The organism is Pseudoalteromonas sp. ND6B, assembly GCF_000764215.1.
Lineage (GTDB): Bacteria > Pseudomonadota > Gammaproteobacteria > Enterobacterales > Alteromonadaceae > Pseudoalteromonas > Pseudoalteromonas tetraodonis.
Genome location: NZ_JQFL01000078.1, coordinates 1 through 57,671 on the forward strand (window position 1 = coordinate 1; position 57,671 = coordinate 57,671).

55 protein-coding genes (1 of these 55 running past the window's edge) are annotated in these 57,671 nt (G+C 39.4%); 30 read left to right on the forward strand and 25 right to left on the reverse strand.

The window, feature by feature from the left end; genetic code table 11:
• The first annotated feature begins 483 nt into the window (after positions 1-483).
• Positions 484-678, forward strand: a complete 195-nt coding sequence (locus ND6B_RS02885) for a (2Fe-2S)-binding protein (RefSeq protein ID WP_011329912.1) — start codon at positions 484-486, stop codon at positions 676-678.
• Between the two features lie 106 nt (positions 679-784).
• Here ND6B_RS02885 and bfr (ND6B_RS02880) read toward each other — a convergent pair whose 3' ends face one another.
• Both bfr (ND6B_RS02880) and bfr (ND6B_RS02875) read right to left on the reverse strand, forming a co-directional pair.
• Complete coding sequence (gene bfr / locus ND6B_RS02880) at positions 785-1,249, reverse strand: bacterioferritin (protein WP_033104128.1); 465 nt, start codon at positions 1,247-1,249, stop codon at positions 785-787.
• Between the two features lie 11 nt (positions 1,250-1,260).
• Positions 1,261-1,734, reverse strand: coding sequence for a bacterioferritin (gene bfr / locus ND6B_RS02875; RefSeq protein WP_024602407.1), 474 nt, complete (start codon positions 1,732-1,734; stop codon positions 1,261-1,263).
• A 381-nt stretch (positions 1,735-2,115) separates the two neighbouring features.
• On the opposite strand from bfr (ND6B_RS02875), the gene ND6B_RS20315 reads away from it, so the two are divergent.
• A complete protein-coding gene (locus ND6B_RS20315) occupies positions 2,116-2,277 on the forward strand; it encodes a hypothetical protein (RefSeq protein ID WP_200882094.1) in 162 nt (53 codons plus the stop codon).
• 132 nt (positions 2,278-2,409) lie between these two features.
• On the opposite strand, the gene ND6B_RS02870 is transcribed toward ND6B_RS20315, so the two are convergent.
• Positions 2,410-3,264 (reverse strand): cation diffusion facilitator family transporter, encoded by an 855-nt coding sequence (locus ND6B_RS02870; protein WP_013463109.1) that lies wholly within the window; start codon positions 3,262-3,264, stop codon positions 2,410-2,412.
• 266 nt (positions 3,265-3,530) lie between these two features.
• Here ND6B_RS02870 and ND6B_RS02865 point away from each other — a divergent pair, with 266 nt between their 5' ends.
• The 4 genes from ND6B_RS02865 (at position 3,531) to ND6B_RS02850 (ending at position 6,568) form a co-directional block, all read left to right on the forward strand.
• Entirely contained in the window at positions 3,531-4,019 is a 489-nt protein-coding gene (locus ND6B_RS02865; protein WP_016899173.1) for a GNAT family N-acetyltransferase, read from the forward strand.
• Positions 4,020-4,089: 70 nt separating this feature from the next.
• On the forward strand, positions 4,090-5,442 hold the full coding sequence (locus tag ND6B_RS02860) for a DNA-3-methyladenine glycosylase 2 family protein (RefSeq protein WP_033104129.1): 1,353 nt from the start codon (positions 4,090-4,092) through the stop codon (positions 5,440-5,442).
• On the forward strand, positions 5,439-5,906 hold the full coding sequence (locus ND6B_RS02855; RefSeq protein ID WP_033104130.1) for a methylated-DNA--[protein]-cysteine S-methyltransferase: 468 nt from the start codon (positions 5,439-5,441) through the stop codon (positions 5,904-5,906). The genes ND6B_RS02860 and ND6B_RS02855 overlap by 4 nt, the downstream gene beginning before the upstream one ends.
• Positions 5,907-5,983: 77 nt before the next feature.
• Positions 5,984-6,568 (forward strand): thymidine kinase, encoded by a 585-nt coding sequence (locus ND6B_RS02850; RefSeq protein ID WP_008112278.1) that lies wholly within the window; start codon positions 5,984-5,986, stop codon positions 6,566-6,568.
• Here the strand turns inward: ND6B_RS02850 and ltaE are convergent.
• The gene (gene ltaE, locus ND6B_RS02845) at positions 6,551-7,555 is read right to left on the reverse strand and encodes a low-specificity L-threonine aldolase (RefSeq protein ID WP_033104131.1); all 1,005 of its coding nucleotides are present in this window, start codon (positions 7,553-7,555) and stop codon (positions 6,551-6,553) included. The genes ND6B_RS02850 and ltaE overlap by 18 nt on opposite strands.
• A gap of 19 nt (positions 7,556-7,574) precedes the next feature.
• Positions 7,575-8,507 (reverse strand): 23S rRNA (adenine(1618)-N(6))-methyltransferase RlmF, encoded by a 933-nt coding sequence (rlmF, locus tag ND6B_RS02840; protein WP_033104132.1) that lies wholly within the window; start codon positions 8,505-8,507, stop codon positions 7,575-7,577.
• Between the two features lie 128 nt (positions 8,508-8,635).
• Here rlmF and ND6B_RS02835 point away from each other — a divergent pair, with 128 nt between their 5' ends.
• A complete protein-coding gene (locus tag ND6B_RS02835) occupies positions 8,636-9,544 on the forward strand; it encodes an alpha/beta fold hydrolase (protein ID WP_033104133.1) in 909 nt (302 codons plus the stop codon).
• Here ND6B_RS02835 and ND6B_RS02830 read toward each other — a convergent pair.
• The 3 genes from ND6B_RS02830 to ND6B_RS20035 all read right to left on the reverse strand — a co-directional run bounded on the left by ND6B_RS02830 (position 9,513) and on the right by ND6B_RS20035 (position 14,162).
• Entirely contained in the window at positions 9,513-10,955 is a 1,443-nt protein-coding gene (locus tag ND6B_RS02830) for a tetratricopeptide repeat-containing sulfotransferase family protein (protein ID WP_033104134.1), read from the reverse strand. The genes ND6B_RS02835 and ND6B_RS02830 overlap by 32 nt on opposite strands.
• 144 nt (positions 10,956-11,099) lie before the next feature.
• Positions 11,100-13,670, reverse strand: coding sequence for a TonB-dependent receptor plug domain-containing protein (locus ND6B_RS02825; RefSeq protein WP_033104135.1), 2,571 nt, complete (start codon positions 13,668-13,670; stop codon positions 11,100-11,102).
• 333 nt (positions 13,671-14,003) lie between these two features.
• Positions 14,004-14,162 (reverse strand): oxidoreductase-like domain-containing protein, encoded by a 159-nt coding sequence (locus ND6B_RS20035; protein WP_081844587.1) that lies wholly within the window; start codon positions 14,160-14,162, stop codon positions 14,004-14,006.
• A 104-nt stretch (positions 14,163-14,266) separates the two neighbouring features.
• Here ND6B_RS20035 and ND6B_RS02820 point away from each other — a divergent pair, with 104 nt between their 5' ends.
• Together ND6B_RS02820 and ND6B_RS02815 are read left to right on the forward strand one after the other, a co-directional pair.
• Complete coding sequence (locus tag ND6B_RS02820) at positions 14,267-14,689, forward strand: hypothetical protein (protein WP_033104136.1); 423 nt, start codon at positions 14,267-14,269, stop codon at positions 14,687-14,689.
• 83 nt (positions 14,690-14,772) lie between these two features.
• Positions 14,773-16,134, forward strand: a complete 1,362-nt coding sequence (locus ND6B_RS02815) for a leucyl aminopeptidase family protein (RefSeq protein WP_033104137.1) — start codon at positions 14,773-14,775, stop codon at positions 16,132-16,134.
• Positions 16,135-16,161: 27 nt separating this feature from the next.
• On the opposite strand, the gene gloA2 is transcribed toward ND6B_RS02815, so the two are convergent.
• Both gloA2 and ND6B_RS02805 read right to left on the reverse strand, forming a co-directional pair.
• A complete protein-coding gene (gene gloA2 / locus ND6B_RS02810; protein WP_008464296.1) occupies positions 16,162-16,548 on the reverse strand; it encodes an SMU1112c/YaeR family gloxylase I-like metalloprotein in 387 nt (128 codons plus the stop codon).
• Between the two features lie 82 nt (positions 16,549-16,630).
• Positions 16,631-17,710: a ketoacyl-ACP synthase III gene (locus tag ND6B_RS02805; protein WP_033104138.1), complete on the reverse strand. Its 1,080-nt coding sequence runs from the start codon at positions 17,708-17,710 to the stop codon at positions 16,631-16,633.
• A 380-nt stretch (positions 17,711-18,090) separates the two neighbouring features.
• On the opposite strand from ND6B_RS02805, the gene ND6B_RS02800 reads away from it, so the two are divergent.
• From ND6B_RS02800 to ND6B_RS02780, 5 genes are all read left to right on the forward strand, one after another.
• Positions 18,091-19,329 carry a sensor histidine kinase gene (locus tag ND6B_RS02800; protein WP_033104231.1) on the forward strand — a complete coding sequence of 413 codons (1,239 nt, stop codon included), beginning with the start codon at positions 18,091-18,093 and terminating at the stop codon, positions 19,327-19,329.
• A complete protein-coding gene (locus ND6B_RS02795; protein WP_033104139.1) occupies positions 19,326-19,850 on the forward strand; it encodes a response regulator transcription factor in 525 nt (174 codons plus the stop codon). The genes ND6B_RS02800 and ND6B_RS02795 overlap by 4 nt, the downstream gene beginning before the upstream one ends.
• Before the next feature lie 23 nt (positions 19,851-19,873).
• Positions 19,874-20,293: a thiol-disulfide oxidoreductase DCC family protein gene (locus ND6B_RS02790; RefSeq protein WP_013463126.1), complete on the forward strand. Its 420-nt coding sequence runs from the start codon at positions 19,874-19,876 to the stop codon at positions 20,291-20,293.
• Positions 20,294-20,371: 78 nt separating this feature from the next.
• Entirely contained in the window at positions 20,372-20,650 is a 279-nt protein-coding gene (gene ppiC / locus ND6B_RS02785; RefSeq protein ID WP_008464312.1) for a peptidylprolyl isomerase PpiC, read from the forward strand.
• 77 nt (positions 20,651-20,727) lie between these two features.
• Positions 20,728-21,537 (forward strand): substrate-binding periplasmic protein, encoded by an 810-nt coding sequence (locus ND6B_RS02780; RefSeq protein WP_028834138.1) that lies wholly within the window; start codon positions 20,728-20,730, stop codon positions 21,535-21,537.
• 37 nt (positions 21,538-21,574) lie between these two features.
• On the opposite strand, the gene ND6B_RS02775 is transcribed toward ND6B_RS02780, so the two are convergent.
• The 5 genes from ND6B_RS02775 to ND6B_RS02755 all read right to left on the reverse strand — a co-directional run bounded on the left by ND6B_RS02775 (position 21,575) and on the right by ND6B_RS02755 (position 25,453).
• Complete coding sequence (locus ND6B_RS02775) at positions 21,575-22,234, reverse strand: DsbA family oxidoreductase (protein ID WP_016899162.1); 660 nt, start codon at positions 22,232-22,234, stop codon at positions 21,575-21,577.
• A 119-nt stretch (positions 22,235-22,353) separates the two neighbouring features.
• Positions 22,354-23,574 carry a M24 family metallopeptidase gene (locus tag ND6B_RS02770; RefSeq protein WP_033104140.1) on the reverse strand — a complete coding sequence of 407 codons (1,221 nt, stop codon included), beginning with the start codon at positions 23,572-23,574 and terminating at the stop codon, positions 22,354-22,356.
• A gap of 138 nt (positions 23,575-23,712) precedes the next feature.
• A complete protein-coding gene (locus ND6B_RS02765; protein WP_024600947.1) occupies positions 23,713-24,321 on the reverse strand; it encodes a flavin reductase family protein in 609 nt (202 codons plus the stop codon).
• Between the two features lie 11 nt (positions 24,322-24,332).
• Positions 24,333-25,058 carry an SDR family NAD(P)-dependent oxidoreductase gene (locus ND6B_RS02760; RefSeq protein WP_033104141.1) on the reverse strand — a complete coding sequence of 242 codons (726 nt, stop codon included), beginning with the start codon at positions 25,056-25,058 and terminating at the stop codon, positions 24,333-24,335.
• The gene (locus ND6B_RS02755; protein WP_016899157.1) at positions 25,055-25,453 is read right to left on the reverse strand and encodes a thiol-disulfide oxidoreductase DCC family protein; all 399 of its coding nucleotides are present in this window, start codon (positions 25,451-25,453) and stop codon (positions 25,055-25,057) included. Before ND6B_RS02755 ends, ND6B_RS02760 begins: the two co-directional genes overlap by 4 nt.
• A 120-nt stretch (positions 25,454-25,573) precedes the next feature.
• Here ND6B_RS02755 and ppc point away from each other — a divergent pair, with 120 nt between their 5' ends.
• Positions 25,574-28,219 (forward strand): phosphoenolpyruvate carboxylase, encoded by a 2,646-nt coding sequence (gene ppc, locus ND6B_RS02750; protein WP_033104142.1) that lies wholly within the window; start codon positions 25,574-25,576, stop codon positions 28,217-28,219.
• A 122-nt stretch (positions 28,220-28,341) separates the two neighbouring features.
• On the forward strand, positions 28,342-29,271 hold the full coding sequence (gene cdd / locus ND6B_RS02745) for a cytidine deaminase (RefSeq protein ID WP_033104143.1): 930 nt from the start codon (positions 28,342-28,344) through the stop codon (positions 29,269-29,271).
• Here the strand turns inward: cdd and udp are convergent.
• Positions 29,260-30,015 (reverse strand): uridine phosphorylase, encoded by a 756-nt coding sequence (gene udp, locus ND6B_RS02740; RefSeq protein WP_008112319.1) that lies wholly within the window; start codon positions 30,013-30,015, stop codon positions 29,260-29,262. The two genes, cdd and udp, sit on opposite strands and share 12 nt — an antisense overlap.
• A 412-nt stretch (positions 30,016-30,427) precedes the next feature.
• Here udp and ND6B_RS02735 point away from each other — a divergent pair, with 412 nt between their 5' ends.
• From ND6B_RS02735 to ND6B_RS02700, 8 genes are all read left to right on the forward strand, one after another.
• Positions 30,428-31,537: an arginase family protein gene (locus ND6B_RS02735; RefSeq protein ID WP_008464328.1), complete on the forward strand. Its 1,110-nt coding sequence runs from the start codon at positions 30,428-30,430 to the stop codon at positions 31,535-31,537.
• Positions 31,538-31,683: 146 nt separating this feature from the next.
• Complete coding sequence (locus ND6B_RS02730; protein ID WP_235420573.1) at positions 31,684-32,337, forward strand: substrate-binding periplasmic protein; 654 nt, start codon at positions 31,684-31,686, stop codon at positions 32,335-32,337.
• Between the two features lie 120 nt (positions 32,338-32,457).
• Positions 32,458-33,747, forward strand: coding sequence for a hemolysin family protein (locus ND6B_RS02725; protein ID WP_024600941.1), 1,290 nt, complete (start codon positions 32,458-32,460; stop codon positions 33,745-33,747).
• 200 nt (positions 33,748-33,947) lie between these two features.
• Positions 33,948-35,111, forward strand: coding sequence for an efflux RND transporter periplasmic adaptor subunit (locus tag ND6B_RS02720; RefSeq protein WP_033104144.1), 1,164 nt, complete (start codon positions 33,948-33,950; stop codon positions 35,109-35,111).
• Positions 35,112-35,122: 11 nt separating this feature from the next.
• Positions 35,123-38,254 carry an efflux RND transporter permease subunit gene (locus tag ND6B_RS02715; protein ID WP_013463139.1) on the forward strand — a complete coding sequence of 1,044 codons (3,132 nt, stop codon included), beginning with the start codon at positions 35,123-35,125 and terminating at the stop codon, positions 38,252-38,254.
• Complete coding sequence (locus tag ND6B_RS02710; RefSeq protein WP_016899150.1) at positions 38,254-39,663, forward strand: efflux transporter outer membrane subunit; 1,410 nt, start codon at positions 38,254-38,256, stop codon at positions 39,661-39,663. The genes ND6B_RS02715 and ND6B_RS02710 overlap by 1 nt, the downstream gene beginning before the upstream one ends.
• A gap of 138 nt (positions 39,664-39,801) precedes the next feature.
• Positions 39,802-40,422 carry a TetR/AcrR family transcriptional regulator gene (locus tag ND6B_RS02705; RefSeq protein ID WP_033104145.1) on the forward strand — a complete coding sequence of 207 codons (621 nt, stop codon included), beginning with the start codon at positions 39,802-39,804 and terminating at the stop codon, positions 40,420-40,422.
• A 308-nt stretch (positions 40,423-40,730) separates the two neighbouring features.
• Positions 40,731-42,359, forward strand: a complete 1,629-nt coding sequence (locus tag ND6B_RS02700) for a diacylglycerol kinase family protein (protein WP_033104146.1) — start codon at positions 40,731-40,733, stop codon at positions 42,357-42,359.
• A 42-nt stretch (positions 42,360-42,401) separates the two neighbouring features.
• Here ND6B_RS02700 and ND6B_RS02695 read toward each other — a convergent pair whose 3' ends face one another.
• Together ND6B_RS02695 and ND6B_RS02690 are read right to left on the reverse strand one after the other, a co-directional pair.
• Positions 42,402-42,710 carry a VF530 family DNA-binding protein gene (locus ND6B_RS02695; protein WP_008464342.1) on the reverse strand — a complete coding sequence of 103 codons (309 nt, stop codon included), beginning with the start codon at positions 42,708-42,710 and terminating at the stop codon, positions 42,402-42,404.
• 97 nt (positions 42,711-42,807) lie between these two features.
• The gene (locus tag ND6B_RS02690; RefSeq protein WP_033104147.1) at positions 42,808-43,110 is read right to left on the reverse strand and encodes a DUF1496 domain-containing protein; all 303 of its coding nucleotides are present in this window, start codon (positions 43,108-43,110) and stop codon (positions 42,808-42,810) included.
• Positions 43,111-43,214: 104 nt separating this feature from the next.
• Between ND6B_RS02690 and ND6B_RS02685 the strand changes: the two genes are divergently transcribed.
• Positions 43,215-43,448, forward strand: coding sequence for a TIGR02647 family protein (locus ND6B_RS02685; RefSeq protein WP_008112333.1), 234 nt, complete (start codon positions 43,215-43,217; stop codon positions 43,446-43,448).
• A gap of 9 nt (positions 43,449-43,457) precedes the next feature.
• On the opposite strand, the gene maiA is transcribed toward ND6B_RS02685, so the two are convergent.
• Entirely contained in the window at positions 43,458-44,087 is a 630-nt protein-coding gene (gene maiA / locus ND6B_RS02680; RefSeq protein ID WP_033104148.1) for a maleylacetoacetate isomerase, read from the reverse strand.
• 7 nt (positions 44,088-44,094) lie between these two features.
• Positions 44,095-45,396, reverse strand: coding sequence for a homogentisate 1,2-dioxygenase (gene hmgA / locus ND6B_RS02675; protein ID WP_033104149.1), 1,302 nt, complete (start codon positions 45,394-45,396; stop codon positions 44,095-44,097).
• A 152-nt stretch (positions 45,397-45,548) separates the two neighbouring features.
• On the opposite strand from hmgA, the gene ND6B_RS02670 reads away from it, so the two are divergent.
• Entirely contained in the window at positions 45,549-45,980 is a 432-nt protein-coding gene (locus ND6B_RS02670; RefSeq protein ID WP_033104150.1) for a MarR family winged helix-turn-helix transcriptional regulator, read from the forward strand.
• A 48-nt stretch (positions 45,981-46,028) separates the two neighbouring features.
• On the opposite strand, the gene ND6B_RS02665 is transcribed toward ND6B_RS02670, so the two are convergent.
• A complete protein-coding gene (locus ND6B_RS02665) occupies positions 46,029-49,193 on the reverse strand; it encodes a TonB-dependent receptor (RefSeq protein ID WP_033104151.1) in 3,165 nt (1,054 codons plus the stop codon).
• 254 nt (positions 49,194-49,447) lie between these two features.
• The gene (locus ND6B_RS02660) at positions 49,448-50,314 is read right to left on the reverse strand and encodes a S1/P1 nuclease (protein WP_033104152.1); all 867 of its coding nucleotides are present in this window, start codon (positions 50,312-50,314) and stop codon (positions 49,448-49,450) included.
• A gap of 236 nt (positions 50,315-50,550) precedes the next feature.
• Between ND6B_RS02660 and ND6B_RS02655 the strand changes: the two genes are divergently transcribed.
• Together ND6B_RS02655 and ND6B_RS02650 are read left to right on the forward strand one after the other, a co-directional pair.
• A complete protein-coding gene (locus ND6B_RS02655; protein ID WP_033104232.1) occupies positions 50,551-51,420 on the forward strand; it encodes a hypothetical protein in 870 nt (289 codons plus the stop codon).
• Complete coding sequence (locus tag ND6B_RS02650) at positions 51,420-52,367, forward strand: hypothetical protein (RefSeq protein ID WP_033104153.1); 948 nt, start codon at positions 51,420-51,422, stop codon at positions 52,365-52,367. Before ND6B_RS02655 ends, ND6B_RS02650 begins: the two co-directional genes overlap by 1 nt.
• 170 nt (positions 52,368-52,537) lie before the next feature.
• Here ND6B_RS02650 and ushA read toward each other — a convergent pair whose 3' ends face one another.
• Both ushA and ND6B_RS02640 read right to left on the reverse strand, forming a co-directional pair.
• Positions 52,538-54,157, reverse strand: coding sequence for a bifunctional UDP-sugar hydrolase/5'-nucleotidase UshA (gene ushA / locus ND6B_RS02645; RefSeq protein WP_033104154.1), 1,620 nt, complete (start codon positions 54,155-54,157; stop codon positions 52,538-52,540).
• A gap of 75 nt (positions 54,158-54,232) precedes the next feature.
• On the reverse strand, positions 54,233-54,427 hold the full coding sequence (locus tag ND6B_RS02640; protein ID WP_013463154.1) for a hypothetical protein: 195 nt from the start codon (positions 54,425-54,427) through the stop codon (positions 54,233-54,235).
• A 295-nt stretch (positions 54,428-54,722) separates the two neighbouring features.
• Between ND6B_RS02640 and ND6B_RS02635 the strand changes: the two genes are divergently transcribed.
• On the forward strand, positions 54,723-55,466 hold the full coding sequence (locus ND6B_RS02635; protein ID WP_013463156.1) for a peptidylprolyl isomerase: 744 nt from the start codon (positions 54,723-54,725) through the stop codon (positions 55,464-55,466).
• A gap of 310 nt (positions 55,467-55,776) precedes the next feature.
• Here the strand turns inward: ND6B_RS02635 and ND6B_RS02630 are convergent, their stop codons facing one another.
• Positions 55,777-56,196, reverse strand: a complete 420-nt coding sequence (locus ND6B_RS02630; protein ID WP_033104155.1) for an MAPEG family protein — start codon at positions 56,194-56,196, stop codon at positions 55,777-55,779.
• Positions 56,197-56,349: 153 nt separating this feature from the next.
• Between ND6B_RS02630 and ND6B_RS02625 the strand changes: the two genes are divergently transcribed.
• Positions 56,350-57,671 carry the 5' portion of an insulinase family protein gene (locus tag ND6B_RS02625; RefSeq protein ID WP_033104156.1) on the forward strand. The gene runs 1,561 nt beyond the window's last position, so only the first 1,322 of its 2,883 coding nucleotides appear in the window; it begins with the start codon at positions 56,350-56,352; its stop codon lies off the right edge, out of view.

Sequence of the window (57,671 nt, forward strand, 5' to 3'; positions counted from 1 at the left end):
CGCTTATAAACTTTGACATACTGCCTCAACCCTCAACTGAATCAATAGTCTAATTATATAAATATCAGTATATTAAGTGAACTAAATGTATAGATTAATAGATCATAAGCAGAACATACTTAGACCAAAAGGTGATCAGAGTTTTCACACAGTCTGGGCACAAACCAGAAATAGCTTACGCATTAATTCTATATTTATACATTAAGGCTTCTTCAGGCTTAATGAAATTCATTTTAATCATTCAACTATTTATACCTAAACCTACTTAAATTCAAGGTGGGATTTTATTTATTAAATCTCAATTTAAGTGCCATACTTCGATTGAAATTCAAACAATTCTCAAGCTGCCGCGAATTCTCAATTTAAGTGGCGCTGGCCAAAAAAAAATGCAAAAAAATCAATTTTTATAAAAAACCAATTGATAACTATTTTCGTTTAGATTAGTATAAACCTACTAAATGAAAGTAAGAGTTGTTTGTATTCATGTATATTTGTCTTTGTCACGGTGTGACCGATAAAAAAATTGAGCAAACCATCGACGATGGTGCTACTACCATGCGCGAGCTAACTAAAGAGCTTAAAGTAGGCAGCCAATGCGGTAAGTGTTGTGGCTGTACTAAAAAGATCCTCAATCGTAAACTGATTCAAATTGCAGATATAACCGATCAAGTGGCTTAACAGTAATCTATGTAATTGCCCCTATCTAAACGAATTGGTTTAACATTTAAAAATTAAACATAAAAAAAGCAGCCTTAGCTGCTTTTTTTATATTTATAACTTTAACTTACAGTTGTGATTGTAAGTAGTTTTCAAGCCCAGTGTTTTTGATCAGCAGTTGCTGTGTTTCGAGCCAATCAATTTGCTCTTCTTGCTCATTTAAAATGTTATCGAGCGCTTCACGGCTAATGTAATCTTTTTTACTTTCAGCTAGTTTAATCGCAGTACGCAGCTCGTCTAAGGTATCAAGCTCAAAGCTCATGTTAGCGGCAATCATTTCTTCGCTGTTTTCGCCTATACGTAAACGTCCTAAATCTTGAAGGTTTGGTAAGCCTTCTAAAAATAAAATACGCTCAATTAAACGATCAGCATTTTTCATTTTTTGTATCGATACTTTGTAATCAGCTTTGTCCAGTTTACTAAAACCAAAATCTTTAAACATACGTGCATGTAAAAAGTATTGGTTAATACCCACGAGCTCATTAGCAAGTACTTTATTTAGCGCTGCAATAACGTCTTTATCGCCTTTCATAATGTAAGTCCTTATTCGCCCATTTGAGCTTGGTGGTAATTTTGAGTGCCAATTTTGTCAATCAGACCCAATTGTTGCTCTAACCAGTAGACGTGATCTTCTTCGGTATCAAATAATAGTTTTTCTAGAATTTCACGTGATTGATAATCTTGCTGTTGTTCACAGATAGCAATAACTTCTTTAACACACTCAACCACTTCAAGTTCTAAGGTTAAGTCGTTTTGCATCATGCTTTTTACATCGCTACCAATTAAGAGGTCACGACGTTTGGTCATGTTTGGTACGCCTTCTAAAAAAAGAATACGTTTAATTAACCAATCAGCGTGATCTTTTTCTTCTTCCATTTCATGGTTAAGACGCTCATAAAGTTTGTTTAAGCCCCAATCGTCGTACATACGAGAATGAATAAAATACTGGTCAATAGCAGCTAATTCGTTAGCTAACAATGTATTGAAGGCGTCGATTACTTTTTGATTACCTTTCATAGCGCTTATCCTAAAAATTCTAATTGTGGCTAGTCTAGTATATAGGCACAGAATTGCAAGTAATTTACTTATAAATCATATGGTTAATATTGAGTTTGATTCTCGTTTAAGTTTGCATTGCTGGCTGACAAATGGACAAGTTGTTATTTGTATTTTAGATCAGCAAGTTACATTTTTTATAACATAAAAAGGCATACTTACTAAGGTTATTAAGTAAAGTATTGCAGCTATTTTAAGTGTTGAGGTTGTTCTTTTACGCTTTATTACTTCGAATTCTGGGATGAATACAGTAAAACTGAAATATTTACACAACTGAGTTTTTTCACTCAATTTATTTTGTAGCCACTCTCGTAATCTAATTATTGCTATTGTAGCGGGGGGATGTCTTTGCACCCAGCTCACGGCTCTGTAATTAATGAAGTAAGAAAGGCTAAGGAGCAGGGAAGTGGACATTTATTGTTTACAAAAATATCCGTGAAAAAAGCAGATAAAGCTGAAAACTTAATGCTGCCCCTTGCAGCAGCAACTATCAGTACTCTTTAATTAATTTGTGATAATACTTATCTATCGTATTTTTGTAGCGGTTTAAATAAAAACCGCTGAGAAGTCTATCTAATATATAAGTAAACCTACTTAGAGCTTTAATGTAATCATTTTGGTTATTGAAAACAGTGATTAGTAACACTCGATTACACAGTGCTCAATTGCAAATTCATCATGTAAATAATGTTTAATGGCGTTAAGCTCAATAAGGGTATCTGTTTGCATCACAATTTCACAGTGTGTGGTGTTATCGTCGAGTTGCCATGCTTTTATTGATTTTATTTGAGTAATGGCAAACTGTTGCAGTAACTTTTTACTGATAAGTTGCTGGTCAAAACCAATGGGGGCTGCCTGCATTAAAATGCTGCAGCTGGCTTTAAGTAATAATACGCCGTGATAAATAACATACAGTGATATCAATATCGTCGCTATTAAATCAACTACATACCACTGGTATAAAATAATTAAAGTACCGGCAATAATAACCACAATAGAGGCCATGGCATCAGACACATTATGAATAAACGCCGCCTTTATATTCATGTTGTTTTTAGCGCCGGCTTTAAAGGTTAATAATGCAGTGACTAAATCAATGAATAGCGCTACTGCAGCAACCCACACAATGATCCAGCCATTGATAGGTTGAGGGTTTAAATAACTACTTATGGCCTCAAAAATTAAATAACCACCGATGACTATTAACGTGGTGCTATTAAAAAGAGTTGCTAGAATTTCTGCACGTTTGTAGCCAAAATGGTGGGTTGTATCAGCTTGCTTATTGCCAATTTTTCGAGCAACGAGGGCAATAAAAATTGAGGCCGCATCACTTAGGTTATGTAATGCATCTGCAATTAATGAAAGACTGCCGGAAAATACGCCGCCAACAACTTGCACTGCAGTCAGTAAAACATTTATAAATACGGCAAGAGTGAGCTGTTTATCACTTTGGTTATCATCAACGTGACTGTGTGAATGACCATGACCCATTTTAGTTAAACTTCCTCATTGCTTTACTGTGTACTCATAATGACAACTTTTTGCCATATATAAAAGCGTTGTTTTAATTTGTTTTTTTAATGCCCTAATGAATAAATTGAAATAAGCTCATGAACGTTACTTATTGAATATAAAACGATATGCTAGGGTATAAATAAATGTATTAATGGCTTAAATTATCATAATTAGTTAAGCACTTTTTATATTAAATTAGATGCTTACCAGGCATAAAAGTAGTTTTTTAAGGGTCAATAACAATGAACACAGCAATAGAAATTCGCGATGCAAAGCCAAGTGATGCAAAAACAATTCTACACTTTATCAATGAGCTTGCTATTTACGAAAAAGAACCTGATGCAGTTAAAACCGATGAGCAAGCCATTTTAAACACCCTGTTTTGTGAAGGCGCAACGGCGCACAGTTTAATATGTTTACAAGATGATGAGCCAATTGGTTTTGCCGTGTATTTTTACAATTACTCGACTTGGTTAGGTAAAAATGGTCTTTACCTAGAAGATTTATACGTGAGCCCTGATAGCCGCGGAAATGGGGCTGGTAAAGCCATTATGAAAGAACTGGCAAACAGAGCAATCAATAAAGACTGTGGCCGCTTTGAATGGGTGGTACTTGATTGGAATAAACCCGCGATTGATTTTTATAATAGTATGGGCGCTGAGCCACAAAATGAATGGATTATATATCGTTTAACGGGTCAGGCATTAATTGATTTTGCAAATAAAGATTAGTGCCGAATATGGCCAGTAATACGCTTAGTTTTTGCTAAGCTAAGCGCTACCTAATTTACAAGAGCATTTTATGGGTGATCAGCACTGGCAAAAAGCACGTCAAAGTCGTGATGCGCGTTTCGATGGGCTTTTTTATGTAGCTGTTAAAAGTACCGGTATTTATTGCAGGCCAATTTGCCCTGCGCCCACAGCTCACGAAAAAAATGTGGTTTACTATCAGTTTGCGCACTCTGCCGCGCAGGCTGGTTTCAGGCCTTGTATTCGTTGTCGGCCCGATAGTGCACCAGGAAGTGCGGCTTGGCAGGGAACAAAAACAACGGCTCTACGAGCCAAGCAATTAATTGATCAGGATAATCAGCACGACTGCGAAAAGCTCGCCACGCGTTTAGGAATAAGCAGCCGTTATTTAAGGCGATTATTTTCTCAATATTTTGGCATTTCGATCACGCAATATCGATTGTTTAACCAATGTCATTTTGCAAAAAAATTAATTCAAGAAACTAGCTTACCGCTTACCGAGATAGCGTTTGCCTCAGGCTTTAAAAGTGTTCGGCGTTTTAATGATGCTTTTTTAAAACAACTTAATATTGCGCCCTCAGCGCTCAGAACCGCCAAGCACCCAGCTGATATTGGGCTCACCTTAATTTTGCCTTTTCGTCCGCCGTATAACTGGCAGGCATTGCATGGGTTTTTAGCAAAACGATTAATTCAGCCAATAGAGTGGTTAACGCCAACCAGTTATGGGCGTACTTTTACTTATAAATCGTGTAAAGGGCGCTTTGATGCTGAGTTTGTTGCAGATAGACATCATTTTCGGGTGCAAATTGATATAGATAATACGCAATATTTACAGCCAGTTATTAACAACATTCGCCGTGTACTTGATTTAGATGCAGATACTTATTTAATTGAGGCGCATTTAAGCGAACACATTAATAATGCATTTCCATTTACTAAAGGCTTAAGGTTACCGGGTATTTGGTCAAGTTTTGAGGCGGGAGTCAGGGCTGTACTTGGGCAACAAGTCAGTGTAGCGGCCGCGCACAACCTAGTGACTAATTTAGTAACACAGCTTGGTGAAAAGCAACACCAGCAGGTCTATTTTCCTGAGCCTGAAGTGTTAGCACACAGTGATTTTGCATTCTTTAAAATGCCACAGGCGCGTAAAAATGCCCTGCATATCCTCGCTGAATTTTGTGCCGTGAATCCCGATTTTGATGACTTAGATCAATGGCTTAGTTTAAAAGGGATTGGCCCATGGACGGTTAATTATGCAAAGTTACGCGGCCAAAGCCAGCCCGATATTTTACTCGATGGCGATTTAGGCGTTAAAAAGGCACAAGCGGCAGCAAGCTCTTTTGAATCTGCGAACTGTGCACCATTTCGATCTTACTTAACTTTTCAACTTTGGCAGCAATTATGATAGTGCAAACCAGTTTACCCAGCCCGATTGACGATATTATTATTCAGGCAACTGAAAAAGGTATTAGTTATGTGGGGTTTTATCCACCGACCAGTTATATCAGTACGCCTTTAAATAAGGTGACTAATTCACATGTTTTATCTTGTATGGCGCAGCTTAATGAGTACTTTGCTCATTCGCGTACCGAGTTTGACTTAGAGCTTGATACTGGCGGCACACCATTTCAGCAAAGCGTATGGCAGGCATTACAAAGCGTACCGTTTGCTACAGTGGCAACCTATAAAGACATAGCCATACAATTAAATAACCCTAAAGCAGTGAGGGCGGTAGGGGCTGCAAATGGTAAAAATCCAATTAGTATTATTGTGCCGTGTCACCGCATCATTGGCGCAAATAATAAGCTTACAGGCTATGCCGGTGGTTTAGAGCGTAAGCAATGGTTACTAGAACATGAAGCAAAATAAATAAAATAGCGTTTCCAAATTTGTATTCTCAGCACTTTAGGGTAGCATAAGCGCACTTTTTATTTGAAGGCACGGCCATGGCGCAATTATACTTTTACTACTCTGCAATGAATGCAGGTAAATCAACCACTTTATTACAATCAGCGTTTAATTATAAAGAGCGCGGTATGGAGCCGGTGATCCTCACCGCTGCCATTGACGATAGAGCAGGAGTGGGCAAAGTATCCTCACGTATAGGCCTTCAAGCAGATGCACATATTTATGATGCGGATAAAGACGTATACGAGCTAATTAAATCGCTCAATAGTGATAAAAAACGCCATTGTGTACTCGTGGATGAATGTCAGTTTTTATCTAAAGATCAAGTTATGCAGTTAACCGATGTAGTCGATGAGTTAGGTATTCCTGTATTGTGTTACGGCTTAAGAAACGACTTTAGAGGTGAGTTATTTAGCGGCTCGCAATATTTACTTGCTTGGGCTGATAAGTTAATAGAACTTAAAACGGTGTGTCATTGTGGGCGTAAAGCAAATCACGTATTACGTACCGATGAAAATGGCGAGGCTATTGCCGATGGCAACCAAGTAGAAATTGGCGGCAACGACCGTTATGAATCGGTGTGCCGCAAACATTATAAAGCCGCGTTAAATATGGGCCGTTAAGGCTTTTATAAAGGTATCTATATCCGCTTTGGTAATACCTAAATGGGTTACTAGCCTAAGTTGCTTACTTGGGCTAAACACAATGCCCTGTGCTTTTAAATCGGCTGCTAGTTTTGTGATGTTTATGCTGTTATCAAGCGTAGCGTAAACCATATTTGTGGTATTACTCATATTTACGTTAAAGCCTGCCACGTTATTTAACTGTTTTGCTAAATAACGCGCGTTAGCGTGGTCATCGACTAAACGTTGCGTGTTATTTTCTAAGGCATATTGCCCCGCAGCAGCTAATATACCGGCTTGGCGCATACCGCCGCCAAGCACTTTACGCCAGCGTCTTGCTTTAGCGATTAACTGCTCAGAACCTAATAATAATGAGCCAACTGGCGCACCTAAGCCTTTCGATAAACAAATAGAGACTGAATCAAAATGTTTGGTGATATCACTAATATCAAGGTTAAGCTCGGCTGCGGCATTAAATGCTCGCGCGCCATCTAAATGCAGTGCTAAGTTATGTTGATCAACAAATTCACGTGCTTTAATTAAATAATCAATACCCAGTACTTTGCCACCTATGGTGTTTTCAAGGCTCAGTAATCGCGTTTTCGCAAAGTGGCTATCATCGGGTTTTATTGCAGCAGCAATTTTAGTAAAACACAAGCTACCATCGCCTTCATTTTCAATAGGCTGTGGTTGAATAGAGCCTAAAACGGCAGCGCCACCGCCTTCAAACTTGTAGTTATGAGCATTTTGGCCACATATATACTCGTCGCCGCGTTCACAATGGGCCATTAATGCAAGCAGATTTGTTTGTGTGCCTGAGCTACAAAAAAGTGCATCTTGCACATTAAAACGTAATCGAGCATAAGCTTCTAATTGGTTTACACTTTCATCATCGCCATAAACGTCGTCGCCGACGGGGGCATGATACATAATATCTCGCATTTTATTGCAAGGCTTGGTCACTGTGTCTGAGCGAAAATCTATCATGGGGTGTCCTTAAGTGACTTTATACTAATTCTTCACAAATTTGTTCTCGGGTGGCTTTATCAAAATAGCTCCATGCAATAAAGCGACTGACTTTTTGCCCTTGTGCCATTTCAACAATTTTAAACTCACTAATAGGCTGTTGTTTTAGCTGTGCTTCTAAGGCTGCTAGAGTTTCTTTTTTAGAAACCAACGAGGTAAACCAAATTACTTGGTCACTGTGATCCCTGCTTTCTTTGATCATGTTAGAAATGAATGCTAATTCACCACCTTCACACCACAGCTCATTACTTTGTCCGCCAAAATTAAGTGCTTGCGAAGGCGCTTTGCCTAAGTTTTTCCATTTACGTTCACTGCCTTTACTGGCTTCTTCTGCACTGGCGTGAAATGGCGGGTTACACATCGTTAAATGATACAAATCTTTCGCATTAATCACCCCTTTAAAAATATGCTCGGGATTTTTTTGTTGTTTAAGCGTTATTTTTAGATTATTGAACTGAGCGAGCTGCTTGGCTATTTTTATTGCTGCAGAGTCTATGTCGCTGCCAGTAAAGTGCCATTGGTATTCGCTATTGCCCGTTAGCGGGTAAACTAAGTTAGCGCCAGTGCCTATATCAAGCACTTTAATTTGTCGGCCAGTGGGAATAACTTGCTGATTATCTTCGCTGAGTAAGTCAGCTAAGTAATGAATATAGTCAACTCTACCTGGAATAGGTGGGCATAAGTTGTGCTCAGGAATGTCCCAAAAGTTAATATTGTAATGACTTTTTAATAGCGCCTGATTCAAGGTTTTTACAGCTAAGTTATTACTAAAATCAATACTTTGATTGCCTGCTGGCGTCGTAATTAAAAAAGCAGTTAACGAAGGGGTTTGCGAGGTAAGCAAATTAAAATCGTAACCATTTTTATGTTGATTGCGCGGGTGTAATTTAGAGCGAGCTGATTTTGCTTTCATGAGGCTTTTTAACAACAGGAATAAAAGCTAATAGTAACAAATACAGACAGAAAAAGTGCATAATTTTCCCTTTGGCTTACCAGATATTACTGGTAGGATGAGTTGTTAGCAATTATAAGGAATTCGCTTTGGCAGTTACTCAAGAGTCTGTTTTTATTAAATTAGGTGACCATCAAACACTGCATTTGCGCCGTATCGCCAACCAGCAGCCAAGTGGGCCTGTGGTGTTATTAATTCATGGTGCGGTAGAAAATGGCAAAATATTTTACACTCATAGCAATAAAGGGTTAGCGCCTTTTTTAGCTGAACAAGGGTATTGTTGCTACGTAGCTGATTTACGCGGGCGTGGTGAAAGTAAACCTGCTATTTGTAAGCAAGCACGGTATGGACAAACTGAGGCGATTGTTGAAGATATTCCGGCATTTATTGAAAAAATTGAACAGTTAGAGAGTAAAAAACCTGACTTTTTAGTTGCTCATTCTTGGGGTGGGGTGTTGCTTAATAGCGTGTTTGCTCGCTTCCCTGAGCTGATAAACGATGTAAAAGCGTGTGCCTATTTTGGTTCAAAGCGTTCGCTATTTAATAACCACCCTAAAAAGTTATTTCAGGCCAATTTAATTTGGTATTTTATGGCGCCAATATTAGCGAAAAAACACGGTTATTTACCAGCAAAACGCTTAAAGTGGGGCAGTGATGATGAAACTCAAAAGTCGCATTATCAAAGTATGCAATGGGCTAAGAAAAATCCGTGGATAGACAGTGATGATGGCTTTGATTACGCTAAAACATTAGCAAATCTCACGCTTCCTCCAACGTTACATATTGCGGCAGTAAAAGATAAAGCATTGGCACAGCCTATCGATATTCAAAAGTTTATTGATGAGTCAGGTACTGGGGTGCAAAAAATGCAAATATATGGCCGCCGCTTTGGGCACAAAGTAGATTACGACCATATTAATATGCTTACTCACCCACAGGCACGCCAAGAACAGTTTATGGATGTGCTTAATTGGTTTGAGGCAACGAGAGCAAACTAAGTAAAGGGGCTTCATAACGCTGCCATTTATCAAGGTTTTTGTTATTTACAGGCTGCCTGATGGCATGTTTACTGAGCGTTGTAACGGCGCTTTTATTTTTGTAAAAGTCTAAACAAGTATGTTCAAATTCACAGCCAGTAAAACTCAATAGTGCGGTTAATTGATCTTTAGGGTTTTCAATTAACTGCTCATAACTTAAATTATAAATAGCTAAGCGGTTAAATTGCTGCCAATGGCTCATCAGTTTTTCATAAAGCTGATGGTACAAAGTAAATTCATTTAAATCACAAAAATAGGGTTCGTTTTCAGCAAAGTAATTAGTAAACACTGAAAATGCGGTTGCGTTAAAGTTGCGGGTCAGGTTAATAAACTTAGCATCTGGGAATAAAATATAAATTAACCCTAAGTTTTGGTAGTTGCTAGGCAGTTTATTGATCACAAATGCGCAATTGCTCCCAGAAGAACTTAAGGTATCTAAATATATAGCTCTGGCTTGGTTAATTAAAGGCGTTGTTAGCTTAGTTAAGCATTGAGGGTAGCGTAACCCTGTTTTATGTTCTAAAAAAGCGACTACCTTATTACTAATACTGGTGTCTTCTCCAAGCGTTGCCCATTGACTGTGTCCTGCTAACATCTGCTCCAGTAAGGTTGAGCCGCTTCGTGGCATACCAATAATAAACACGGGCGTAACAGGATACTGCTTATTTAGGTTTGCTAAATTGAACACACTTTCATTATTATATTCAATAAGTTGATCATAAAACTCAATTAAATCTTCAGTATTAAATTCACTGAGTTTGTGTTGTTGCTGATTGGCAATCACAAAATAGTTAAACGCTTGATCAGTATTGTCTAATTTGTCGTAACTTTTAGCTAAAGCATAGTAGCAGACCATTTTTAAGCGTAGGTTATTTGTTTGCGTTAAAAAGTGGTGTAATTGATCGATGTAATTATTTGCTTTATTAAAGCGCCCTAATTGTACCAATTCAAATAAAACATAAGCTGTAACTGGTGCTATTCCAAGCTTTAATGCTTCCTCAAACGTGGCCTGCGCTTTATCAAGCTCGCCAAAGGTTAAATAGTGCTGGGCTAAATAATAATGAGTGTCTGGGTTGTCTGCGGCAATACTTGTTGCGTATTCGAGTACTTTTTGCGCATCTTCAGGAGAGTTGACCGCATTAAATGCATCACTTAGTGCATACAAAGGTTCTAATGCATAAGGGAGATGCTGACACGCTCGTTGTAGTATATAAACAGCGGCATCAAATTGTTCTAAACGCAGTGCTACTTTACCTAAGCCAAACAGGGCGTCACCATTATCAGGCTCTGCTTGTAATAGCATTTTGTAATGAAACTCAGCCTCTCTGAGCTTGTTTTGTGATAATAACTGGTCCGCTTTTTTTAGTAGCATAATACAACTAATATTCTTTTTATTTACTATAACCCCAAAGCCACAAAAAATGCGAGTGTAAAAGTCATTTTAAATAGGTTTATAAAGGGCAATAAAAAGGCGAAATGCATTACACATTTCGCCTTTGATTATCATTAACACATGTTAGAAAGTATAGGTTGCTTTAGCGTAGTAAAAGCCACCATTAATTCCGTATGGAGATGTTTCGTAGTACTTACCACCCCAGTTGTTATTTGGTGTCACTGTGAAATCAAGTTTCTCTGCTTCTTGATCCAGTAGGTTTTGTGCACCCAATGAGAAGCTAATTGAGTCATTCATGAAGTAGGTTACTTCTACATCTAACGTGACTGCTGCGTCAGCCATTTTAGCTGTTTCATCATAATCTACGTGAACGCCTTGGTACTCACCAAAGTAGTTAAGGCGAGAAAATGCTGAAAAGCTTTCCCATTGTTGTGCCCAGCTCAGTGTTGCACGGTGATTAGGTAAGTCATTTTCAAGACGGCTTACTTTAAATGCACCCGTTATATCACTTGAGCGTGTTACTTCTGTTTCATTCCAGTTGTACGCTAAGCTAAATGTAGAGCTACCACTGAACAATTCAGCTGAGTAGTTAGCAACTAAATCAACACCTTGTGTAGTGGTGTCAAAGTCATTAGTAAAGAAACTAACTTGCGCAAGGTTTTGTACGTTAGGTACGCCCGCAGCTTCAAGCGTGTCTTTATCTGCTTGGCTAAGTTCAATTTTATCTGATTGGCTAATACGGTCATCTACTTGGATGTTGTAGTAATCAACCGTTAAGAATAAATCGCCAATAGTATACACCGCACCAAAGGTGTAGCTTTGTGATTCTTCAGGCTCAAGTTCAGTACCACCTAGTTGAATAGCAATAGGGTTTGTAGGTGGTAACAAAGCCGAATCTACTAGTACACCACTGCTTAAGTTAGTTTGTACGTTACTAACATTCGCTTGGCCAACGGTAGGCGCACGGAAACCGGTGCTGATAGAGCCACGAATATTTAGATCTTCAGTAAGGTGGTATTGACCCATTAACTTATAGTTAGTGGTTGAACCAAAGGTATCGTAATCTTCGTAGCGAAGCGCTAAGCCCATTAAGAACTCTTCAGTAAATGGCGCTTCAATATCAATGTAAGCTGCATAGTTACGACGGTCATATTCGCCTGCATCTGATGGTTTAAATCCAGGGAAACCGTTAGAACCTATACCAAAACCTTGATCAGTTAATGGACCTGCAATAAACGAAGCCTCATCACCTGCCACTACGGTAAAGGTTTCTTCATGCCATTCTAAACCACCGGCAATGTTTACATCGTAAGCTAAATCAAAGTCAAACCCTTTTGAAATATCAAAATTAAAGTTTTTCTCTAATTGTTCATATTTACCTGGGCTAAAATCACGCGGGCTATCTGGACCCAGTGAAGCATTGATTGTGTCGTATATAAAGTAGCGAGATTCGTTATACCCTACCGTACCACTTAGATCATAATAAGCGCCTTCTAAAAAGCCGCCAGTAAACTCACCTTTAGTACCGATAGTAAGTGACGTATCTGTAATATTACCACCAAAGTTTGGTGTAAAACCGCCCGGAAGCATTTCGTTAAATGCGAAACAATCAGGGTTATTTGCTACACCATTAATGTAGTCAGGGTTATCAAGAACGTTGTCATCAATCATGATTGTTGGACAGTTACCGCTCATATCACCGGTTAAATCACCAACAAGCAGTGTTTCGCCACCATCATTTGAGTATGCACCAGGGCGAGTATGTGGGTTACGGTAATAAAAACCACCGCGTACATCACGCTCTGAGTAGTTACCAAACATGTAAAATTGTGAGTCGTTAGTAAGTTCTAAACCAACATTACCAAAGATTGAGATGTCGTCATCGACCTCAGGTGCACCCCATACTTGGGTTATCGGGGCAATGTTTGGTACGCCAGCGGCATCAAGTGCGGTAGCATCAGCTCTTTGTACTGAGCGGCTGGTTGCGTCGGCTGTTTTGTACTGAAAGCTTAAATTAGCAAAACCGCTATCGGTAAATGGTAAGCCCACATTACCTGAAATTTGAGTTGTATCACCGTCGCCCTCATAATATTCGCCTTTGCGAACTTCGAAAGATCCGCCTTCAGAGGCATCTTTAAGTTGGAAGTTTAAAACCCCAGCAATCGCATCAGAACCATATTGTGCAGCGGCACCATCACGAAGTACTTCTACTTGTTTCAGTGCAATACTTGGAATTACTGAAATATCAGCACCTTGCGCACCATCGTTAATACCACCACCTAAAAAGGCGATAACTGAAGCACGGTGACGACGTTTACCGTTAAGTAAAATTAGTGTGCTATCTGAAGGTAGTCCGCGTAAGTTTGCAGGGCGCACTAATGAAGCAGCATCACTGATTGGCATTGAGTGTACGTTTAAAGAAGGAATAGCCCCTTTTAATAGCTCTAGCATATCAGTGTTACCTGATTTACTTAGCTCTTCACCACCAATAATATCGATAGGTACAGGAGAGTCACCAATAGAACGAGGCGCAGAGCGCGTACCTACTACGGCAATTTTTTCTACATTTTTGTTAACTTTAACTTCGGTTTGCTCTTCTTGAGCAATTGCTGAACCAGAAACAAATAAGCCTGCGGCTGTTGTTGCTAGAGCAAATTTGATGGCCTGTTGAAGCGCATTGCTTTTTAATTTCATTCTAAATATCCCCAGTTAGAATTGATTTGTATAGTCTATTTAATGACTTTATTGTGGACGGTTCACATTCAATGGGGAGCAGATATTGTTAACTCACTCCTAAAAGCTTAATAAACTAAGCGCACCTCCTGTGAGTCCTCGAAATAGACTATAGATAAAAAAACTAAAGAGGGCAATGGGTAATTAACCACTATTTAACAAGTTGAAACAAATGATTTATCTAAAAGTAACACAGAGTTAATCATAAGTAGGGCAGGGAAAGGGGGGTAAAAGCAGGCATTGATACATAGTTATTAATTAAATAAGCTATTTTAGCTACTTTCTATTATTGAATTAAACTGACCTGCTATTGATATTTTCACCATGATATTTTTTCCACTGTGCAAGTTTTTCTTTGTACTCATCCCATACACATGGACAGCAACTACCGCCGCCGCAGCACTCATCAGATTTTGGCCTTTCGGGTTTAGTGTTGGGTATGTTTTTTTGCATGTTTTTAATTAAAACTGAGGAAAATGAACATTAAGAATAAATGATTGAATAAAGCGTGTAAATTATTCTTTGTGAACTGAAAGCGCTGTGTGAGAATACAAGCTATGCGATTATATAAAGTTATCCATCGTGCACCCTGGCGGGTTGCTAAAATAAGTAAAAAGCGACAACAACTACGCTTTCGTCGTGCTATGGTCGCGCTTAAAATTGCGCTTGCCCAAGAAAGGCAAGAAACCAAAGAAATGCTAATAATTTATAGGCGTTATACCCAAGGGCAAACAAATAAAGCAGAACTAAAACGCGCCAACGAGCAGTTTGTTGATATATTAAAAGGACTAGGGCTAGGCGTTTTTGCGTTATTACCGTTTGCACCATTAACTATTCCACTGGTTGTTAAACTAGGGCAATTAGTAGGTGTTGATGTATTGCCGAGTTCTTTTAGTATGAATAAGCCGATTAAAGAAATTGATCAAGAAATGGCTCAACAAAACCAAGAGCAAGACTCAACGCCCTCAAAGAAGAAGTAAGCTAGCAGAACATAATTAGCTATACCTTTTAATAGTGCTTATTGATATGCTAAGGCATCATTTTCTATTATGTGAGTCATTTAATGAGTGCTTTACTTCGTCATACCTCTTCAGGAATTCCTCTATCTTTTATTGTTAAAAATGAATTAACAGACTGGCTTACTCAGCAACCAAGCTTTGTGCAGCGTTGGCTTGCAAATACCGATTTTGAAAAATCAGGGCTCGCACTAGTGCCAAACCCAGAAACGGGTGAACTTAGTCAGGTATTTTGTGTAATGCAAAGCACTGATGATTTTTGGGCCGCTGGCGAGCTTGCCAGTAAATTACCTGCGGGTTGTTATCAAATTCAAGGTGATGAGTCTTTAGTTGCTCAACTTGCTTTAGGCTTTGTGTTAGGTGGTTATGAGTTTAGTGAGTACAAGCAAAAAGCCACAGCGAAAGCTCAGCTTGGCATTGCTGATAAAACATTATATGAACAAGTAAAACAACAAGCGGATGCCATTAATTTAGCACGCGATTTAGTTAATACCCCAGCTGCCGATATGATGCCGCAGCATTTATCGCAGGTAATGAGTGACCTTGCAGATACATTCGACGGTGAATTTACACAGTGGGTAGGTGATGAGTTATTAGAGCAAAATTACCCAACTATTCATATGGTAGGCCGTGCAAGTGAAAACAAACCACGATTACTCGATTTAAAGTGGGGAGCGGTTGATGCGCCACAAATTACGTTAGTCGGTAAAGGTGTCTGTTTTGATTCCGGTGGACTGGATTTAAAACCTAGTTCAGGCATGCGCAACATGAAAAAAGACATGGGTGGGGCTGCGCATGTTATTGCCTTGGCTCAGTTAATTATGGCTGCTAACTTACCAATACGCCTTCGTGTTTTAGTGCCTGCGGTTGAAAATGCTGTTTCGCGTAATGCATTTCGCCCTGGCGATGTAGTAAAAACCCGTAAAGGTATTATGGTCGAAATAGACAATACCGATGCGGAAGGGCGACTAGTGCTGTGTGATGCACTAAGCGAAGCACAAAACGATGATCCTGAATTAATCATTGATTTTGCAACATTAACTGGTGCGTGCCGTATTGCGTTAGGTACGGAGTTACCGGGATTTTTCTCAACGGATCGCGCTGTAGCAAATGCCATTATAGACTCGGGAATGCAAGTTAACGACCCTGTTTGGCAATTGCCGTTATTCGAACAATACAAACCATTTTTGAAAAGCGATGTGGCTGATATGGCTAACTGTGCAAGTACGCCATTTGGTGGCGCAATAACCGCTGCGCTTTATTTGAAAGAGTTTATAGAGCCAAATACACCATGGGTTCACTTTGACGTAATGGCATGGAATTTACGTGCATTACCTGGGCGTCCAGCCGGTGGTGAGGCACTGGGTATTCGTGCAGTATTTACTTACTTACAAAATCGATTTAACTAAATTAAATATACCTTGAGTTATTAGATGTTAAAGTGCATATAACTCAAGGGGTAAGCCATCTGGATCGGCAAAAAAGGTGAATTTTTTGCCGGTTATTTCATCTTCTCTAATATTTTCGACGATGACATTGTGTGACTCTAAATAATGTTTAGCAGTATTAATACACCCAACTTTAAATGCTAAATGTCTAAGTCCTTGTGCTTCGGGGTAGCTTGGTCTACTTGGCGCATCATTAAACGAAAATAATTCTAACTGACTACCATCAGGTAAAGCTAAATCGAGTTTGTAAGACTGACGCTGTGCACGATAATGCTCATTAATAATCGTGAGTTTTAATATTTCACTATAAAAATGTTTAGAGCGTGGGTAGTTGCTACAAATGATGGCTACATGATGAATGCCTAGTAGTTGCATCTATTTTCCTTAAAAAGCAAAAAGCGCACTAAAAGCAGTGCGCTGTTTATCAATACATGTGCATGGTCATATATATTAGCTTTTAGCTAGGTTCTGCGTCTTTACACGCTTTTACAGCCGGTGCAACAAGCTCTAAACCCGTTTTATCACACGGTGGAAGCTCAGCATCACTAATAGCAATAGGCGTTACTCGCTCGCCCCATTTTATATAGCTTGCCGCCCACGTTAGGCCTGCTCCAAATGCAGCCGACATAATATTGGCATGCGGCTTAATTAAACCTTGCTCAACGGCCTCACACAGCGCAATGGCAATCGTTGCAGCAGAGGTATTACCGTATTCGCCAATGTTAACCATTACTTTACTGTCTTCAACCTTTAAACGGTTTTGAATTGCTTGAATAATGCGTAAGTTAGCTTGATGCGGAACTAGTACATCGATATCGTCTAACTTGAGATTAGCTTGTTCAAGCACATCGTCACAGGCTTCACTCATGCCTTTAACGGCACGTTTAAATATTTCACGGCCTTCAAATAAAAGGTCTGATGGACCAATTGGCTCATATTTATTTAAATCACTGCCAAAATTAGTAATGTGTAAAATATCACGATCTTCGCTGTCACAACCGGTTTTAGTCCCTAATAAGCCTGCAGGTGTTTCTGCTGCTTCAAGCACAACGGCACCGGCACCATCACCAAATAATACTGCGCTGTCGCGTCGTGCCCAGTTTACATACCACGTCATGCGCTCAGCCGCGATAACGACAGCTTTTTTGATCATGCCAGCTTGAATTTGCGCTGTCGCAGCTTGTAAAGCATATAAGAAACCAGAACATGCCGCGTTGGTGTCCATGGCTGCAGCGCCTGTGGCACCAATATTTTTTTGTACTAATGAGGCGGTGTTTGCGACTACTGTTGAGGGGGTGCACGTTGCTAAAATAACTAAATCGATATCTTTTGCATCTACGCCAGCACAAGCAATGGCATGTTTTGCAGCCACACTAGCAAGTTCAGCAGTACTTACATGGCTAACTCTTCGTGCCTTGATACCTGTGCGTGTGGTGATCCACTCATCGGTTGTATCTACAATTTCACTTATTTCGTCGTTGCTGATGCTTGCTGGTGGAATGCATTTACCCCAACCAGTGATATGTGCGTAAGGCATAGTGTGTTCTCTTAAAAGTGGTATGACGTGTTCGTCTAATGAGGACGTTATATCAAAAATTAGCTGTTAACACTAGTTTATAGCATGGTTTGCTTAGTAATTACTGCTATTTTACGGACTATTTGCTGCATTTTTGCTTAAAGGTAAGTGGCTTATTTTTATTGTGTTAATTAAATGATTTTAATGATTTTGCGTGTTTTACACTATAGCTCATAGGCCTTATACACATATTAGAATACGAACGCTTTGTTGACTATATATGCTTGAGTGCGGTTGAGCGAGCAGTTAATATGAGGCGCATATTATAGAATCACTACTATAAAAAGCATTATTTATAATGGATAACAAAGCTGTGTATATTCAGACAAATGAACCTTATTGTGTTAATTAAAACCGACCCGGCTATTAGCCGGTTATTAATGCTGCGCAGTGGTGCCATTGTTGTTCAGCTTATTGCGGTACTCAGTGTTTATTTTTTACTAGATCACCAAATTGCACTTATGCCGTTGTTAGGGGTTATTGCTGTTGAGGCGGTTTTTCAGTTAGCCAGTGTATTTGCCTACCGGCATGTAAGCCAAGCAAAGCCAATTGGCATGTTAATGCAACTGACCGCAGATGTGCTTTTTTTAACTATTTTGTTGTCTTTAAGTGGCGGTGCAACTAACGCATTTGTGTCGTTATTGTTGCTGCCCATTATGATAGCGGCAATTACATTGAGCGCTCGTGGGCTTGCCTATATTGCTGTGCTGGCTATCGCTGCCTACAGCATGCTACTGATTAAAATGCCAGAGCATAGCATGCACCAAATGAACATGAGTGGCCACTTTATTGGTATGTGGGTTAATTTTGTTATCAGTGCCTGCGTGATTGCGTTGGTTATTGGTGCAATGAACCGTGCTTTACAACAACGTGAGCGCACTATTGCCAAAGTTAGAGAGAAACAGTTGCGTAGTGAACAACTGGTTACTCTCGATGGCGCAGCGGCGCAAATTACTCATCAATTAGCAACGCCTATTGCTAATTTACAATTATTGTTTGAAGAGCTTGTAGAAGAGTATCCCAACAATGAAATTATTCAGCAAATGCAAGCACCCTTGCTGCAATGCCGCACTCAGCTTAATGATTTTAGAAAGCTCTCTATGCAGCTACGAGATAAAAACACGCAAACACCTATAAAAGGAGAGCAGCTGCAAAATCAAATTCATGATACGTTGCTAATACAATACCCTAATCAACAAATAAATTGGCTTAATGAGGCGCCTAAAGCCACATTAAAAAGTGATGCCATGCTGCTACCTGCTATTTTAAACTTATTACAAAATGCAGCGCTTGCTAACGAAAAAAAAGGCCAAATGCAATTAGAGTTGAGTTGGCAACAGCCAGATGCGCAAAGTATTGCGTTAATTATTCGGGATTTTGGCGCTGGTTTTTTATCCTCAGAGTTAGCGGAGTTAGGCGGGCAGCTCATGCCCAGCGAGCAAGGCATGGGAATAGCGGTTATGCTATCAAATGTCACGTTTGAGCGTTTAAATGGTTCGTTAACTGTTTATAATCACCCCGATGGTGGGGCGGTGGCCAAGATACAAATGCCACTATTAATAACCGAGTCGGCGCTATGAAGCTGCTAATTATTGAAGATGACATTAACCTTGCTACCACTTTGACAAGGCGCTTAACAAAACACAGCTTTAACTGTGAGGTTGCACATAACCAAACAGAGGCTTTACTTAGGGCTCGCCAGCAGCAACCTGATTGTATTTTATTAGATATGAAGTTAGCAGATGAAAATGGGCTGGCGCTTATTGCACCGCTGCGACACTTGTTACCCAAGGCGCATATTGTATTGCTTACCGGCTTTGCAAGTATAGCTACAGCCGTAGAGGCGATGCGCTTGGGCGCTAATGACTATTTAACTAAGCCTGTCGATATGGCAAGCTTATTAAAAGCGCTAAAAGTAGAGCCGGTATCGACAGTAACCGAAATTCCTGAAGAGGTTATGTCACCCGAGCGTTTAGAGTGGGAGCATATTCAACATGTATTGCACAGTAACAACGGTAATGTATCAATGACTGCAAGGCAGCTTAATATGCATAGACGCACTTTGCAGCGCAAGCTACAAAAAAAACCTGTGCAGCAATAAGCCCTCACTTGAGCAAGCAATTAATGACCCATACCGCCGCGCTAATCAAAAGCCAAAAAATTATACTGTTCGACGCCCAGTGCAAGCTTTGTAGTGCGTGGTGTAATTTTATTATTGCTCACGACCCTCAGGCCATGTTTAAACTGTGCAGTGTACAATCGCCAAAAGGACAACAAATATTAATGCACTTTGGCTATTCGACAACTGATTTTGCCTCTATGGTTTACATTGAAAACGCTCAAGCATTTATACAAAGCCATGCATTTTTTGAGGTGATTAAACAGCTAGGCTATCCGTGGAAACTTAGTGGTATATTTAGTGTGTTGCCAAATCGTTTTAACAATTGGCTTTATGATAAAATTGCATCAAATCGATATACCTTATTTGGTAAATATCACTATTGCAGGATCCCTTCAAAGCAAGACCAAGCCCACTATTTATAAGTGCTTTAATAGATGCCTGAATGTATTGGCTGTGCTAAAATCGCGGCGTTTAAATTTAAGCATTAAAAAGGCACTTACATGGCAAATACGGCGCACGCACTGCATATTTTAGTAAAACATAAAGAGATTGCAGAAGACATCATCAAGCAATTAGGCAAAGGCGCAAAGTTTCAAACTTTAGCTAAAAAGTATTCGTCATGCCCATCGGGTAAAAAAGGCGGTGATTTAGGTGAGTTTAGACGAGGCCAAATGGTTCCACAGTTTGATAAGGTTGCCTTTAGTGGTGCAATTTTAGAACCGCATTTAGTAAAAACGAAATTTGGTTGGCATGTGATTAAGGTGCTTTATCGTACATAAACTAACGCAATTTTAAGTTGCCGCTATACTTATCATTTGTTTAGTTTGTTACATTGCTAAAGCAACTTGGAATAACTATGAAGCTTATTATTTTATGCTGCAGTTTAATTTTAATGGCAGTGTCATTTTTTGCCAGTAGCACTGAGCAAACGATCACCCTTAAGCTTGGCAAACCAAGCACCCAAGACATACCAAAAAACCACTATATTTTAACATTATTAGAAAAGAGCTTTGCAAAGGTTAATGTAAAGCTCAATATTGCTTATAGTCTTGAGCCAATGAATACTAAAAGAATTTTAGAAGAGCTCACACGTAACGATGATGTTAATTTAGCTTGGTTAACTTTGCCAAACTCCCTTGCAGAGCAAAGACATTTAATCCGCACAAGTTATCCTATTTATAATGGGCTGCATTCAAAGCGCTTGCTCATGGTTAAACAAAGCCGGTTGGGCGAATTTTCAGATATAAAAACCCTTGAACAACTAAAGCCGTTCATAGCCTTACAAAAGCAAAGTTGGTCTGATTATTATGTATTAAAGAACAATGGCTTAACAGTTAATGGTGATTTGAGTTATGAAAGCATGTTAAAAGCGTTAGATGAAGGACTTGGCGATTATTTTCCGCGTTCAGTAACTGCTATAAAAGCCGAAATACGTAAACATCCTCAGTATAACTTTGTTATTGAGCCTCATATTATGCTGCAATACGATAATTACTATTATTTTTACGCAAACGAAAATAACAAAGCAATCATTGAGTTATTAGAGCAAGGCTTAACAAAGTTAGCAGATAGCGGCGAGTTAAATGCGCTTTATGAGCACTATTATCGTGATGTTGAGGACGGGCTTAATTTAAATAACAGACGGGTGTTTAACTTAAAAAATTAATAAGGTTAGGCCGCAAAATGTAGCCTAACCCGAAAAATTATTGCTCCTGCTTGGCTTCTTCTTCACTTATTTGCTTAAGTGCTTGAATAAACGATTCACTCGGTTGCCCACCGGTAAGCGCGTACTTATCATTTATAATGAAAGTAGGTACTGAGGTTATTCCCATTTGTTTAAAGTTATTTTGCTCTTGGCGTACCGCTTGTACGTATTTATCTGAGTGTAAAATTTCTCTGGCTGTGTCTTTGTTAAGGCCGACTTTTTCTACCACATCCAGTAACGCATCTTCTTGATTTAAATATTTTAAATCGGTGAAGTGTGCTTCAAAAAACGCCAGTTTTAACTCAGTTTGTTTGCCTTCTTCACGCGCCCACATTAGCAAGCGGTGTAGATCAAAGCTGTTGATCATGATGCGTTTACCGTCAAAATTAAAGGTAAACCCAGCTCGTTCACCCGCATCCGCCATGTTTTGACGATTTCGCGCGCTTTCTTCTTCAGTTAAACTGTATTTTTGCTGCAAATGCTCGTTTAAGTCTTGCCCTTCAAGTGGCATATCTGGATTAAGCTCAAAAGGGTGCCATGTAATATCCGCACTCATTTCGTCTTTTAATTCTGCCAATGCGGTTTCTAAGTTTTTATACCCAATAATACACCACGGGCACATTACATCTGAGACGATATCTATTTTTAAGTTTTTCATAGGGATCCTTGAAGGATTGCTTTTTAATAACAATGGATATTGGGATGAAGTTTAGTTTATCAATCATTGAACATAAAAAGAGCAGCGAAAGTGCTGCTCGTTTATTGAATGTTTTCAGGTTAGCTGTTCAAGCCAAATGGGTCGTCAATGCTGTGGCTTGGCTGGGTAAACCAACGCGGGCCGTCATCTGTCATATAGAAGTGATCTTCTAATCTCACACCAAATTCATCTGGAATAACCAGCATTGGCTCGTTACTAAAACACATGCCTGTGGCAAGCGGGGTTTTATCGCCGCCCACTAAGTATGGCCATTCATGAATGTCTAAGCCAATACCATGGCCTGTGCGGTGTGGGCAACCTGGTGTTTGGTATTCAGGGCCTAAGCCTTGAGCTGCTAAGTAGCTGCGAGCTGCTTCGTCAACCGATTCACAGGTTTCGCCAAGGGCGGCTTGATTGAAAGCTGCTAACTGGGCCGCTTTTTCAAAATCCCAAAATAGGCGTTGGCGGCTGGTTGCTTCACCAAATACATAAGTGCGGGTAATATCAGACAGGTAATCGTGTACTTTGCATCCGGTATCAATAAGGACCATGTCGCCTTTTTTCAAAATTTGTGGATCTTTTACACCATGAGGGAATGAGGTAGCAAGGCCAAACAATACAATACAGAAGTAATTTCCCGGGGCACCTACTTTTTGATGCGCTTTTTTTATAAATTCTTCGACTTCTACTGTGCTAATTCCTTCATAAAGCATGCTCGCAGTAGCCTGATGAACCGCTAAAGTCATATCCATGGCGCATTGCATTAATGCTAATTCATTGGGTGATTTATGCATTCTACAATGTGCGGTTACAGGTTGTGCGTTAACTAGTTTTAATCCTGAACTGGCTTTATTGATGCCATCAAAAATAAAAAACTGTGCGCTTTCATCAATGCCCACGGTAGCGGTGTCGCTAATATTAAGCTGTTTCAGCACTTTAACGAATAGCTCAAAAGGGTTCTCGTGTTCTTGCCAGCCGTGTATTGGGCCATCAATGACTTTAAAGCCATTTAAAGAGCCAATTTCAAAATGGGGGGCAATGTATTGCACCTCACCCATGGCGGGTAAAATAGCGCCGACTAGTCGTTCACTGGCGTACCATTTCATACCGGTAAAATACGTTAAGTTGGTACCTGCATTTAAATATATCGCATCAATATTATTAGCTTGCATATAAGCTTGCGCTTTGGCCATACGCACTAAATACTCATCGGCCTGAATTGGCGTTACTGAGTGGGTCATATTGCTTAAACTAGCAAGTGCTTGTTCGGGTGTGTGTGTACCAATACCAACTGTGGTCATATATTTCTCCTACAAAATTTTGCATAGTGTGTAGGCTAAATGCGTTCAATTCAAATTAATTGCGATTAGTGAACAAGGGATTGAACAAATAGGGGGAGTTATCAAGTCCCTCATTCCCAAGGACTTGATAACCTTGGGCTATTTTTTCGCGTAGGGTAAACGATTGAGCTTATTCGCCGTGTGGTAGCTATCTAATCCGGTTACTGCAACGGTATCGATGGCTTGTAAGTCTAAAAAGCCGTCGCTTTGGAGTGCTGATTTATCTACGTACACATCCATTATTTCGCCAATAACCAGCTCAGTGCCATTAACAGCTAAATGCTGGTTCTCAACAAATTTTACTGCGTATTTTAGTCGGCTTTGTGCAACAAAAGGCGCTTTAAAGTCGTTTAAGTACTCTGTTTTTAAACCCGTTGCATCAAACTCAGACTCATCTTTAGCGTAACGTGCCGATGTTTGGTGTGCTTGCTGGTATATATCACTGTTTACTTGGTTAATAGTATAAACGCCTGTTTCTATAATATTTTCGAATGTATGCCTTGGTACGCTGTGTGGACGCATTATCATGCCTACTAGTGGTGGGTGTGCGCCTAAATGAATAACTGAACTGACAATGGCTAGATTGGTATTACCTTGTAAGTCTTGTGTGCCAATTAAGTTTGCACTTTTAAACCCTGAAAGTGAGTTGATAAAGTGTGTACGGGTATGTTTTTCAAGTGCGGCTATGCGGTCTTTCGAAAAATGCATGTGTTTGTTCCTTACCATTTTATGGTGTTTCCTTGCCAATCTAGGTAGGCAGGTTCGCCGTTGAGTTCTAACTGTGGGTTTTCGTAAGTAAATTTAAATAATTGCTGCGCAACAAAGTCAGGAGTAAACAGTTTATCTGCGGGCACATTTTTTTGAAATGGCTTAGAAAGCTGTGTATCTGTAGTACCCGGGTGAAATAAAACAAGTTTGGTATTTTTAGCGCGACGAGCAAGTTCAATGGCGGCTGTTTTAAATAACATGTTCAGCGCAGACTTAGATGCGCGATAGGTATACCAGCCACCCAATTTATTGTCGTTAATACTGCCTACACGAGCGCTCAAAGCAGTAATTGTGCAGTGAGTTTTATGATTAAGCAGCGGCACTATACTTTGCAAACACAGCAGGGGTACAAGCGTATTAGAGTGCATAAGCTGCATAAAATAATCACTGTTGATTTCTTCAAGCTTTTTTTCTGGCATGTGCTGGTCGTTGTGTAATTGACCATTAAATATAATCACTTGAGCTATATCAACTTGCTGAGATTTTAACGACTCGGTTAGCTCTTTTAGGCTTTGCGCTGAATAGTCGCTCTGAAAATAGTTTACGTTTATATCGCTGTGATTAATATTCGATGAGCTGACACAAATTATATTAAATTGTGCTGCTTGCTGATTTAAATGACTTACGTAGGATTGTGCAATGGCGCTACTGGCGCCAAATAAAATCACTGTTTTCATTTTTCACCTTTAGATTTGATATTGCATTGACCATTACTACACTGCGCATTGGGCATTAAAAAACGGCTTATATGATGGCGGTATTTTGCAAAAAAAGTGTAAGCATGATCGGCAAAAAAGCGAATTACGGGCAAACGAATTATTTTAAGCCAACGGTATTTCCCAACGGTGCGCCAAGCTTGATAAGTGACGTCTAAGCCGTAAATCATCTGCCCCTTATCAGTTTGGGCGTGCAATAAATCCATGGCATTTTGTTTATCAATTGCGGGAAAACGCTCACTAAAATCATCCGCGTTTAAATCTTCTAGTGTAATTTTATGATCAACATCGGCACGTTTTAAATGTTGCATTTCTGCATTGCACAGTGGGCAATTGCCATCGTAAAAAATGATCATGTTATCGCTTTGTGTTTATTTTACATATGCTTTTTTACGACAAGACAATGCAAATGGATCTATTAAATATTCCCGCTTAATGATATTAATAGGTCTCCAAGAAACGAAGGAGAGCTAGAAATGAGTGAACAATATGCCGCCTTGCGAGGTAATGTTAATCTACTTGGTCAATTATTAGGACAAACTATTAAAGATGCCCAAGGACAAGAGATTTTAGATAAAGTAGAAGAAATTCGGGCTTTATCAAAATCATCTCGCAGTGGCAATGAAGCCGATCGCCAAGCGTTAATTGATGTACTCCATGCGCTCAGTGATGAGGAGCTTTTACCGGTTGCCCGTTCATTTAATCATTTTTTAAACTTAGCTAATGTTGCAGAGCAGTTTCATACCGTATCACGTTTTAATGATGTTGGTTTTTGCCAACTAAATCCTCTCACTCAAACATTAAAAACGTTAGCAGCAAAGGCCGAACAAGGTCAGCTTAATCATAATCATTTAGCCGACACACTCTCAAAACTCCACATAAACTTAGTACTAACCGCTCACCCAACCGAAGTGACTCGCCGTACTATTATTAACAAACATGTTGAACTAAGCGACTGTTTAGCATCACTTGAGCGCACCGATAACCTTGCGCAAGAGCGCGAAGCGATATTAAATCGAATTGCGCAGCTAATTAGCCAAGCTTGGCATACTGACGATATTCGTCGTTCTCGCCCAAGCCCTGTTGATGAAGCTAAATGGGGCTATGCGGTAATTGAAAATAGCTTATGGGATGCCGTGCCACGTTTTTTACGTGAGTTTAGCCAGCATGTTAAACAGCATTTGAGCCTTGAGCTACCTGCCAACTACAGCCCGATAGAATTTACGTCGTGGATGGGGGGAGATCGTGATGGTAACCCGTTTGTAACCGCCGAGGTGACTAAGCAAGTACTCGATCATGGCCGTTGGATGGCGCTGGATTTATACCAGCGTGATTTAGAAACTTTGTGTGCTGAACTTTCTATGTCTGATGCCAGCGATGAGCTCATTAAATTGGCTGGGCAAGAGTTTGAACCGTACCGTGCTGTTTTGAAAGATGTTAAAAACCAAGTTGCAGAAACGGTGATGCATTTGAGCGCTAAAATTAAAAATAAGCGTACTGAATCACAAGATTTAATTACTGATATTAACCAAATTAAGCACCCAATTGAGGTGTGTTATCGCTCATTATTAAAATGCAATATGCAAGTGGTTGCTGATGGCTTGCTATTAGATGTGATCCATCGTGTAAATAGCTTTGGTTTGCGTTTGGCTAAACTGGATGTGCGACAAGATTCGTCAAGACACAGCGATGTGTTTTCTGAGTTAACCCGTCATTTAGGTATTGGCGATTATAATCAGTGGGAAGAGCAAGACAAACAAGCTTTTTTACTGACAGAGCTCAATTCACGTCGTCCGCTAATTCCTAGGCATTGGCAACCAAGTCCAGAAGTGCAAGAGGTGCTCGACACCTTTGATGTTATTGCACAGCAAGATGAAAAAACCTTTGGTTTATACATTATCTCTATGGCACGAACTGCCTCTGACATATTAGCAGTGCAGCTATTACTTAAAGAGTCTGGCTGTGGTTTTGAACTGCCTGTGGCGCCTTTATTCGAAACCTTGGACGATTTAAACGATGGCCACAACGTGATCACCACGCTTTTAAATAATGAGTGGTACCGTGGACACATCAAAAACACCCAAAATGTAATGATTGGCTATTCAGACTCAGCCAAAGATGCAGGCATGATGGCTGCTGGTTGGGCACAATATGAGGCAATGGATAAGCTCGTACAATTAGCGGATGAACGCGGTATTGAGCTTATTTTATTCCATGGACGTGGTGGTACGGTTGGACGTGGTGGTGCGCCTGCTGCACAAGCATTGCATTCTCAGCCGCCGGGGTCGTTAAAAGGCGGGCTTAGGGTAACAGAGCAAGGTGAAATGATCCGCTTTAAGTTTGGATTACCCAATGTGGCATTACAAAGCTTAAATATTTATGCAGGTGCGGTACTACAAAGTAATTTATTGCCACCACCAGAGCCTAAATCACAATGGCGTGAAGTAATGGCATTAATTAGCGATGTGTCGTGTCAGCACTACCGTAATGTGGTGCGCCACGATGAAAACTTTGTGCCTTACTTTAGAATGGCGACACCTGAATTGGAACTGTCAAAATTACCGTTAGGCTCAAGGCCTGCAAAACGAAATCCAAATGGAGGGGTTGAGAGCTTACGTGCTATTCCGTGGATTTTTGCTTGGAGTCAAAACCGGTTAATGTTACCTGCATGGCTAGGTGCATTAAGCGGGCTTAAAGCCGCGCTTGAAAAATATGGGATTGAAACCTTAAGTGAAATGAGCTTGCAATGGCCATTTTTTAGGGCGCGTTTGGAAATGCTCGAAATGGTATTCAGTAAAGCAGATAGCTGGTTGAGTGAGCATTACGATAATGCGCTGGTGGAAGAGATGTATAAGCCTTTAGGTGTTGCCTTGCGAGAGGAACTTGGTGAGGCGATGACGTTAGTGCAATCATTAAGCCCACAAAAAAGCTTATTGGCTGATCAGCCTTGGATCAAAGAGTCTATTGGGCTTAGAAACCCATACACCGACCCGCTTAATGTATTACAAGTTGAGTTATTACGTCGTTCTCGTGGCGATGATAAAGGCAATGAAAATGATATAGACAATGCCTTGATGATCACTATGACCGGTATTGCAGCGGGTATGCGTAATACAGGTTAATCCAAAACTAGATTAGTTTTAGAGGGAACACGCGACGTGTTCCCTTTTTTTACGTTGAATAGGCTGGTATTTAGTTTGCCAACCTTTTACACTACTTAGCCATTGAACAAATAAAAACTATTATGGCTTCAGCAACTTTTAAAGTGCAACATAATACAGCACTTAGCAATTCACACATTTCATTAAACGTAGCGCAAACTCAAGCTCTACGCAGTCAATTAAAAACTCAACGCGGTATTTTATATTCAAGCGATATTAAAGCGCTTTGCACCGAGCTTAATGTTAGCGACGATGCATTATTACAAGGCTTAGTGCCTATGGCTTCAGAGTTTTCGGTTGCACCTATTTCCAAATTTCATGTCGGCGCAATTGTAAAAGGGCTCGATTCACAAGGAAACACCACTTTTTACTTTGGCGCTAACGCTGAGTTTGACCATCAAGCACTTAGTTTAGTGGTGCACGGTGAGCAATCTGCAATTAATAATGCCTGGTTAAATGGCGGTAAAAAAATTCTTAAAATAGCGATTAGTGATGTCCCATGTGGGTACTGTCGTCAATTTATGAATGAACTCGCTGATGCGAAAGAGCTTGATATTTTACTGCCAGCACAAAACTTTAAATTGGCAGAGTTATTACCTCATTCATTTGGACCAACCGATTTAGGCAATGAGCACAGCTTATTTAACCCAGCAGAGCAAACTAATTGTTTTGAAAACAAACAACTTGATGAAAAGCTGATGAGCTATGCTTTAGCGGCTTATGTGCCATACAGCCAAAATTACAGTGCAGTAAAAATAAGTACGTTTGAAAACGGTGATTTTTATGGCAGCTATGCAGAAAATGCAGCGTACAGCCCGAGTTTATCGCCATTACAAAGTGCTGTGAGTCAGTTGTTTTTAGCAGGACTGAGCTTTGATAAGCAAACAGTTAAATCAGTTACGTTATTAGAAACGGCTGGTCATGAAAACCAATCAGGGGTGGCAAAAGCCGTGTTAGCAAGCTTTACTGGCTTGCCAACACTTGAGGTTATTAGCGCAACATTAACCAAGTAACACTTTAGCGGCTTCAAGTACCACGGCAACCGATTTTTTCTCAATCTCGCCGTGGTCTACGTTAGGAATTTCTTGACGTGTTCTATTTACTAATACACCTGCAACACAGGCTGCTTGTAGGCCAAGAGCGGCACACATAGTAAATAAAGTAGCCGATTCCATTTCGTAGTTCATCACGCCTAGTTTTTGCCATTCTTCACAGCTACCCTGTAATGACTTAGGAACATAACCAGAATGCGTATCGTAACGCTCTTGTCCTGGGTAGAAGGTATCGCTTGAAGCGGTGATACCGATATGAAAATCGATGTTTAGGTTTTCACAGGCTTTTACCATCGCTTGAGTGGCAAAAAAATCAGAAACAGCAGGGTAGCACAGCGGTGCAAAATGCTGACTCGCGCCATCCAAACGAACTGAGGCTTGGCTAATTAAAATATCGCCTTCGTTAATGTGCGGCTGAATCGCGCCTGTTGTGCCAATGCGAAGAAAGCTACGTACGCCAAGTTGAGCCAGTTCTTCAACCGCAATTGACGTTGAAGGGCCGCCGATACCGGTTGAACATACAACCACTGAGTGGCCGTTTAATTGGCCTAAATAAATGTGAAACTCACGCGTTTGAGCAAGGCAGGTTGGATTATCTAAGAACTGTGAAATGCGTGCTGCACGATCTGGATCCCCTGGAACAATAGCCAGTTTTGCACCTTTTAAATCATCAATACACAGTCCTAAGTGAAATACCTTTTCCATAACTAAGCCTTTTTAATAAGAGTTGTTGTCAATTTAACATGATTACGAGAAACCTAAATGAAGTACAGGACGGATGTCCGTATTGATTTATTCATCAACTCTGAATATTCAATCAATGGCTAAAATTACTAACAAAATGAGCCAGTTGACTTGTTTGCTCAGACACTATATTCATACCTCAGAGCAAACCAGTAGCTAGCCAAAAGAGTTGTTAGCTAAATTTTAAATTGTTTATATTCATAAGGTTAGTTAGTAGGTTTTGTATTGTTTTGCCACTGACCTAACCTCGCAAAACACAACGTTCAGTGATTTTTATAACCACAGACAATTAATTTTTAATTTATTCAGCGTTCGTCGTTTTGCATAACTACTCAATAATAGACAAGATATTCAGATTGAAAAAGGGTTTACAATGAGCACACAATTTCAAGCATTTAAAAATAAAGTTGAACACTGTTTATGTGCACCTGGCGACGGTGTATTTACGGTTAATACGGCAAAAGAACGCAAAGCAGCACTCAGAAATAAATTATATGGCCAAACTGAAAATGTCGATGCTTTATGGCGTGACTCGCTAAATGAATTACCTAACTCACCCCACAAAGCGGTTATGCTGGGGATTAGCTCTGATTGTGGTGGTGGTATTTTACGCGGTGCAAACTGGGGGCCTTTATTTTTACGTTCAGCTTTAATTGACCAGCAAACACAGTGTCGTTCATTTGACTTAGGTGATGTGCGCGTAATACCGCATTTATTACACGATAAATACTTAAACGAGGCAACAATTACCAACTGCCAAAAAGCGCTTTATGGCAATGACAATAACGATCATTTCGTAAGTCCACTGTCTATTACCGAAGATGTATGTGACAGCTTTTATGCAACATTCCAAGATAAAGGCATTTTTGGCATTGGTGGCGATCATTCTATTAGTTACCCGCTGACAAAAGCGTACTTAAAAGCAAAGCGTAGCCAAGGTAAGCGTACGGCTATTATTCATTTCGACGCCCACACCGATTTATTGGTTGAGCGTTTAGGCATCGATTTATGTTTTGGCTCTTGGTGTACCCATATTTTAGAATTTTTACCCGCGCCACATCATTTAATTCAATTTGGTATTCGCTCAAGTGGTAAGCCTAAATCACATTGGGAAAGTACCTTTGGCGTTAAACAGCACTGGGCTGCTGAAATTATTGAGCGTGGCGCAGCCGCTGTTGCTGCCGATACAATCGCGCAACTAAAGGCTGACAAGGTTGATGAAGTGTATGTAAGCTTTGATATTGACGCACTAGATGCTCAATTTGCCTCAGCAACAGGTACACCTGAAGAAAATGGATTAACACCACAGCATGCGCTTGATATTTTGTCAGCCATTGCCGATGAGTTTCCAATAACCGGTGCAGATATGATGGAAATCGCGCCGTTTACCGACAGCTCATTAGTGGGTCAATCAAGCTCAGAGACGACGCTTAGAGAAGGCGCTAAAATTTCAGCATTCTTAATTGCAGCAATGAATCGTTAATCCCACAGGCCCAAAATTGGCTATTTGTAAATAATCCGCTATATTAAATTTGCTTTTACCAAAAAAGTAACATCTTAAATTTTATATAGTGGGTTATTGTGACTAAGTGGTATTGTGTATTATTGCTCATTGTAAGCCATCATTGTGTGGCTAAACTTACTGTTGTAACAGAGAACTTCGCGCCTGCGCAGTATCTGGACGCGAATAACAATTTAGTAGGTGATGCTGCCGATAAAGTCCGATTGGCGCTTGATAGCGCAGGCATTGATTATTCAATTTCTGTAAACGATTGGAGTATGGCTTACAATATTGCACTGAGAGATCCCCAAACCTGTATATTTTCCATTTCTCGTTCGCCTGAACGGGAAAATAATTTTATTTGGTTTGCTAAGCTTGCCCAATTTGACACTAATTTTTACTCCCTTAAAAGCAAAGGTATTTCCTTAACTAATTTAGAGCAGGCTAAGCAATACCGTATTGCGGTTTTAAAAGATAACTACAGCCATCATTACTTACTTTCAAAAGGCTTTAAAGAAAACGAAAATTTAATGTTGTTTAGTAGTTTTGATAATATTTTTAAGATAATTCAAACACGAAGTTCGAGTATTGATTTAGTGGTTATACCTGCGCAGCGAATAAACCATGAACAATCTCATTTATTAAACAAATTACAACTCGAATCACTCATGCCCATCAATGCCCATCAAGCCCCTTTATATTTTGCCTGTAATAAAAATCTACCCGATAACGTAAAGCAACAACTTAGCGCGGCTTTTTCTTCATATGAGTCTAAACTATAAATATTAAGCTTTTGATTTTTATTAGTTATTAATATTATTTAAATATCAATTGCCCTGTCTATAAAAGCGTCTATAATCCAGCTGCTTTTGCTTGTAAAAGCGATTATTTTGGAGTTATAAATGGGTGATTTAATCGGGATTGCGTTATTAATCTTGATGAGTGCGTTATTTGCGATGTCAGAAATTTCGATTGCCGCTTCACGCAAAATTAAGTTAAGAGTAATGGCCGACGAGGGCAATGTGCACGCTTTGGCGGTTTTAAAGCTGCAAGAGCAGCCTGGGGCTTTTTTCGCCATGATCCAAATTACGCTCAATGCGATTGCGATATTAGGCGGGATTGTTGGCGAGCAAGCATTGTCTCCTTACATGCAAGAAATACTACAGCTGTTTTATCAAGGTCCATTACTTGGGCAAATTAGCTTTGTATTATCGTTTTTAATTATTACCTCGTTATTTATTTTATTTGCCGATTTACTACCAAAGCGTTTAGCGATGATTTTACCTGAGGCCGTTGCCGTGAGGGTGGTGACAATTATGCGCTGGGTTACTTTTGCGCTCACGCCACTGGTATTATTTTTTAATGGCTTAACCAATATTGTTTTACGGGTGTTTAAAGTGCCCAGTGAACGTGAAGATATTGTGACCACTGAAGATATTGTTGCGATGATGGATGCTGGTGCTGAATATGGCAGTTTACAGCAACAAGAGTATGATTTAATAGGAAATGTATTTGATTTAGAAGCGCGTTTCTTATCAAGCGTTATGTCACCGCGTGAGCAAATTGTTTATTTTGATATTGATGAATCTAGCGACGATATAGCAAATAAAATTATAGATCACCCGCACAATCACTTTTTAGTGTGCAAAGGCAATCTTGATAAGTTAATTGGCTCTGTTGAGTCTAAAGATATTTTACGCCAAGTACTCAAAGGTGAGGCGGCAAATATTAACGATGACATGCTTGATAAAGATATTTTTTACTTGCCCGAAACATTGAGTTTATCTGAAGCGTTAAATGCGTTTAAAACCGCTGTGCATCCTTTTGCGGTGGTAGTTAATGAGTATGCTTTGGTGGTTGGGATTGTTACGGTTAAAGATTTAATGAAAGGTTTTATGGGCGATTTAATTACTCATCAAAGTGAAGAGTTAATTATTGAGCGCGACGCGAGTTCTTGGTTAGTGGATGGCTTAACACCGATTGTTGAGCTGGCGAAGGTACTTGAAATTGATGAATTTCCTGATCAAAATCATTATGAAACCGTGGCCGGATATTTAATCTATACCATGAAACATATTCCTAAACGCGCAGAGTTTGTTTTATTTGCAGGTTTTAAATTTGAAGTTGTGGACGTGGAAGGAATTCGTATTGAGCAGTTACTAGTCTCTAGAGTTAATACTGACAGCGAATAATAACAGCCAACATAGCTTAAGAGCAGCCAATGAAAGTTCATTGGCTGCTTTTTTATGGGTGTTACTTAAATAACTCAGCTATTGTTTGTGTTACTTATCTATTCAATTGTAAAAATGTGTAAATGTTGATCAGTAGCTATTTTTAATTGCTGTACTATAGTTTAGAATGATCGTTCATTCTAAACTAAAAGGTATTTGACATGCAGCGTTCCCGCATCGCTTTTTTTGTATTTTCGGCCCTCGTTGGTTCTGTTGCTTTAAGTGGTTGTGATCAGGTAGCTGAACAACCTAAGGCTTCTGCTCCTGCAGCGACACCTGTTGGTGTGGTCACCTTAACAAGCCAAGCTATTACACTTAAAAAAGAATTACCAGGGCGTGTTAGTGCGTTTCAAATTGCTGAAATTCGTCCTCAAGTCAGTGGTATTGTTCAATCTCGGTTATTTGAAGAAGGCACACAGGTTGAGCAAGGCCAAGCGCTTTATCAAATTAATCCTGACATTTTTGAAGCAGAACTCGCAGCCAGCAAAGCGGCCGTTGCGCGCGCAGAGGCTAGTATTGCAAGCAGTAAATCTAAAGCGTCGCGTTATAAAGAATTATTAGCAATTAAAGCGGTAAGCCAGCAAGACTTTGATGAAGCCGATGCAGCATACAAGCAAGCATCTGCAGAACTATTAACGGCGAAAGCACAGTTACAAAGCGCGCAAATTAATCTTGATTATAGCCATGTTTCTTCGCCAATTAGCGGCCAAATTAGTAAATCAAGTGTCACTGTCGGGGCACTAGTCAGCGCAGCTCAAACCACAGCATTGGCAACCGTTACTCAGCTTGATCCAATTTATGTAGATTTAACCCAATCAAGCAATGAACTAACCAAGCTAAAAAGAGCATTGGCATCGGGTTCTTTAGGGGTTGATTCAACCACGCAAACAGATGTTGAACTTATTATGGAAGATGGCTCTGCGTATCCTCATAAGGGAACATTACAGTTCTCTGAAGTGACGGTTGACCCAAGTACGGGTTCGGTAACGTTACGCGCGAAGTTTCCAAACCCTGAAAAACTATTGCTACCTGGTATGTATGTACGTGCTGAGGTTGTTGAAGGGGTGAAATCTAATGCAATTCTCGCTCCTCAACGCGGCGTTAGCCGCAATACTAAAGGCGAACCTACGGCTATGGTTGTTAGCAAAAACAATACCGTTGAAAGCCGTGTATTAAAGGTAGAGCGTACTTTGGGCGCTAACTGGTTGGTTACCGACGGTTTAGCTGATGGCGATCAATTGATTGTAGAAGGGCTACAGAAAATTCGCCCTGGTGCACCGGTTGCTGCTTCACAAGTACAGTCATCAGCAAATAACAGCCAATAACGGAGAATTTCATGTCACGATTTTTTATCGACAGGCCTATTTTTGCATGGGTACTGGCTATTGTGGTGATGCTTGCAGGCATTATTGCGGTTAAAAGTTTACCCGTTGCTCAGTATCCGTCTATTGCACCGCCTGCTATTACGATCACAGCTAACTACCCTGGTGCTTCTGCGCGTACTTTAGAGGACTCGGTGACTCAGGTTATTGAGCAAAAAATGAAAGGTTTAGATGGCTTGTTGTATATGTCATCGACCTCTGAATCAAGTGGTTCAGCAACATTAACTCTTACCTTTGATGCAGAAACTAACCCTGATATTGCACAAGTGCAAGTGCAAAATAAACTAGCAACAGCTACGCCATTATTACCTGAAGAAGTGCAACGACAGGGTGTGGTAGTTGCTAAGTCATCGTCTAGTTTTTTACTCGTTGTTGGTTTTGTATCGCAAGATGGCAGTATGACCAATATTGACATTGGTGATTATGTGTCATCAAACGTGCAAGATATTGTAGCGCGTGTTGATGGGGTGGGCGAAGTACAATTGTTTGGCTCTCAATATGCAATGCGTATTTGGCTCGATCCGGCTAAGTTACAAAGTTATAAACTAACGCCAAACGATATCTCTGCGGCAATAAAAGCACAAAATGCGCAAGTGTCGGCAGGTCAGCTTGGTGGTATGCCGTCATTGGCTGGTCAACAGCTTAATGCAACGGTGACGGCTCAAAGCCGATTACAAACACCTGAGCAGTTTAAAGATATTTTAGTTAAAACCAACAGCGATGGCTCGGTAGTGCGTTTACAAGATGTTGCTGATGTGGAACTCGGTGGTGAAAACTACGGTGTTGTAGCGCGCTTTAATGGTAAACCGGCATCGGGTTTAGGGGTTAAATTAGCCAGTGGCGCAAACGCCTTAGATACAGCACAAGGTGTAAAAGATGCACTTGAAGAACTTAAACCATTTTTTCCAGAAGGTTTAGAGGCGGTTGTGCCTTATGACACTACTCCTTTTGTTGCATTATCAATCGAAAAAGTAGTACATACCCTAATCGAAGCGGTTGTTTTGGTATTTGTTGTAATGTACTTATTTTTACAAAACTTCAGAGCAACTATTATTCCAACCATTGCGGTGCCTGTCGTATTGCTAGGTACGTTTGGTATTCTATTTACCTTTGGGTATTCCATTAATACCCTCACGATGTTTGCGATGGTACTGGCCATTGGTTTACTCGTAGATGATGCGATCGTTGTTGTCGAAAACGTTGAGCGTTTAATGACCGAAGAAAAGCTCTCTGCGGTTGAAGCAACGCGAAAATCGATGGATGAAATTAAAGGGGCACTGGTAGGTATTGCTATGGTGCTGTCGGCTGTATTTATTCCAATGGCATTCTTTAGTGGCTCTACTGGGGTTATATATCGTCAGTTCTCTATTACCTTAGTGTCGGCGATGGGGCTGTCGGTACTGGTTGCGCTTATTTTAACTCCCGCACTGTGTGCTACGTTATTAAAGCCTAGCCATGTTCACACCGATGGTAGCTTTATTGGTCGTTTTTTCTCAGGCTTTAACCGTGGTTTTGATAAAACCAATAAAGGTGCGCAAGGTTTTGTTGGCCGCATGATCAAGCATTCTAAGCGCTACTTGCTTAGCTATGCATTAATTGTAGGCGGCATGGTGGCTATTTTTTCAAACTTACCAACGGCATTTTTACCTGATGAAGACCAAGGTATTTTGTTTAACCAAGTAATGCTTCCTGCAGGCTCTACTACAGAGCAAACGCTTGAAGTGGTTAAAAAAGTTGAAAACCACTATTTAGAAGATCAATCTGAAGCCGTTAGTTCAATTTTTACGGTAACAGGTTTTAGTTTTGCAGGCTCTGGACAAAACTCAGCAATTGGCTTTGTTAGCTTAAAGCACTGGGATGAGCGCCAACGTGACGACCTATCAGTGGGCGCCGTTGCAGGAAAAGGCATGGGGTATTTTTCAACGATTAAAGAGGCATTTGTATTTGCATTTCCACCTCCGGCGATTGTTGAACTTGGAACCGCAAATGGCTTTAATATGTTTTTACAAGACCGTGTCGGTTTAGGTCATGATGAGCTATTAAAAGCGCGCAATCAGTTATTGGGTATGGCGAGTCAAAGTCCAATATTGGCAGGTGTTCGCCCTAATGGGCAAGAAGATATGCCTGAGTTACAGCTGGATATTGATCTTGCAAAAGCAGAAGCGCTTGGTGTGTCGCAAGGTGATATTAATAGTACGCTTTCGACAGCATGGGGTAGTAGTTATGTAAATGACTTTATCGACCGTGGTCGCGTGAAAAAAGTATACCTGCAAGGTCAAGCCGATGCGAGAATGGTGCCTGAGGACTTAAACAAATGGTATGTGCGTAATAAAAACGGCGATATGGTGCCATTTTCAGCATTTGCTAGTTCTTATTGGTCTTATGGTTCGCCTCGCTTGGAAAGGTATAACGGCTTTTCAGCAATGGAAATCCAAGGCAGTGCAGCGCCAGGCTACAGTACAGGTCAAGCCATGGATGAAATGGAGCGTTTAGTTAAGCAGTTACCACAAGGTATTGCTTCTGAATGGACTGGTATTTCATATCAAGAGCGATCAAGTGGCGGTCAAGCGCCGTTGTTATATGGATTATCACTGTTATTTGTATTCTTATGTTTAGCAGCGCTTTATGAAAGTTGGTCAGTACCATTTGCAGTAATGATGATTGTGCCACTGGGTATTTTTGGTGCGATTGTAGCCGCCTTTATGGGTAACTTATCAAACGATATTTACTTACAAGTGGGTTTATTAACCACCATAGGTTTAGCCTCTAAAAATGCCATTTTAATCGTTGAGTTTGCGATTCATAAAATGGAAGAAGGCTTAAGCTTAGTGGACTCGGCGATTGCCGCTGTACGCCTTCGCTTACGTCCTATTTTAATGACCTCAATGGCCTTTGTGTGTGGTGTGCTTCCATTAGCTATTGCCTCAAGTGCTGGTTCAGGTGCACAAAATGCATTAGGTATTTCAATTATTGGTGGAACACTTGCCGCCTCGTCATTGGTTGTTATTTTTGTACCGTTGTTTTTTGTTTTAGTACGTAGACTGTTTTCAGGAAAAGCTAAAACCACCTCCGAGGAGGAAGTATAATGAGTTTAAGAGCAATCAGTTTTAGTGCTTTTACTTTAGCAATTTTATCTGGATGTCAGTTAGCTCCTCAACAAGAAGCGCTAAATTTACCTGTCCCTGATGCGTATGCATCAGAGACAGGGGATGAGCAGGTGTCCTCGTTAAAATGGCAGCAGTTTTTTAATGATGAAAAACTTAAAACACTGATATCACAAAGTCTTGAACATAATAAAGACCTGCAAATAGCAGCACTTAATGTGCAACGAGTGCGTGGTTTATATCAGATCGAAGATTCTGCGTTATATCCATCACTGGATTTTAATGCATCAGGAAGTCGTCAGCGTTTACCCAGCGATTTATCAGCAAGTGGTCAACCACAAATAAGTTCTCAATACAGTGCAACGGTAGGCATGACGGCTTACGAGTTAGATTTATGGGGTAAAGTACGCAATCAGTCAGAGCAAGCATTACAAACGCTTTATTCAACTCAGCTGAGCCAATACACCATGCAAGTGTCGTTAATTGCAGAGCTTGCTAATGCTTGGTTAAATTACGCGACCGATCAACAGTTGTTAGCGTTGGCACAAGAGACGTTATCATCGCAGCAAGCATCCTTATCATTAACCCAAAAAAGTGTTGATTTAGGTGCCGCTTCTAAAATTACGCTGGAACAGCTTAAAAGTACGGTAGCCACAGCGAAAGTTGATATTGCTAAATACCAACGTTTAGTGAAACGCGATAAAAACGCGCTTGATTTATTAGTAGGTAAAACGGTAGGTGAGGATTTACTGCCAAGTAAGTCATTAAATTATTTATTAGACTTGCCTAGTGTGCCTGTGGGTTTACCTTCTGATTTACTAACGCAGCGACCAGATATAAAAGCAGCAGAGCATCAGCTGTTAGCCGCTAACGCTAATATTGGTATTGCCCGTGCAGCGTTTTACCCGAGCATTAGTTTAACTGCCAATGCAGGAACTGCATCACGTGATTTAAGTAATTTATTTGATGCAGGCTCAGGCACATGGAGCTTCATGCCATCGGTAAATTTACCTATTTTTAATATGGGTCGAAATCAAGCAAATTTAGATGTCGCTAACGCAGAGCAACAAGTTGCTGTAGCAACGTACCAGCAAAAAATACAGCAAGCATTTCGTGAAGTTGCTGATGTACTTGCGGATAGAGAAGGCTATAACGCACAGTTAATGGCTCTTGAGGAGTTATTACAAAGCCGAAAGACAACCTTTGAATTATCGCAGGCGCGCTACGACAAAGGGGTTGATAGCTTTTTACAAGTGCTTGACGCTCAGCGAACTTGGTATAGCGCAAGGCAGCAATTGATCACGGGCCAACAAGCTGTGCTTGCAAGCCAAATCAATTTATACAAAGCGGTTGGCGGTGGCTGGCAGACCACTACTTCAACCGTTAAGTAAATTAGTACGCATAAAGCCTGTTAACAATAAAAGGTTTTATGCGTGATTAAAGTAATGCCCGTTTAGCGTTTATTTTTTGTGATCAAAGCAGTAAGCGCTAAATATTTCGAGTTGAGAGACTCGATACTGGAGTTTCAAATGAAACCTAAAAATAAAAAACACCTAGATCCGGTGCAAGCACAAGCGCGTCGCGAGCAGGTATTAACCGCCGCTGCTGATTGTTTTCGTCGCAAAGGCTACCATGGCGCAGGTATGGCAGAAATAGCTAAAACAGCCGGGATGAGTGCCGGCCATATTTATAATTACTTTGAAAGTAAAGAAGCCATAATTGAAAGTATTATTAAACAAGATATGGAAGAAATGTTTTCCATATTTCAAGAGTTTGAAGATCAACCTGGCGATATTTTAACAGTGTTACTTGATGGCTTACACCATGGTGTGCAGCGTCATATGGACACGGGGGCCTGCGTAGTTGACTTAGACATGATGGCAGAGGCCAGTAGAAACAAAAAAGTCGCTTTATTACTACGCGAGGCTGATACGCAAGCACGTAACAGAATGCGTGATTTATTAGTCAGTGAAAGTAGTTTAATAAAATCACATTCAGAGCAAGAACTCGAAAGCCGCATTAATGTGATTTTCTCAGTGATGGCCGGACTGCTATTACGAAAAATGTTATTTCCTGAATTGACCGAGGAAACTGTATTGATTGCACTGCGCCCAGCGATGAAAACATTACTTATGCCATTTGATAAATAATAAGTTGAAGCATTAAATAACTATGAATATTTGACTGATATTGTTGTAAATATGAAAGAGTTATATAAATTAAGCTGCTTTTATTTAAGCGTAATCAATAAAAACTGAGTACGATGTTTTAGCGTGAAGTCATTCCTTTTTATATTATAAAAGCATTGATTAACAGTGGGTTATAGCCAATTGATGTGATATCAACGCCGGTGGCGAAACGACAACAAACAAGATAAATTGCTTTTTTGGCGTATTATTTGCTAGTTAGAACTATATTAAAGGCGCTAATATGGCGCTGCCAACTTAAAGGAGAGCACATGTGGGCTGCAGTCAGTTATCTTGTAACAGCATTAGTATTTATAGTACTGGGATTAAAGGTTAATTCTGTTTACTTCGCGGTTGCATTTTTTTGGACGGCGCTGTCGCTGATATTGGTCAGCGGTGCTTATTTTTTTAATGCGGGGAAAATATTCAGAAAGCGAGAAAATGGCGTTATCCCTTTTTACATTCGTTGGGCATTTGTTCCTTTTTTGTTAGGTGCACAAATTTATAATGCATGGTCACGCAAACACGATAAGGTACCCCCAATTCAACAAATAAACGATAACTTATTTTTAGCATGTCGTTTGTTTCCCTCTGATATAGATACATTAAAAGAAAATGGCATTACCGCTATTTTAGATGTGACTTGTGAATTTGATGGACTTGAGTGGACATCTACCCAAGAAAATATTAGTTATTTAAACATTCCTGTTCTTGATCATAGTGTGCCTACTCACTCGCAATTAAACCAGGCAATTAACTGGATCCACCACCATATAAAGAAAGACCGTCGTGTTGTGGTGCATTGTGCATTAGGTCGCGGACGTTCGGTGTTTGTTATGGCAGCGTATTTATTGAGTCAAAATAAAGAAGCTGATGTACATGACATTCTTGCTCAAATCAAAGAAACACGTGAAACAGCCAATCTTAATAAACGCCAATTACGCCATTTAGTTAAGCGCCACCGTAAGGGTGAGCTACTGATAAAAAACAAAGCGTACTTAATTGCTAACCCGGTATCAGGTACTAAGTTGTGGTCTGAAAAAGAGCATTTAATTATTGCGCGTTTATCTGCGTATTACGATTTAACCATTTTAAAAACTACGCCAGAACAAAATGGCATTACATTGGCTAAACAGGCTATAGAAAACCACCCCGATATTATTATTGCTTGTGGTGGCGATGGAACTGTAACTGAGGTTGCCAGTGTGTTGGTGGGTACGTCTTGTCGATTAGGAATAATACCACTGGGCACAGCAAATGCGCTCGCTCATGTATTAATGGGGATAAAATCTAAATTTATTCCTGTTGAGCAAGCATGTGATTTAATCATTGATGGTCAAGCTAACCTTATTGATACCGCGTATTGTAATGATGAGCTGATGCTATTATTAATTGGTATTGGCTTTGAGCATGCAATGATTGAAAAAGCGGATCGAGAGTCTAAAAATAAATCAGGTCAACTTGCTTATTTAAATGGTTTTTTACACTCATTTGGCGAAAATAAAGCGCAACAGCTGATAGTTAAATTAGATGATAATGAGCCTGAGACTATTAATACAAATAGTTTTATTGTGGCAAATGCTGCCCCATTCACTACGTTATTAGCGCAAGGGGGCGGGCAACCCGACCACCGCGATGGGTTATTGGATGTAAATTGGCTAACGCCAAACAAAGATAATGAAACCACGGTATTAAGTATTGCTGAGCTGATGTTTAGCAGTATTACGCAAACGCATCTTGCTATTAACTCGCATTATACCAATGCAAAACGTGTAGAAATAAGCGCAGATGAAACGCTAAATTACGTGATTGATGGCGAGGTTAAATCTGCAGATAAAGTAGTGGTAAGTATCCACCCAGCATCGTTAAATGTAATATGCCAAGAGCAAATAACTGATTAAAAAGGCGTAAGTTGTTACGCCATTGCTATTTTTTTGAGCCTTTTATTTTTTAATAGAAGGCCATACAAAACCCGATGTATCAGGTTGTGAAGATTCAGATTGCTTAGGTTTATTTCTAGGTTTACGTAACGGCTTGTTATTAATGGTATGAATATAAAGCGCTTCTACTTTATCCCTTGCCCAAGGCGTTTTACGTAAAAATTTTAAGCTTGATTTTATACTTGGCGAATCGGTAAAACATTTGATATTTACTTGCTCGCCCATTGCTTTAAAGCCTAAACGTTGTTCTAGTTCAACAAGGATTTGCTCTAAAGTTACCCCATGAAGCGGGTTTTTTGGTTGATTATTCATAGTCACACTGCTTTTTTAAACTCCATGTATTGTAACGTATACCGCCGCATCTTAATAGTTTGGAGATGGCTGGCAGATTCCAGATTGTTAATCTTGATTAATTTACGGTAATAGTAGAGGGCTTCTTAGGATAAATAAGGTTACCTTGCTTATCAAGCTTTAGCCACATCAACTGACTGTTGTTATGTTGGGTGTATTTTGCAGCACAAATAAGCGTAACAGAATGAACCTGCACTATGGCACCTTCGCTATAGCGTTTATTATCATACCAGCACTCAGTGTTTGTGTTTATAAGCTGGGTAGCATCAACAACAGGAAGCGTTTTTATTGTGTTAGCGTAGCTTAAAGCTGAAAAACACAAGCATAAAACAGCAATTATAAAAGTAAAATAATAACGCATGAATAACCTCAAGGTGTTTAAAATAACTACACTTAGCAAAAAAACATGCTAGGGTAAGTAAGACAACTTCAGTAAAACACAGAACAATAAAAAGGTGAACACATATGCTATTTAATCAAACGATGATTGACGAATTTACACTACTTGCCAAATTCCCACGCGAAAGCAAAATGCAGGGAATTAAACTTCATTCTGATGCTGAACCCGCCTTACTAAGCGCAGCACAACGTTTGTTCGATAAAGGGGTTATAGATAGCCCAGATGGCGGTTATTTAACCGAACTGGGCTTAGATTTAATTGAGCATGTGACGGTAATACACAGTGCACTTAAAAGTTAATTTACTCTATTAGTTTGCATCAGGTTGATTTTCAGGGGCTGCATCAATAAAGGCTGCCAACTCATTACAACGCTGATATATGGCTGCTATTTTAGGGTAGGCAGCCATATCTACTTTAAAACGAATGGCATTAAATACCTGCGGTACTAAACATACATCAGCTAAGCTTGGCGACTCGCTTGCGCAAAATGTATTTTTACTATCGAGCATGCGTTCTATTTTTTCAAAACCCACTTCAACCCAGTGGCGGTACCATTTATTTTTTGCTTCATCATCAACATTGAGTTCACTACTTAAATACTTAAGCACACGTAAATTATCAATCGGGTGAATATCACACGCAATTGCATAACTTAAATTGCGAATATGTGCTTTTTGCCATGCATTACCAGGCAGTAATGGTGTTTCAGGGTATTGCTCTTCAAGGTACTCTAAAATTGCTAGAGATTGACCTAATACGCCGTCTTCTGTTTCTAAAGCAGGTAAAAGTCCTTGGGGGTTTTTCTGTAAGTAATCTGTGCTTTGTTGCTCTGATTTTAGTAAGTTTACCGGCACCAACTGGTGATCAATATTTTTTAGGTTTAATGCGATGCGCACACGATACGCTGCAGATGAGCGAAAATAAGTATAAAGCTTCATAATCTAATTACCCTTGATTGCCGTTAAAGTGTTTTTTAATTGTGCGCCAGCAGTCAGTGTAATTAGCTTGGCGCTCTTTACCTTCTAATGCGTATTTAGTCGGCGATATCACATAACGTGACTCAAACATAAACGCCAGCGTATTATCGTAGCGTTGTGGTTCTAAGTCCGCGTTTGACGCTTTTTCAAATACATCCGCCTCAGGACCATGCGGCGACATACAGTTATGTAAGCTCATCCCTCCAGGTACAAAACCATGCTCTTTTGCATCATAAACGCCTTCAATTAAACCCATAAACTCACTCATAATATTACGGTGATAGTAAGGCGGGCGGAAGGTGTTTTCAGCCACCATCCAACGCGGTGGGAAAATAGCAAAATCGATATTTGCAACGCCTTCAGTGCCTGATGGCGAGGTTAGTACCGTGAAAATTGATGGATCGGGGTGATCAAAGCTAACGGTATTCATGACATTAAAGCGAGCCAAATCGTATTTGTAAGGCGCACTGTTACCTGTCCAAGCAACAACATCAAGAGGAGAATGACCAATATCACAACGAAACATATTGCCATTAAATTTAGCAATCAGTTCAAATTCGCCTTCAATGTCTTCAAAAGCCGCTACTGGATATTGAAAGTCACGGTCATTAGCATAACCATTTGCGCCAACAGGGCCGCGCTCAGCAAGAACATAAGCATGGCCGTAGTTTTCACAAATGTACCCACGGGCTGTGTCAGTTAATAATTGAACCTGAAACTTAATGCCGCGCGGAATGACCGCAATTTCACCGGCTTTAATACTTAAATGCCCACACTCAGTTTTAAGTAATAACTCGCCGTGTTGTGGTACAAATAACATTTCGCCATCGGCGTTATAAAAAAAGCGTTTGTCCATTGATTTGTTGGCGACATAAACATGAATGCCAATACCGGCTTGCCCATTGGCGCTGCCATTTGCAGCCATAGTGATCAGCCCATCAATAAAATCAGTAGGTTCTGCTGGTATATCAATGGGATCCCAACGAAGCATGGTGGGCGGCGTTGGCACTTCAGTAATAGGTGCTGTTCTAATTAAGCCATTGTCTATGGCTGTGTAATCGCCTTGTACAACTGATGGACGAATACGGTACATCCACGTGCGGCGGTTATCGGCGCGCGGAGCGGTAAATGCAGTGGTACTAAATTGCTCTGCGTATAAATCGTATTTTACTTTTTGCGGACTAAATTGACCAATCGGTAATGCACCAGGCAGCGCTTCGGTTTCAAATTCATTGCCAAAGCCGGTCATGTAGTTTAATTGTGTCGCCATTACTGACTCCTGTAGAAATGGGGGAGTGTTATATTTTTGTTATTTACGCTAAGATACTCTCAAGTGAGACTAATATCAAATACACTGATTATGACCGTTGTAAATAAAAGTGAACAGATAAAAGTCGTGTGTAAATAAATAAGTGATTCAATATGAAAATAGATTTAACGACATTTTTGCCCTATCAATTAACGCACTTAGCAACACAGGTAAGTAATGATTTTTCGAGCATTTATAAAAAAGAGTTTGATTTAACTATTCCTCAGTGGCGAATAATGGCTAATTTAGCTCAATCAGGCCAAAGCACAGCAAAGCAGTTATGTACTCAAGCAGATATGGATAAGTCGACGGTATCAAGAGCGGTAAAAGCGCTGATAGATGAAGGGCTTATCTATAGCGAGTTAAATAAGCATGATAAGCGCGCTGCATTTTTGATGTTAAGTGATAAGGGCATGGCTTTATATGAAAAAATAACGCCACAAGCATTGCAATGGGAGCAAGCATTATTAAGCTGCCTGTCAGATGATGAACAACGCCAGTTAATCGCTATTTTTGATAAATTAAAAAATAAATTACAGGCATAAAAAAGCCCACAAAGTGGGCTTTTAAATAGACTAATTTAATTAATCAAATTAGAACGTGTAACGAACACCTAACTTAATTTTATATGTTGAATCTTCAGCTTCAAAAGTGAAGTCATCATCTATTGGGTTACCTATCAAATATTGACCAGTGTTTGGGTCTATATCCATCGCTATTACATTACGAGTGCCGAAGTCTTGACGATATACTTTACCTTTTGATGAATCAATAAGGTTTAGTAGATTGTCTACAACGAAGTAAAACTCGCCGCGATGATCTTTAGAGAATCCAGGGATCTCTTGAGAAACATATAAGTCCATTGTCGTGACCCATGGAGCGTTGCTAGCACTTCTATCAACAAAGCCGCCAGCATAACCAGAAAGGCCTAACTTCTCGAAGTGAGCAAGCACTTCAGCTTCTGTTGCTCCATCTTCATAACGAACATTTGGATCGTTTTTAGTTGGAACATAAGCTAAATAGTTACCACCATAAGTATTACCACCTGAAGGTTGAATTAAATCTTGGTCAAAGAATCTACCTCCAGTTAAATTCCTAAGGTTTGCTAGATGACTATAAGCTGCCCCTGAGCGACGCTCAATAAATAAGTTAAAGTTAGTTTTGTAGTTCTCAATAAGTTCCGCAGAATAACCTAAGTTCAATACGAATCTGTGTTCAGTCTCGTAACTTGATGTTCCTATTTGAGTTTGTTGGTGATCACCAAAGTGTCCATAACGGTAATTACTTCTGGCCGTCGAAGAGCCACCTGGGTTACCCTCAGTTACATCTTGATAAGTATATGAAGCATCAAATTTAAAGCCATTTAAGTATGACTTTGATATTCCAGTACTTAGAATAATAGATCGCCCGTCTTTTTCAGCATTAGTAAGCATTATTTCTAGCTCACGCGTGTCATAAAATGGTAACGCTCCATCAATCGTTGAACCGACTACATCACCCTCTTGTAATAAAGCAGCATTAACCCACTCAGCCGTATTCTCTTTCTTAGTATATATAGCAGTAGAGGTCCAAGCGACATTATCTCCAATCACAGGGATATCAAGCGTAACGTCAGTGTTAAGCATATATGTCCATTGAGATGGAATATCAAAAGTTGGATCAATAAAGTTTGATGGTGAACCACTAGTACCACTGTTTATAGCTGCAATAGCATCAGGGGTAGGGTTATTAAGCGCATTTTCAGGCAAGAAAACATCTCTATCAGAAAAAGTTTGCTTACTTGTTCCATCGTTAGAATACGAGTTTGAAATCCAAACATTAGGATTACCACCTGCGTAGCGACCAGCGCTACCTCTAACAACCACATCATCAGTTGCTCTATAGGTAAAGCCTAAACGTGGTAAGAAAATATCAACACCATCAAGGTTAAAAGTATTATCGTAACCAGTTCTATCTAATACATCTTGATTAAATGTAGGCTTATCATCTGAACCTAATCGCTCATAACGTAGACCTGCCGTTAGAGTCAGATCATCACTATAATCCCATGTATCATTAACATACAAAGCAATATCTTTACGAGTAAAACTCGCGGCAACTGCTAAAGGATCATTACCTACGCCATTTTCATAGCTGTATCGAGATGCAATTCTATTTTCAAAATCCTCCAAGCTATCAAAGCTAATTACACCCTTAGAGCCAGGCAAATATTGGTTTTCAATATCTAACACATCGTACTTAATACCAAACTCTAGAGTATGCTCGTCAAGTAAGTAGGTACCATCAAGTTTAATAGTGAAGAGATCATTTTCTAGCGAGTTTGAATGGCGAGATTCATCAGATCCGAAAGCAATAGCACCTTCTTCCCCATCATTATCTACATCAAGATTATTAATCGTAATGTCGCCAAGGCCTAAACCACTGTTTAACGAAACTTGCCCAGTTTCTACAGACTTTTTCGTAACACTTATTTGTGAAGAAAATTCATCAGTCCAATCAGAGTAAAGTGTAGAACTGAAGTTGTTAAGTTTTTCAAACTTATTATACCAGTGTGTATCTAGTTTTAATTCTCGGTTACTACTAGTCATATTTCTAGTATTGTTACCTTCATTATGCATGTAGACTAAGTTTGCACGATGATAGTCACTAATGTTCCAGTCAATCTTAGCTATATACTTTTCATCTTCAAGCTCAGGTTGAGTATCTGTACTGCCAATATCATTAATACCATACACATCGTTTGCGATTTTTCTAACTGCTTCTAAATCGGAACTGGTTACAGTTGTTTTATTTGTTCCTACACTGCTACCCGCAATTCCATATTCAAGCTGTTGTGGTGACTCAAACTTTTCATAAGCACCAAAAAAGAATAACTTATCTTCTAATAATGGGGCACCGAATGAAAACCCATAGTTTTTCTCTTCAAAATCAAGTTCAAGCTTTTCCCCATCACTATTTTTTGGTGTACCAGCCCAATCACTACTCAGTTTTTCGTAAAAAACTTTACCATGCAGCTCATTAGTACCTGTTTTGAATACGGCGTCAACGTTTCCACCTGTAAAGCCGCTTGACTTAGCGTTAACAGGAGCAACAGATACAGAAACTTGATCTAAAGCGTCTAGTGGAAAAGGGTTACGTTGGGTAGGATAGCCGTTGTTGTTAAGACCAAAATCATCGTTTAAAGGAATGCCATCGACTGTTATCGAGTTAGTTCTTGGATTTGAACCAGCGATAGTCATGGAGCTCTCGTTACCAGGCTGAACAACGACTAGAGGATTATTTCTAACTATATCCTTAATATCACGACCAATGCTAGGTACAGATTGAATAGCATCTTCTCCAAAGTAAGAGTCATTTGCAGAAGAGTTAAAAAAAACAGGAGTTCCTGTAACGACAATAGATTCCATATCTGTACTAGATAATTGCTGATCTATCTGTCTAACTTCACCAAGAGAAAGGTAAACATCCTCTATTTGAACATCTCTAAATACTTCAGAGTCGATAACAATTTTATAAGGGCCACCTACACGCAAACCGGTTGCGTTATATGTACCTGACTCATTTGTTGTTACTACTCTGCGAGTACCTGTAGGTTCATGGACAAGTATTAGTTTTGTATTTGCAGCAGGGCTTCCGCTCGGGCCAAAAATCTGACCTTTAACTGATGAAGTCGTATCACTTGCGAATGCAGCGCCACTAGCACTTATGCATGCAGCTATCGCAAGTGATAAAGCCGTTTTGCGAACTTGAATTTTCATTTAATTTTCCCGTGTAGTTAAATAATTAAACTTTTTATATATTTTGTCGTTATTGTCAGCGCCTCAACGAGGTTATGACTTAAGCACTTAACATTATACTAACTTTTCTATCTCAAATGAAATATAAAAGCTAATTAATAGGTACTAACTTACAATATTTAAACCAACTAGATTAGTCTTCAAAAGTAAGATGAGTATACTAAGCATAATTTATTACATATTCATTAAATTAAATATAAGACATCAACTTATAACTAATTAGTTCGTAAAGAATTCTTTTTATTGTTTTCGACATCGAAAAGTTTTTTTGTAGTAGGATCAAATAATGTATTTAACAATCCAGCTAAGCGAATTCCAGCTTGTTGCAAGCGGGTTTTCACAATAGGGGTGTTAGTGAAAATATAGTCGTAGCTAATATTCTCATCTGTTGATTTGTATATTTGTAAAGCAAGGTTATGTGACTCTTCAAGCCAACTTGTTGGCGTGCTATGTAAATACTCGCTAATTAGTTCGCTGTTGTTGGTATTTATAAATTGAGCATATTCAGTAAAAGATAAATTTTCATTTTCTACTAGCTTAGTATCCCACAAGCTATGAAGATTGGTTTGTTGGTTGAAGAAAGAAACCTTAATGCGATTACCGCCCCTATCTTCAGCTCTACCTGCATGAAATGGTTGATGGCTGTCGCCGACTAGGTGCACTAAAAAACGTAAACTAAACTGCTTTGCTGCAAGGCTTGCTTTATCATCTTTCAATACTTGAATTGAATAGTGAATGCCTTCTAATATGTTTGTTACTGATTCTTTATGTTCAGTGTGGTCGTGGTTAAAGCTAAATTTTGCATTGTCATCTGCATTAATATAGTGCCAGCGTGATGACTTTTTTTGCCAAAAATCACCTGGTGCAGAGCGCATTTCATCTGGCCATGTGGAAACCTGTGCTAAAGATTCACCGTTAAGATAAGGAATAAGTGCAGCTTTGGTGGTTTCGCTTATGTGCGACTCTGCAATTTTTCCAACAACGCGGTGGCCGTTTTGCCCCCACGCATTACAGTCTGTGCTTGCAAATATTGCACTAATTAAAAGTGTTAATGAAAGCGAATATTTTACATTTATCTGCATCGAGGCATCCTAGTAAGTGTGATATCTAATTTGTAAAAGCTTATAAGGTCAATTGTCCTCATTTTTTGTATTGATAGAAAGGACTCAATAAAATTCATATTTTCTTATTTAAAATTAATTAAAATCAAAAGCTTAACTTTGATGGGTAAAATTACCTATTGTAATAAGTAATTAAAATTGTTCAAATGAGTTATTACTCTATTTTAAATCGGTGTTTTTTGAATATTAAAAAGTTAATGTTGCATAAAACAGCAATTGTTACATTTATGTTTATAGCGTTGTTGTTTAGTTGGTTTGCAGGTCAAATAGTTGTGGATGAAAAAGAAATAGCCTTCCCAGTGATGATAGAAACATCAACGACATGCCAAACAACAGCAACGGCTAATCAAAATCAGCTTATAGTATTTACACCCTCAAAGTATGTTGCTCAATTACTCACTCAAAACCTATGTGATGATAAGGTTGTTGCTAAACAATATGGCTCTGTTATTGGCTATTGGGGATATAGAACCGTTGATAGCTTAGAGTTTGTAGGTAAAGGTATTGCGGATTTAATTTTAGCTAAGAATAATATTATGGAAGCGTTTAGAGCTGAGACGACTTACAATTATCAGCCAGTGGTGGGCTTTTCAGATTACACTGCGTTCTTTATATCTTCAAAAGAAAAACCACTGATCACGAAACAATACTTTTTAGATAAAAAAATAGGCTTACTGGATTACCCTACCAGCCGCTCTGGACATATTTTGCCAAAACAAACATTTAAGCAATTAGGGCTTAATGTTGCTCAGCTAAAAATAACCTATGCCAGCTCACATAATGAATTGCGGGAACTACTGGCAAACGGAGAAGTTGACCTTATTGCCTCTTTTTGGAGAGAAAGTGATAGTAAGCGCTTCTCAGAAAATTATATTACGCCTATCAGCAGTAATATTGCAGGTACCCGTTGGTACTTAAAAATGCAGCATAACAATACTGATTTACTCTGTGCTGTACAGTCTCACTTATTGAGTATGTCTAAAGAACAATCGTTTCAATATTATCAAGATGTTGAGCCATATTGGCAGTGCAACAGTTACCCCGTTACCTTTATAGGGGAATCGTAATGAATAGGTTAATATGGATAATATGCACAATTTTTTTATTCTTGGTTTTCTCGTCTGTTTTTTATATTTCGACAATGCAAAAACAACAGCAAGTAAATAAATTACAAATAATACAAATAGAAAAACGAATCGCTTTAGACTTACCTTTGTTAGATTTATCTAATGAGCTGCTTAAACACTCAGGTAATAAAGCAGCTTTACTTAATTATATTCAAACCTTAAACACCTTTATTGATAGTACCGGTATTGAGGTTGTAGCTATAACGCCACAACATGAATTTGATGCTTCTTTAAAAACTTCCACAGAGTTTATTCGAGAGTTAAATAGTAATAATGGTGTGGTGTTTATTGTTTTGTCTTTGAGGCAGCCGTATTTTACGCGTGATGTGGTAGCTATTTATGGGATGCTTTTTATTCTTAGTATATTACTAACATACTTAATAAAATTGGCCTATATTAAAAAAAGTGATGAAAAACAGGTTGTTCACGCAGAATCAAATACTACAGAGTCAAAACCATTAACCCTGATTATTGATTTAAAAAGTAAAACATTATCGAGTAGCGTTTCTTTGGAGCACCAAGTAGCTTTGGCAAACAAACCTCTATGTTTTTATTTAGCGCTTGTGGAATACTGCACTAACAATCCAGAGATCAAGCTTAATCATAACAAGAATGTACCCGAGGAATTGATAGAGCTTGCCAATAAGTATTTCTATCGTTTAGTTGAGCTTGGTCATACAGTAAGAAAACGTCCAAACTTTAATAACAGTCTAGAGAAAACATTAAGTGAAATTCGTGCGGCACTGGATGACGTGTTAAATGATTGCCCTGAACAAAAGGGATTATACTACCCACCGAAAGCATTTGGAGAGGGCTCACGCTCACGAATGCACAGTTATGGGTTAGCAAATGTGGGTCAAGGAAATATAGAAATAATAGGAAAGTAATCGTGCTTTGCTACTTAACCATAACTCTGATTAAGAGAGCTACCAACTTAAATAGAGTGTGAGAGGTTTGTGGGTTGAAGTGCGCTTAAATTGGCTTGGTGATAACATAAACCTGAATTATGAGTGTCATTACTATATCAATGACACTCATCACTGTTCAATACAGATTACTATTTAGGTGCAAACTCATGTGCATCAACAGGGCTGTGCTCTGCAAAAAATCGTTTTAATGCCTGAGCGTCCGTTTCATCGGTGCTTACGAATCCTTTCATGTGAGTAATTTTAGGGTAACTATCGCCACCAGAAGCATTATATTCATTAATACTCATGCGGTATGTTTTGTTTATATCAAGCGGCTTGCCGGCGATGAACACGTTAGTTACTTGGTTCTCTTTAAGTTCAAAGGCTAAGTTGTGATATTGCATATAGGCACCAGAGTCTGGTGGAAAACGTGTCACGACATTTAAATAGGTTAAAATATCATTGCCTTTGAAATCGATATAAGCGACACGGTTTTTAAAAGGCTGTACTTTGAGTATGTCTTTATAACTCACGTCACCCGCATTGATGCTATCGCGAACACCGCCACCACTGATAATGCCAAAATCGGCACCTACGGTATTCATTTGCGCTTGAATAATAACGCGAGCAAGGTTAGTTTGCTCAAAGCGTACTTTGTTACGATCACCCTCGAGTCTGTCATTCACAAAGCCAATTTTACCTTCAATTTGTTTTGCCCCTTTTTGTTGGTACGCCGCTAAAAAGGTTTGTAGCGCTGGATCTGGTTTAATGTAATTTGCGGCAAGTACGGATTTTACGCTACCGTCTTTTTGCTTTTTATCTACGTATAAATTAACGGGCAATAATTGATAACTTAGCAGTGATAATTGACCGTTTTCTAATTTAAACTCCGCTTTACCCACATACTTACCCCATTCATGGGCTTGCATTATCCAGGTTCCATTTTGTTGATCAGGTTTACAGGCTAAACCTGGCTTAAAATTCTCATCTGTGACATTTTCTGCAGCCATACACACTGGCTCTTGGGAATGGCCACCAATAATCATATCAAGGGCATTTTTATCTAAAGAGCGGGCAAGTGTGACATCACCTGGGGCATTTATTCCATAATTGGCATCTACATAATGCCCCATGTGCGTTACCGCAATAGTAATATCGGGATTGTATTTTGCTTTTAATGTTTGGGTAAGTGAGGCGGTTATTTCAACCGGATCTTTAAAATCTAAGTGGCCAATGTATTGCGGGTTACCAATTTTAGCGGTGTCTGTCGTTGTTAACCCAATTACAGCAATTGTTAAGCCGCCTTTGTTGAATATTTTATAACGTTCAAAGATAGTTTCATTAGTTTGTTTATCAAAGATATTAGCCGATAAAAGAGGGAAATTAGCCCATTGCTGTTGCTGTCTTAATACACTTAATGGATTATCAAACTCGTGGTTACCTAGTGCCATTGCGTCATAGCCAATTTTCGACATGCCTTTGAAATCGGGCTCAGCAAATTGTAGATCTGATTCAGGAATACCGGTATTAATATCGCCACCTGATAATAATAAAACCTGATGCCCTTGTGCTTTTGCATCGGCTCTTAGCTGGTCGATTAGGGTTTTACGCGCAGCCATACCATATTCGCCTTTTTCATTATGCCAAAAACGACCATGATTATCATTGGTATGAAGAACAGTTAAATAGTGTGCTGCAGGTTTATTGACAGAGTCACTGGCACAGCCATATAAACCAAGAATTAAAATGAGAAAAACAAGAGTACGCATAAAATACCTATCGATTAACAAAACTCAGTATAGTAGGCGGCTAGTTTAAACTAGTTCGAGGTTAAAAAAACGCACTTATTCATATTTTTCAGCCAATGAGACTTCACGTTGCTGCTCTACAACCCGTTTTCTGCGTGCGAGCTCATCATGTGCGTATTGAGATTTTTGATGATTTACATCAATCATCCATTTCAAAAAGCTGACGGGAAGCTGGGTGTATGGTTCACCTTGGTGTAGCCCAAAGTCACAAATAGTCGTGTTGTTTGCCATTATATTTACTCCTATCACTGTGTAGGCTGATGATAACAAAAAAAGAGTGATTGATAAGGGGCTTTTTAAGTACCTTGCTAGGCTTAAAGTTAATAAAAAAAGAGTCACCGTGATGTACACCAAGGCACTCAGACAATTAACTCTCCATAACGTGTTTTAAATTAAAATGTAAACAGTTGTAACTGCAGTGTAATTACTTTGATATGAATTGTAGCGTTAAGTACTTATGTATCGATTTATAAAATGAATAACACTACTCTATGACGCCTAATGACAATAAAAAATAGGAATAATAATGAAGAAGCTTATCTTAGCGTCAATTTTAACTGCAGCGAGCTTTTCAAGCGCAGCAACCATAGTCGAAATGCAAACGAGCCAAGGAACGATAGAAATTAACTTGTTTGATCAACAAACACCTAAAACAGTAGAAAACTTCCTAAGTTATGTTAATGATGCAGCGTATAACCAAACAGTAATACACCGCTCTGTTGATAAGTTTGTCATTCAAGGAGGAGGTTTTACTTTTTCTGACAAAATGGATCCCATTACAACCAAGCCAGCGGTTATTAACGAACCTGTTTACTCAAATGTAAAAGGCACAATTGCCATGGCAAAGCAGGGCGGCAATGAAAACAGCGCCACTAGCCAATGGTTTTTTAATATGAGTGATAACAGCCAAAACTTAGATTTACAAAATGGTGGGTTTACCGTTTTCGGACAAATAACAGCACAAAGCCAAGAAACTTTAGATAAAATAGCGGCCTTAGTTCATTGTGCAGAGGTACCATTGGTTGGTATTACTAAAGAGCAATGTTCAGATGAAAATGTGGTTATTAGTAATCAAAACTTAGTATCAATACAAACGGTGGTTGTGCTTGATGACGATCCTAATTCAGCACAAAATTTAACACCTAAAGAGAATACATTAATTGATAACGTAGAAGTGACACCACCACAAAGTTCAGACTCTAGTGGCAGTATGGCATGGTTATTAGGCGCACTATTGCTTGTAGCACCTAGGTTAAAACGCACTAAATAAGCCGTAAAAATAACGGCGACTTATCATAGCCGCCGTTTTTTTAGTTAGGGTCTGTTGATCTTTGCGGATTACAATTTGTTCAAACTAGGGGCGGTTTAATCGCGGCGCGAGGTTTGTAACCTAGTGGGCTAAGTAAAAACCGAGCAACAAAGAGTAAACCGCCCCTAGGCAGAACCCGAAGGGCACCGCCTGTTTGGCATTGATGCTGCGTTATCGCCTATTTATGGGGAATAACCACACCACATAGGCTCTGCCTTGCCTAAATACCAAACAGACTGCTGCAAATTTAACCTTGAAAGGTCATCAGACCCTAGTTGTAAAGTACGCTCACCAGTAACATTACCCACATTACAAACACAGCTAAGCAGCCTAGCAAAAATACTCTAAAACGGGCTCTTAAATGATTACTACCAAGGTGAATGATGCTATGAATAATGCGTGTTGCTACAAATATACACACCAATACTGCAATAGGGACACTCGCCATATTAAGCTGTAAAGCAAGTAAACAACCCGCATAAAAAAGCACAGGTATTTCAAATTGATTGCTAAAATTACGATCAGCGACTCTGACATGATCGCCCGCATTATCAAGTCGCATAGCAGCAAAGTCACTTAACTGTATGTGTTTGTTTTTAGCCGCCGCAAAACGTCGTTTTCCCATTATTACCATCACAACTAATGAAAGTGTTACCTGAACGAACATGGCTATTATTATTATCTTTTCCATAACTTACCTTATTATTTATATTAACTATTCACAATGTGTTACACAATTAAGTACTAATTAGTAGCATAGTATTAATTGATAATGGTAGTTTATAAGTGATTTAGTCTTTTTATAACACTAAGCCCATATTTAACAGCAATGGATATAACTAAAATGAAACACATCATCGGCTTAAGTGCAATTGCACTGGCAATATTAAGCGGTTGTTCGAATACCGCCACTCTTTCTCAATCATCACAAACATCACTTTTATCACCAACGCTTGTTGTAAGCCCTAACGATAACCGTGAATATAAAACACTAACACTTGCCAATGATATTGAAGTGATTTTAGTTTCTGATCCAAGCGCAGAAAAATCAGCTGCTTCATTGAGTGTAGGTGTCGGCCTACTGCACGACCCAATGAGCCAGCAAGGTATGGCGCATTATTTAGAACATATGTTGTTTTTAGGCACTGAGCGCTACCCTGACACTAAAGGGTACTCCGATTTTATGACTAAAAACGGCGGAGCGCATAATGCCTATACGTGGCTCGATATTACAAACTACATGTTTAAAATTAATAACGATGCGTTTGATGAAGGCTTAGACCGCTTTTCAGACTTTTTTAAAGCCCCTAAGCTTTACCCAGAATACACAGAAAAAGAAAAAAACGCAGTGAATGCTGAGTGGTCAATGCGTCGTGAAATGGACTTTTTTGGCCAATTTAAACTTGCACGTAAAATGATGGGTGAACACCCAGCTAATCGATTCTTAATTGGTAACCTTGAAACGTTAGGCGATAAAGCTGATAGTTCGTTACATAAAGAAACAGTCGATTTTTATAATAAATATTATTCATCAAATATTATGAAAGTGGCGTTAATTTCTAATTTACCACTTGAAGAAATGCAGAAAAAAGCAGAAAAATACTTCGCTGATATTAAAAATAAAAATATTGAAAAGCCAAAAGTATCAGCCAAGCTAAATTTTGATAATGCCGGTGGTAAACGTGTTTTTTACTCGCCAAACGAAGACGTTAAACAATTACAGCTCGACTTTACAATCACTAATAATCAAACTGAATTTGCAGTAAAACCTAATCGTTTTGTTGCCTATTTACTTAGCAATGAGATGCCAGGTAGCCCAGCACAAATATTACGTGATAAAGGTTGGGTATCGCAGTTATCAGCGTCTGCCTCTCCAAATCAATATGGTAACTATGGCTCTTTAAATGTGAACATAGAGCTGACTGATGAAGGCATGAACAACCGCGAAGCAATAGTTGCGACTATTATGCAATATATTGATTTAATTAAACGTGAGGGTGTTAATAGTAAGTACTTTAATGAAATTCGCACGTCGTTAAATAATCAGTTTAAATTTTTAGAAAAAGGCGATGAGTTTAACTACGTTAGTGCGCTGACACAAAGCATGCAAGATTATCCGTTAAATCATGCGATAAACGCACCGTACTACTATGCTAAGTTTGATGC

What these genes read in the sequence shown, in the direction of transcription:
- ND6B_RS02885 (WP_011329912.1), top strand. Translation starts at nt 484, where the DNA reads ATGTATATTTGTCTTTGTCACGGTGTGACCGATAAAAAAATTGAGCAA.
- bfr (WP_033104128.1), bottom strand. Translation starts at nt 1,249, where the DNA reads ATGAAAGGCGATAAAGACGTTATTGCAGCGCTAAATAAAGTACTTGCT.
- bfr (WP_024602407.1), bottom strand. Translation starts at nt 1,734, where the DNA reads ATGAAAGGTAATCAAAAAGTAATCGACGCCTTCAATACATTGTTAGCT.
- ND6B_RS20315 (WP_200882094.1), top strand. Translation starts at nt 2,116, where the DNA reads ATGTCTTTGCACCCAGCTCACGGCTCTGTAATTAATGAAGTAAGAAAG.
- ND6B_RS02870 (WP_013463109.1), bottom strand. Translation starts at nt 3,264, where the DNA reads ATGGGTCATGGTCATTCACACAGTCACGTTGATGATAACCAAAGTGAT.
- ND6B_RS02865 (WP_016899173.1), top strand. Translation starts at nt 3,531, where the DNA reads ATGAACACAGCAATAGAAATTCGCGATGCAAAGCCAAGTGATGCAAAA.
- ND6B_RS02860 (WP_033104129.1), top strand. Translation starts at nt 4,090, where the DNA reads ATGGGTGATCAGCACTGGCAAAAAGCACGTCAAAGTCGTGATGCGCGT.
- ND6B_RS02855 (WP_033104130.1), top strand. Translation starts at nt 5,439, where the DNA reads ATGATAGTGCAAACCAGTTTACCCAGCCCGATTGACGATATTATTATT.
- ND6B_RS02850 (WP_008112278.1), top strand. Translation starts at nt 5,984, where the DNA reads ATGGCGCAATTATACTTTTACTACTCTGCAATGAATGCAGGTAAATCA.
- ltaE (WP_033104131.1), bottom strand. Translation starts at nt 7,555, where the DNA reads ATGATAGATTTTCGCTCAGACACAGTGACCAAGCCTTGCAATAAAATG.
- rlmF (WP_033104132.1), bottom strand. Translation starts at nt 8,507, where the DNA reads ATGAAAGCAAAATCAGCTCGCTCTAAATTACACCCGCGCAATCAACAT.
- ND6B_RS02830 (WP_033104134.1), bottom strand. Translation starts at nt 10,955, where the DNA reads ATGCTACTAAAAAAAGCGGACCAGTTATTATCACAAAACAAGCTCAGA.
- ND6B_RS02825 (WP_033104135.1), bottom strand. Translation starts at nt 13,670, where the DNA reads ATGAAATTAAAAAGCAATGCGCTTCAACAGGCCATCAAATTTGCTCTA.
- ND6B_RS20035 (WP_081844587.1), bottom strand. Translation starts at nt 14,162, where the DNA reads ATGCAAAAAAACATACCCAACACTAAACCCGAAAGGCCAAAATCTGAT.
- ND6B_RS02820 (WP_033104136.1), top strand. Translation starts at nt 14,267, where the DNA reads ATGCGATTATATAAAGTTATCCATCGTGCACCCTGGCGGGTTGCTAAA.
- ND6B_RS02815 (WP_033104137.1), top strand. Translation starts at nt 14,773, where the DNA reads ATGAGTGCTTTACTTCGTCATACCTCTTCAGGAATTCCTCTATCTTTT.
- gloA2 (WP_008464296.1), bottom strand. Translation starts at nt 16,548, where the DNA reads ATGCAACTACTAGGCATTCATCATGTAGCCATCATTTGTAGCAACTAC.
- ND6B_RS02805 (WP_033104138.1), bottom strand. Translation starts at nt 17,710, where the DNA reads ATGCCTTACGCACATATCACTGGTTGGGGTAAATGCATTCCACCAGCA.
- ND6B_RS02795 (WP_033104139.1), top strand. Translation starts at nt 19,326, where the DNA reads ATGAAGCTGCTAATTATTGAAGATGACATTAACCTTGCTACCACTTTG.
- ND6B_RS02790 (WP_013463126.1), top strand. Translation starts at nt 19,874, where the DNA reads ATGACCCATACCGCCGCGCTAATCAAAAGCCAAAAAATTATACTGTTC.
- ppiC (WP_008464312.1), top strand. Translation starts at nt 20,372, where the DNA reads ATGGCAAATACGGCGCACGCACTGCATATTTTAGTAAAACATAAAGAG.
- ND6B_RS02780 (WP_028834138.1), top strand. Translation starts at nt 20,728, where the DNA reads ATGAAGCTTATTATTTTATGCTGCAGTTTAATTTTAATGGCAGTGTCA.
- ND6B_RS02775 (WP_016899162.1), bottom strand. Translation starts at nt 22,234, where the DNA reads ATGAAAAACTTAAAAATAGATATCGTCTCAGATGTAATGTGCCCGTGG.
- ND6B_RS02770 (WP_033104140.1), bottom strand. Translation starts at nt 23,574, where the DNA reads ATGACCACAGTTGGTATTGGTACACACACACCCGAACAAGCACTTGCT.
- ND6B_RS02765 (WP_024600947.1), bottom strand. Translation starts at nt 24,321, where the DNA reads ATGCATTTTTCGAAAGACCGCATAGCCGCACTTGAAAAACATACCCGT.
- ND6B_RS02760 (WP_033104141.1), bottom strand. Translation starts at nt 25,058, where the DNA reads ATGAAAACAGTGATTTTATTTGGCGCCAGTAGCGCCATTGCACAATCC.
- ND6B_RS02755 (WP_016899157.1), bottom strand. Translation starts at nt 25,453, where the DNA reads ATGATCATTTTTTACGATGGCAATTGCCCACTGTGCAATGCAGAAATG.
- ppc (WP_033104142.1), top strand. Translation starts at nt 25,574, where the DNA reads ATGAGTGAACAATATGCCGCCTTGCGAGGTAATGTTAATCTACTTGGT.
- cdd (WP_033104143.1), top strand. Translation starts at nt 28,342, where the DNA reads ATGGCTTCAGCAACTTTTAAAGTGCAACATAATACAGCACTTAGCAAT.
- udp (WP_008112319.1), bottom strand. Translation starts at nt 30,015, where the DNA reads ATGGAAAAGGTATTTCACTTAGGACTGTGTATTGATGATTTAAAAGGT.
- ND6B_RS02735 (WP_008464328.1), top strand. Translation starts at nt 30,428, where the DNA reads ATGAGCACACAATTTCAAGCATTTAAAAATAAAGTTGAACACTGTTTA.
- ND6B_RS02725 (WP_024600941.1), top strand. Translation starts at nt 32,458, where the DNA reads ATGGGTGATTTAATCGGGATTGCGTTATTAATCTTGATGAGTGCGTTA.
- ND6B_RS02720 (WP_033104144.1), top strand. Translation starts at nt 33,948, where the DNA reads ATGCAGCGTTCCCGCATCGCTTTTTTTGTATTTTCGGCCCTCGTTGGT.
- ND6B_RS02715 (WP_013463139.1), top strand. Translation starts at nt 35,123, where the DNA reads ATGTCACGATTTTTTATCGACAGGCCTATTTTTGCATGGGTACTGGCT.
- ND6B_RS02710 (WP_016899150.1), top strand. Translation starts at nt 38,254, where the DNA reads ATGAGTTTAAGAGCAATCAGTTTTAGTGCTTTTACTTTAGCAATTTTA.
- ND6B_RS02705 (WP_033104145.1), top strand. Translation starts at nt 39,802, where the DNA reads ATGAAACCTAAAAATAAAAAACACCTAGATCCGGTGCAAGCACAAGCG.
- ND6B_RS02700 (WP_033104146.1), top strand. Translation starts at nt 40,731, where the DNA reads ATGTGGGCTGCAGTCAGTTATCTTGTAACAGCATTAGTATTTATAGTA.
- ND6B_RS02695 (WP_008464342.1), bottom strand. Translation starts at nt 42,710, where the DNA reads ATGAATAATCAACCAAAAAACCCGCTTCATGGGGTAACTTTAGAGCAA.
- ND6B_RS02690 (WP_033104147.1), bottom strand. Translation starts at nt 43,110, where the DNA reads ATGCGTTATTATTTTACTTTTATAATTGCTGTTTTATGCTTGTGTTTT.
- ND6B_RS02685 (WP_008112333.1), top strand. Translation starts at nt 43,215, where the DNA reads ATGCTATTTAATCAAACGATGATTGACGAATTTACACTACTTGCCAAA.
- maiA (WP_033104148.1), bottom strand. Translation starts at nt 44,087, where the DNA reads ATGAAGCTTTATACTTATTTTCGCTCATCTGCAGCGTATCGTGTGCGC.
- hmgA (WP_033104149.1), bottom strand. Translation starts at nt 45,396, where the DNA reads ATGGCGACACAATTAAACTACATGACCGGCTTTGGCAATGAATTTGAA.
- ND6B_RS02670 (WP_033104150.1), top strand. Translation starts at nt 45,549, where the DNA reads ATGAAAATAGATTTAACGACATTTTTGCCCTATCAATTAACGCACTTA.
- ND6B_RS02665 (WP_033104151.1), bottom strand. Translation starts at nt 49,193, where the DNA reads ATGAAAATTCAAGTTCGCAAAACGGCTTTATCACTTGCGATAGCTGCA.
- ND6B_RS02660 (WP_033104152.1), bottom strand. Translation starts at nt 50,314, where the DNA reads ATGCAGATAAATGTAAAATATTCGCTTTCATTAACACTTTTAATTAGT.
- ND6B_RS02655 (WP_033104232.1), top strand. Translation starts at nt 50,551, where the DNA reads ATGTTGCATAAAACAGCAATTGTTACATTTATGTTTATAGCGTTGTTG.
- ND6B_RS02650 (WP_033104153.1), top strand. Translation starts at nt 51,420, where the DNA reads ATGAATAGGTTAATATGGATAATATGCACAATTTTTTTATTCTTGGTT.
- ushA (WP_033104154.1), bottom strand. Translation starts at nt 54,157, where the DNA reads ATGCGTACTCTTGTTTTTCTCATTTTAATTCTTGGTTTATATGGCTGT.
- ND6B_RS02640 (WP_013463154.1), bottom strand. Translation starts at nt 54,427, where the DNA reads ATGGCAAACAACACGACTATTTGTGACTTTGGGCTACACCAAGGTGAA.
- ND6B_RS02635 (WP_013463156.1), top strand. Translation starts at nt 54,723, where the DNA reads ATGAAGAAGCTTATCTTAGCGTCAATTTTAACTGCAGCGAGCTTTTCA.
- ND6B_RS02630 (WP_033104155.1), bottom strand. Translation starts at nt 56,196, where the DNA reads ATGGAAAAGATAATAATAATAGCCATGTTCGTTCAGGTAACACTTTCA.